Source organism: Winogradskyella sp. (genome assembly GCF_965228925.1).
In the GTDB taxonomy this organism is placed as follows: Bacteria; Bacteroidota; Bacteroidia; order Flavobacteriales; family Flavobacteriaceae; genus Winogradskyella.
On sequence record NZ_OZ245845.1, the window covers coordinates 2,537,542 to 2,595,212 of the forward strand.

Below are 57,671 nucleotides of genomic sequence, written 5' to 3' on the forward strand. Positions count from 1 at the left end.
TTTATTACGCCCTTTGGTTCGTAAGATCGGTTGTTGCTGTTATTCAAGAATTGAAACTTTTAATATAAGGTAAATATAAACTTTTAATGACAATCCATATAGTACTTGAAGCCATTGCTGTAATTGGTGTAGGAGAGAGCTAAGGAATAGCAAAACTTTAGCCTCTAAGGACAAACAAACCCCCTGTAATTACTACACAAATACAGGAATCACCTTTTGTATACGCTAATTCATCGATCTTACTATTAAAAACGGAATCCGATTCTTAGATGTAAATTTATAGCTACCCCACTTTCTTCAGTAAGGATAACATTGTCTTCTTCAAAGTAATGAACATATCCAACGCCAATACCAGTCTCATAGTTAAAGTATTTGCCGATATTGCGCCGTATACCCCATGTTGGAATTATTGAAATGTCACTTATAAAAGTCACATTATCAGCTAAGGATCCAATAACAACATCCGGATGGTAGGTCGTTTTTATCGAAATAAAGTTTCCACTATTACCATCGATACGCCTTTTTTTGGCGGCACGTTTGTTAAGATTATAATACCATCTCGGTTCTAGAGTTAAAGCTGGTACCATAATAAAGCTCGAATTACCAACGAAATTATCGCTAAAAATAGCGGCATCTAGACCAAGTTCACTTCTTAAAGCAATGGCATCGGATAGTTTAGATTCGTTGTGTATCCAAATACCCAGAAAACCTGTTTGAATACCAAATACAGATTTTTCGACACTTGCATCTTGTGACGTGGATTTAAATGTTGAAACAAATAAAATAAGAACTAGAATAGTTTTCTTCATGATTGATTGAATTTAATTGATATAGTTTCTCTTTGCATCAAAGACTATACCAAGTAAAATCAAAAGTGGATTTATATTAATGACAATCCATAGCGCTAGAAGCCATCTCTACTATTGGTGCAGGGGAGAGGTAAGGAATGCCCAAACCTAGACCTCTAAGGATAAACAAGGCTCCTATAATTACTACAAATACGGGAATGGCTTTTTGTATACGCTGCTTAATGCTCTGATTTAAAAACTTGCCCAAATAAATAGCAGAAGTCATTAAAGGAATGGTACCAAGACCAAATAGTACCATATAAAAACCACCTTGTAGCAAACTGCCTGTAGCAACGGCTCCAAAAACGGCCATATAGACCAAACCACATGGTAAAAATCCATTCAAAAATCCGATTGTAATGAAAGTATCCGCTGTTTTTTTCTTGAGTGCTTGGCCTAGATTGGACTTTACTTTAGAAATCATCTTATTCAGCGGCTTGGATAAATTGTATTTGGCGAGGGTCTTATATGGAATCAGCACCAAAACAATCATGAGAAGACCTATCGCAATAGACAATTGTTGTTGTATACCAAAGATGTATAGACTTTTGCCTACTAGTCCAAAAACTAAGCCAATTAAACTATAAGCTATTAATCTACCGATATGATAGATGCTTATTTGACTGACTTTCTTGAATGAATTGGAACGGTCTACCGGCAGCATAAAGGCAATGGGGCCACACATACCAACGCAGTGTAAACTCCCCAATAGACCTAATATGAATGCCGAGTATAGCATATTAGTAATTGATTTGTTCTTTAAATAAATAGGACTTGTTGTTGTAGGTCCAATCGATGTTAATGTTCCAGCGACCATCTAGTAAACGATTGTCAGGTATGAGCAAATTGTGGTTAGATAATGAAATAGGAGTTTCAAAATCTAATTGTTTATTAGATGGTCTGTATAGGAACACTTTACCTTTAATATCTTTTATATCCAAGTCTTTGGGAAATGTAATAAGAATACCATCTTGGGTTTTTTGCCAAGTGATATTGGTCTTTAAGGTTTTTGAATTTTCTTCCTTATCTATATCAGACTGAAATTTTAGTTCTTGTTGATAATAATCTTCTACGACCAAGTCGTGATCATACTTATCATTGGCAGCCATATTGACCACAAAATACATGATAAACCCTATAAAGCCTACAAATGCTATAACGATTGCTGTTCCCCAATTTATTTTCATGTCTCTACTTCCCGTGAAAACGGGAACCTCCATATTTTAGTTTTGTCATTCTGAACTCGTTTCAGAATCTTTACTTAATTATTTTTTTGAAACCATTGGTTTTAGTGCTGCAAGAACACCCCAATGAGCTACGCTCGGTATCTTCAATTAAAGCAATAGCTTTAATTTCGCTAATCCTCAAGGGGACAATTTGCTAGACTAAATTTTCAATTTCAAATCTCGAATACATTAATTATAGTTTCGCGGCCCTAGAAAACCTACAGTAGTAGTTTCAATTAATTCGTCATTACTGTAGATATCTATTCTCAATTTATTTTTATCGCCTGATAAATCACTTTTCTTCAATTCTATAAACAAGGTCCCCTCCGCAAACTCCTGTGATTTAATTATGAATTGATCGGTAGCAGAGACCAATTTTATATCGCCGTCCATACCTCTTAATTTAAAGCTTACATTTTCTATATCATTAGAGGTTTTATTAACCAATTTGTAGGTATAGACATTGCTAATGATGTTTTCTCCTTTTTGTTCGTAGGATTGGCCAGGTAATCTTAAAATGCGTGCTTCAATATCATTTCTTAGCGTTAGCATTCCGGCTAAGACGCCGATTAAAATCACCAATACGGCAATGTAGCCTTTCATTCGTGCTGTAAGCTTAAAAGGCGCTTTGTTTTCTATGTTTTCTTCACTGGCATAGCGGATTAAACCTTTCGGAAGGTTGATTTTTTCCATGATGGTATCGCACTCGTCAATACAGGCCGTACAATTCACACATTCCAATTGTGTACCATTTCTGATATCAATACCTGTAGGACATACATGCACACACTGAAAGCAATCAATGCAATCACCATGTCCTAAAGCTGCTCTATCTTCATTTTTTCTAAATTTCTTTCTGCCGTTTTTGCCTTCACCACGCTTATGGTCATAAGCCACAACAATGGATTTATTGTCCAAGAGTACACCTTGTAAGCGACCATAAGGGCATGCTATAATACACACCTGTTCTCTAAACCAAGCAAAAACAAAATAGAAGACTCCGGTAAATATGAGCAGTGGTATTAAAGTGCCTAAATGTTCAAATGGGCCATCTTTTACATAATTCAGTAGCTTGTCGCCTCCTATGAGATAGGCCAGAAATACATTGGCAATTAAAAAGGAGACCACTAAAAATATAAACCATTTTAAAAGTCGTTTCCTGATTTTTTCAGCATTCCATTTTTGGCGGTCCAAGCGCATTTGCTTGTTGCGATCGCCATCGATCCAGTATTCAATACGTCTGAAGACCATTTCCATAAAAATGGTCTGTGGGCAAATCCAACCACAAAATATACGTCCGAAACCTACTGTGAATAGTGTGATAAACACAACACCTATAATCATAGAAATAACGAAAAGGTGGAAGTCTTGTGGCCAGAACGGAAAACCAAAGATGTTAAATCGTCTTTCGATGACATTGAACATTAAAAATTGGTTTCCTCCGATTTTTACAAATGGAGCAGCAAATAAAAAGACCAATAAGAAATAGCTGACGATTTTGCGCTTGTCGTAATACCAACCAGATGGTTTTTTAGGATATATCCAGTTGCGCTTACCTTCTTCATTGATGGTGCCTATGGAATCTCTAAAAACTTCGTTTGCTGGCGTTTCCATGCTCTATTTTTGGGACAGTTTTTCTTCTATTCGTTGGTCTCTGCTTCAGTAGTTTCCTCTACCACAGCCTCTTCTTCGGTCGCATCAGTAGGCTCTGAGCCTTCTGCACTATCGTCACTATTAGCATCTTCGGCAGTCTCATCTACCCATAGATCGCCTTCAGCGGGTTTAGGTTCGGCAGGGGTAGTCCCTTGGAATTCCAAAACATAACTAGCGACCTGCGCCATTTCAAGTGGTGTTAAGCCTTCTTTTTTCCAAGATACCATACCTTTACCATCACGACCGCCTTCAGAAATCGTACGGAATACATTTTTAATGCCACCACCTAAAATCCAATACTCATCGGTAAGGTTTGGCCCGATACCACCTCCACCATCAGCCTTATGACACACAACACATTTGCCTTCAAAGATGGCTTTTCCAGCATTTAAATCGGCAGCTTCGGTCAACACTTCAACCGTATTGGCGTCGACCAAATTCTTTGCGGTTCTTTTATACTCTTCAATGGCGCGTTGTGCTTCGGCATATTCAATTTCGTATTCTACAAATTGGTCATCGGCATTAAAAACATGATAGCGTGCCATGTAGACCACACCAAATATAATAGTAGCATAGAAGCCATAGAGCCACCATGGCGGAAGACTGTTATCTAGTTCCTTGATGCCATCATAATTATGATCTAATATAATTTCGCCTTCTTCTTCAATTGGTCGAGAACCAAGAAGCTTTTTGTAGGTCTTTTTTATCCAAAGGGTTAGTTTTGAAGGTGCTACTTTTTGAGCGTCATATCTGGCCTTGGCTTCTTCATCCAAACTTTGGTAAAGGATATTATCCATAGAACCTACGATACCTTCTATAGCTAATAATATGAGTAAGACTAATAGTAAGAATAGCATTATAATGGGTTGCTCCATAAATGCCGGTTGATCACCAGAATCAACAAAGTACTCTACAAGTCCGACAATGGCTAAAAATACAACGGGAACTCTTATGTATGATGGAATTAAATGTCTCATGATGTTGTGTTGTTGTTTTTGTTGTCTAAGGGTAAATTACTAACAGTCGTGATATATTCTTTTTTAGCGGTAATAACCCAATAAAACAAGGCCACAAAAAAGATAAAGAATATTAACAAGGATATGATCGGGTAGATTTCTATACCCGAGATACTTTCCATATGGTTTTTTACAAATTTTAGCATGATCTTATTGGTTTTGAGCGGTTTCGTTAGCGATGTCTTTCACTTTTATATCCGTACCTAAGCGTTGTAGGTAAGCGATAAGCGCAATGATCTCCCGGTCTTTCATTTCTACATAGTCTTCACCATTAGCAAGGGCTTCTTTCTTGCCACTTTCGAATGAAGCTAACAGATCTGGATCTTCTTTTAAGTTCTTTATAATAGCTTCAGATTGTACATTCATCAGTTCTTGTGCATTGGCAATCTCTTCTTCTGTGTAAGGCACACCAAGCGAAACCATAGCCTCCATTTTCTTCTCGGTCATGGATGTATCCAACTCATTTCTAATCAACCATTGGTAAGCAGGCATTATAGAGCCAGGCGATATTTCTTGTGGGTCATACATGTGTTTAAAATGCCAGGAATCTAGATATTTACCTCCTACACGATGTAGGTCTGGCCCCGTTCGCTTACTTCCCCAAAGGAATGGGTGGTCGTAAACAAATTCTCCAGCTTTAGAGTACTCACCATAACGTTCAACCTCGCTTCTAAAAGGTCGTATCATTTGTGAGTGGCAGCCAACACAACCTTCTCTGATATAGAGATCGCGTCCTTCTAGCTCTAAGGGTGTATAAGGTTTTACACTGCTTATGGTTGGTATATTCGATTTTACAACGATGGTCGGGATAATCTGAACAATACCACCAATTAATATGGCAACGGTCGCATAAATGGTTAACAACACAGGTTTACGCTCCAACCAAGTGTGCCATCCTTCGCCAGCAACTCTGCGTTTTGATACACGTTGTAATGCTGGTGCTTCCGCTAGTTCATCAGTAACTTTAGAGTTTGATCTCACCACGGTCATGATGACATTATAAACTAAGATGAGCATACCAATAAGGTATAATGTACCACCTATGGCACGCATCCAGTACATGGGGATGATTTCTGTTACGGTTTCTAAGAAGTTACCGTACACTAAGTTACCTTCTGGTCTAAATTGTTTCCACATACTAGCTTGTGTAAACCCAGCGACATACATTGGCAATGCATAAAGGATAATACCTAAGGTGCCTATCCAGAAGTGTACGTTTGCTAATCCAATAGAATGCAATTTGGTTTTAAACAATTTTGGGATTAAGAAATAAATCATACCAAATGTGAGGAAGCCGTTCCATGCCAGAGCACCAACATGGACATGAGCAATAATCCAATCGGTAAAGTGTGCAATGGCATTAACGTTTTTGAGTGAAAGCATTGGGCCTTCAAAAGTGGCCATACCATAGCCTGTAATGGCGACCACCATAAATTTTAGAACTGGATCCGTACGAACTTTATCCCAAGCACCACGTAAGGTTAAAAGACCATTAATCATACCACCCCAAGACGGTGCTATCAGCATTACTGAGAACGCTACGCCTAAATGCTGTGCCCATTCTGGTAATGCTGTATATAACAAGTGGTGAGGTCCTGCCCAGATATAGATAAAAATTAAGGACCAGAAGTGGACGATAGATAATCGATAGGAGTATACCGGTCTATTTGCGGCTTTAGGGACGAAATAGTACATTAAGCCTAAGAACGGTGTGGTTAAGAAGAATGCGACGGCATTATGTCCATACCACCATTGTACTAAGGCATCTTGGACACCGGCATACACCGAATAACTCTTAAGGCCACTAACCGGTAATTCTAGACTATTAAAAATATGGAGTACTGCAACAGTTACGAATGTGGCGATATAAAACCAGATGGCAACATACAGGTGGCGTTGACGACGCTTTAAAATGGTCCCGATCATGTTAATACCAAAAACGACCCAAACCAGAGCAATGGCAATATCAAATGGCCACTCTAGCTCAGCATATTCTTTGGATGTAGTGATGCCAAGTGGTAAGGTGATTGCCGCTCCAACAATGATTAATTGCCAACCCCAAAAGTTGATGTTACTGAGCAAATCACTAAACATTCGAGCTTTGAGTAAGCGCTGCATAGAGTAGTATATACCTGCAAACAAGGCATTACCTACGAAAGCAAAAATGATTGCATTGGTATGTAATGGTCTCAATCGGCCAAAACTTAGCCACGAAACACCATCGGTCATGTTTGGGAATAAAAACATAAAGGCCAGAATAAGCCCAACCAGCATCCCGACCACACCGAAAACTATGGTAGCGTAGAGGAATTTTTTGACGATTTTGTTATCGTAATAGAATTGTTGCATTTCCATATTAAAAAAATTAGTCAGTTTTTGTCTGTATTGATTCTTTAGAAGGTTCTTTTACCAGTTCGTCTTCAAATAACATGCGAACGGAAGGCGTATAGCTGTCATCGTATTGCCCGGATTTTACAGCCAATAAAAAGACGATAAAAAAAGCTATTCCAACAATGACACTAACCGTTAAAACGATATATATAACACTCATACCTATTTGAAGTTATGGTCCAAATTTACTCCTGAACCTTTTTTTAAAACATGACTTTTATCATGTCGATTTTTTTTATTTCAATTTTCAAGCCTTTCCCTAACCGTTTCGTCGCTAAAGCTTATAAGCGTAAGAGACCTTTCCAGAGGAAAGGGAATAATCAAATAATGCTTTTTTGAATAACTATTACTGAGAATAGGTTCAACATTTTTGAATTATATATAGCGCACCGTTTAGTTATTTCTCCTTCCCGCTGGGAAGGATGGGATGGGCCTTATTTCAATTTCCGTCCTAAAAGATTGGTGCAAATGGTTGTAAAGACGACAATACTTATAGAACTCAATGGCATTAATATGGCTGCCACAACGGGGGCTAATTGACCTGTGACGGCAAAATATAAGCCGATAACATTATATATGAATGAGAGTACGAAGCTCCATTTAATAATTTTAATTGCAGATTTTGACGCCTTTATATAGGGGTATAATTCTCTGAATTTTGTAGCATCCAAAATGGCATCACAGGCAGGGGAGAAGACGTTGACATCTTCGGAGATCGCTATACCAACATCGCTTTGTGCTAGAGCACCAGCGTCGTTAAGACCGTCACCTACCATAAGGATTTTTGCGCCTTCGGATTGATGGTACTTAATAAACTCTAGCTTATCTTCAGGTTTTTGGTTAAAAATCAATTTGGTTTTAGCTGGCAATAGCTTTTTTAAGTTCTCGCGTTCTCCTTCATTATCTCCAGATAGAATGACTAAATCAAAATGCTTTTTTAGTTGATTGAAAAGCTTAGCAACACCCTTTCTGTAGCTGTTATAAAAAGTAAATTTTCCCTTATAGGTATCATTACTGCTAATATGTACTGTCGTATTTAAAGTGGAGCTTACCTCAGGATTACCGACAAAACTCGCCGATCCGATTTTAAGACTTATATCATCGTGCTTGGCTTCAATACCTTTACCCACGTGCTCCTCAAACTGGTCAAGTGTAATGATGTTGTGCTCATCTAGAATATGGTATAGGGTTCTGCTCAACGGATGATTGGATCCACGAAGGGAATTCTTTAGTACCAAGCTTTCTGATTCAGACAAATGCGCACCATCATATTCCGCGCTATTACTTTGGTTAGAGGTAATGGTACCCGTTTTATCAAAAATTACCGTGTTAATCTGGGCCAATTGTTCGATGACACTTGCATTTTTAATGTAGAATTTCAGCTTACCAAAAATGCGCAATAGATTACCAAAGGTGAATGGGGCAGAAAGTGCTATAGCGCATGGGCAGGCAATAATCAATACGGCAGTAAATACATTCATAGCTTTACTTGCATCCATAAACAACCAGAAGCTTGTGGCTACGATAGCGATGGTTAGAATGGCTATGGTGAAATGTTTGCTAATGGCGTTGGTGATATTGGTAAAGCCATCTTCTTTATTTTTATTAAAGACATCGTTACTCCATAATTGAGTGAGATAACTTTGTGCAACTGATTTAATGGCTTCGAGCTCAATAACGCCAGCGGTTTGTTTACCGCCAGCAAAGAGTTTGTCCCCAGATTGCTTTGATACCGTTTGCGATTCTCCAGTCACAAAACTATAGTCTATTTTTGCCCTTCCGTTAATTAGGATACCGTCTACAGGAATTAATTCTTCATTTCTGATCAAAAGACGATCGCCCTTTTTTATATCATAGACTTGGATGGCATTTTCGTTACCCGCTCTATCAATTTTGGTGACGGCAATTGGGAAGTACGATTTGTAGTCGCGTTCAAAAGAAAGAAAATTATAGGTTTTTTGTTGAAAAAATTTACCAACTAAAAGAAAGAATACCAAACCAGCTAAACTATCGAAAAAGCCTGAGCCTATGTCAAAAGCGATTTCAATGGTACTTCTTATAAAAAGGACAGAGATACCTAAAGCGATGGGGACATCAATGTTTAAAAGTTTTGCTTTTAGGCCTTTGTATGCTGAGATAAAGTAATCTTGTGCAGAATAAAACACCACAGGCACAGACAGTGCAAACATTAACCATCGAAAAAAATATTTGTATTTCTCCAGCCAGAATTCGTTGATTTCGAAATACTCTGGGAAGGATAAAAACATAATATTTCCGAAGGCAAAGCCTGCCACTCCCAGTTTGTAAATAAGGGTTCTGTTAATGTGCTTTTTTCCGGATTCAAAATCGTCTAAGCTGATGTAAGGCTCATAACCTATAGAACTTAATAAAATCACAATGGATTTCAAATCCGTGGCCTTAGAATTATAGGTAACTCTCACCGTTTTCTTTCCAAAATTGACCTGAGAATCAGAAATATTTGGGTTGAGTTTGTTCAAGTTTTCAAGAATCCAAATACAAGAACTACAATGAATATGAGGAATATAAAGGCTCACAATTTCGATACTATCATCTCGAAACTCTGTGAGTTTTTCAATAATATTTTCTTGCGACAGAAAATCGTATTTACCTTCTATCTCCTTTGGAATAGCACCTGGTGAATTCTGTAAATCGTAATAGCACGTCAGGTCATTTTCGCTGAATATTTCAAATACTGTTTTACAGCCATTGCAGCAAAATGATTTGTCTTGATATACGATTGGTTGATTACCACAGTCGTCACCACAATGAAAACAGGCCTTGTTTTCCATGTTATAATTTGCTCATTAATACCTGTAACAAAAGTGACAATATCTTCAAACTTAAAATATGATATTTGTCATGGAATCTTTATATTTGAGTAGTCACAAAAATCATTTGGTATGGGTAAATGTGAACAATGCATTATTAGAGAATTTAATTCCTTAAAATCACTCACTAAGGAAGAGCTCATGCGTGTTTCAGCGTGTAAAACAGGTAAACTATATAGAAAAGGCCAGGTTATTTTTGAAGAAGGTGAAACGCTAAATGGCGTCTATTGTGTTAGAGATGGCGTGTGCAAATTGACGAAGCTCAGTGAAAATGGTAAGGATCAAGTGGTAAAACTTGTGGTAAAAGGGGGACTATTGGGCAAACGTTCCTTAGTTTCTGAACAAAAAACCAATTTAAGTGCCGTTGCCCTAAATGATATGGAAATGTGTTTTATTCCAAAGAGTGAAATCATGAATGATTTGTCTAAGAATCCGAAGTTTACAATGGATGTTCTTAGAGAAATGGCCAACGATTTAAAGGAATCGGATGTCAATTTGGTTAATATGGCCCAGAAATCTGTGAAACGGCGTATGGCAGAAATCTTAATGTATATCCACGATAATTTTGGTACGGATGATGAAGGCTATTTGAGTATCATATTATCTCGCGAGGATTACGCTAGCATTGTCGGTACGGCAACAGAGTCGGCCATAAGGATTTTATCCCAATTTAAAAAAGAAGGTTTAATTTCTACAAAGGGAAAACAGATAAAAATCGAAGACTATGGCAGTCTTAAATGGATAGAGTAAATTCGTATTTCATTTGCTTTAATGTCTTACCAAAAGTACCAAACTAAGTATGCTAATCAATTCCCGGCAATAGAGGATTTGGCCAAAAAAGCAAAGCAAAGAATTCCAAACGTGGCCTGGGAATATCTAGAGTCTGGTACTGGTGACGAAGCTTTGTTAGAACGCAATAGATTAGCTTTTCGAGACATTCAATTTACACCCCAATTTTGTAAGGGGCATTTAGAAGCCACGATTAATACCACACTTTTTGATAAGCATTACCCTTGTCCCATTGGTATAGCCCCGGTAGGATTAACGGGTCTTATTTGGCCCGAAGCTGAACTAATCCTTGCTAAAGCAGCAAAGCAACTTCAAATACCATTTTGTCTTAGTACTGTGGCTACTGAAACCCCTGAACGTGTTGGTCCTTTTGTAGGTCAACAAGGTTGGTTTCAATTGTATCCACCGAAGTCTTTGGAACTGGCCTTTGCGCTATTGGATAGAGCAAAGCAATCGGGATTTCATACACTCGTGGTGACGGCAGATGTACCTATGGCTAGTCGTCGCGAGCGCACAAAGCGCGCCGGAATGCGTATGCCACCAAGACTAACAGCTGGTCTAATTTGGGATGGGATAAAACATCCTTTTTGGACTTACCATACGCTGCGAAGAGGGTTGCCAAGGCTCAGAACGGTTCAGGATTATACCGAGCAAACCGATTTTAAATTTGTCAGCGGATTTGTTGGTAATCGATTAGGGGGTACTCTAGATTGGGATTACTGTAAAGCACTAAAGACATATTGGGATGGTCCTGTACTCCTAAAAGGAATTCTACACCCAAAAGATGCGGAGAAAGCCATAGAAATTGGCCTGGATGGTATTTGGATATCTAATCACGGTGGACGCCAATTTAACGGAGCACCTGCTTCAATCGAGGCCTTATCAGATGTTGTACATCAAGTAGATAAGCGCGTTCCTATTGTATTTGATAGTGGTGTGCGTACAGGATTGGATGTGATGCGTGCCCTATATCTAGGTGCAGACTTTGTTATGCTAGGTCGACCATTCTTATATGGAGTTGCAGCATTAGGCCAGTACGGCCCTAATCATGTGATCCATATTCTAAGTGATGACCTAAAGAATAATATGGTTCAATTAGGTGTAAGTACTATAGAAGAACTGAAGGCTTTAAGATATAAGTAAAAGATTTGAGAGCTACCCCTTTATTGGTATACCCTAATATAATCTACGACCATATCGCTTTCTACAAATTCGGGATCAATATCTGGTTCAATCGCTATGTTCAACAGGAAATAGTAATTGGTATCGTAAGGCCAAGTTTTAGTGTTCTTAAGGTCGGGCTGATATTTAAAATGTTCCTTACCATCAACAGAAAAAGACATGTTTTTTTCTGTCCACTCTAGTGTGTAAATATGAAATTCATCACTAGCATTCGCTATGTTTTGTCCACCAACATTTTTAACATTATAGCCGTAACTTGAGCCATTATGAAGAGCACTTGATACATAATCTTGATTTTTACCCCAATGTTCTAATATGTCTATTTCACCACAATCAGGCCATTTAGTAGTGCCATATCCTTCAATATCCCAGTAGGCACCATCTTCATCAATGTTTGTATTAAGCATCCAAATGGCCGGCCATGTACCTGTGCCTTTGGGAAGTTTTGCGCGGACTTCTACACGTCCGTAAGTGAACGCAAATTTTGAATTCAATCGTGCAGAAGTATACTGTTTTGTTCTTCCCTGGTCTTTAAATGTTTCTTTTTTAGCAACTAAATGCAGGTGACCATCTTTAAGATATGCGTTTTCCTCACGGTCGGTATAGTGCTGAATTAATCCACCCCACCAACTGCCCCCTGGTGGTAATTGGGTCTGATGAAACCATTTTTCAGAATTGATGGCTCCTTCACCATCAAACTCATCGGACCAGACCAATGTATTGAAATCAGCAGCCGATTTAGTCGATTCGACTGCTGATATTTCATGACCTACTTGATTATTACTCAGCCTATAGATGAGGTAAGCACTGAGAATGAGTGTACAAATAATTAAGATGGATGTGATTTTGTTCGACACGTTATATACATGGATTAACTATAATAGGTCTCAATTTCAATCATTACTCAGATTCACTTTCAATTTCTTGTGATTCTATTTCGCCGTCAAGTGGCTTATCTTCTTTGAGATATTTATCCAAGAATTTTACAATTTTACCGTAGGCTTCAATCTGATTTTCTTTTTTAATAAAACCATGACCTTCATCTTCGAACAATACATATTCTACTGGAACACCATTTTTTCTTACACCAGCTACGATTTCGTCAGATTCTACTTGAAGCACTCTTGGGTCCTGAGCACCTTGAAGTACGATTAGGGGTTTGGTGACCTTATCGGTATGAAATAATGGTGAAATACGCTTCAAACGCACGGAATCGGCAGAATAAGGATCCCCCAATTCTTTATAAAGCGCCTCTCTAAAGGATTCCCAGTAAGGAGGAATACTTTTCATGGTACGCATCCAGTTGGTAACACCAAACAAATTCACGCCAACATCAAATTCTTCAGGAGTATAAGTCAATGCGGCCATAGTCATATAACCACCGTAAGAACCTCCTATGATCCCTATTTTATCGCCATCAATTTTAGGTTGAGTGGCCAACCAGTTTTTGCCTTCAACACAGTCTTGTAGGTCTTTTTCACCATGGTTTCTGTCATCCATTTGGAAAAATGTTTTCCCATAGCCACTGCTACCTCTATTATTAACGGCCAAAACGGCATAGCCTTGATTTACCATATACTGAATTAAGAAACTAAAGTTTTGGCGCGTTTGTCCGCCAGGCCCACCGTGTACCCAAACCATCGCTGGGACTTTGTTGTCCTCTGAGGCTTGATGTGGTAAATAGTAAATGGCTGGTATTTCGACACCATCAAAGGATTTGTATCGGATCACTTTGGCCGTTACTAAATCCTTTGGATTGATATCCTCATTGAGCACATTCGTGATTCGGTGTTGTGCTTTGGTCTCGAGATTATAAGTGTATAAGTCTGAAGGTGCATTAGAACCACCAACATACATACGCATCCATTGTTCATCATCACTAAAACTAACGCTTGTTATACTTTTATCACCGAAGTCGGGAAGTTCTAATGGCTTGGATGTTTTTGTGTCTGTGACCTCTATTGCATTTTTCCCATCTTCATTGACATAGACGACCATGTAAGTGCCCTTGGATGTAAAACCACTACCCAGAATATCCCAAGACTTTTCAACGACCTTTTTCTTTTCCTTGGACTCTAAATCGTACGACATTAAATAAGAGAATTCTGAACCATCGTCTGTGGTATAGTAGAATTTACTGTTGTCTTTTGAGAAATCTTGAGCGGAATTGGCACTTAGATTATCATTGACCTTAATCGTTTCTTTGGTGCTTGCATTATAAATATATAAATCACTATCGTTCGTATTGACGGTTTTGGATAAGGCAAAATAATTCTCGTCTTCGGACATCCCCGTAAAATTCATACCATCATTATTTTGATAGAGCATTTCGGATGAGTAATCTTCAATAGACATCTTATAAACGTCAAAGAACCTAGGGTCTCTTTTGTTAGAGCCGTAGTATAAATGCTTATCATCTTTTGCCCATCCATAAAAGCTTGCTTTAGCACCTTCGACAGGAGTAATATCCTTTAAAGTTCCGTCTAATTCTTTAACATACAAGTGATTTATTTCGTCACCGTTACCATCTGCATTTAATAGCATGCGGTCATCCTTAGGAAAATAAGAATTTGCGAAATAAGAGGTGCTATCGGATTGTGTAATTGCTGTCATTTCACCACCTGTAGAAGGCACCGTGTATACATTGTAAATTCCAGTTCGATTACTAGAGATTAAAAGCTTGCTGTTATCAGAAGAGAAACTTCCTCCACCTACGCCTTCATTGTCCATAAATTGCTCTATCGTATAAAGTTGAACTTCGCGTTGGGCAAGGTCCTTATCTTTTTTGTCTTCTTTACAAGAATAGACACAAAGCACAATGAGTAAAACTAAAATTTTTGATTTCATATGATCGATTTTATTGATTAATCTGTACTGAAGGTTTTTGTTTCTTTAAATGGATCGATTTGAAGCTCACGCATTTGCGTTTGATAGTCTTTCCAAGTGGTATTGAAGAAAGTATTAGTAGCTTCAAATACATTGTTTAAGGCATTTTTGGTGTGCTTTATAAGCGTGGTTTCGGTTGCCGTTAGCCCTGTTTGGCTATTGTTAACATAACTTCTAGCTAAACCTAGACGCTGCATTGGTGTCACTTCTGGATTTCTGGTGATCCCTTGACGTTTATCCACTTTACCTAAATATTGATCTATAAGACTATCAATAGCTTTCACCGTTTCTTTTGAGAGCTTGATTTGGTCTTTCAACTCATCTTTATCCAGTTTAGTGAGCTCTTTTTTGTAGTTCTCAGCAATGTTTTTACTCTCAACTAGCTGTTTTACGGCGTCAGCAGCGGCCTGCTGTAGTTTTTCCAGTTGCTTAGCAGCGGTATAAACTTCGTTAATGTTTTTTTGCGAAACGCCGAGCCTTGGGTCAGATGCAACGTTTATAGTTGTTTCCGAAGTTAAGTCGCCATAGTGTAAAACGGCTTTGTAAGTTCCTGGCTTAACATCAACGCCTCCAGGTTCTCTGGTTCGTTTTCTAATGGTGCGCGATGGATAATTCACGCCAGCTTCATTCATATACCATGACCATTTTTGCATACCATTTTCCTTAGGCGCTTTACGTTTTAAAGTTCTAATCAAACGGTTTCCATCGTACAGTTTTAACGTTAATGAATCCCACTTGACAACATTTTTGTCACCAGATTCTTCGCTATCGCTCTGAATGACATTCTCCTTTTGGTCGCTGAGCGCAGTTGAAGCGTCATCCTTCTTTGGCTGCTCTTTTTTATTAAAAAGATAAGTGAAAGTAGCGCCATAATCACGATTCTCACCATTGTAAAGGGCATCACCGCCAAAACGACTTCCCGTGGGTTGTTGGTATGCCGCCTGATAGGCTGTTGGTGGATCAAATAACTTAATAGTTGAGGTCATCACTGACTTGTCTTTGGCCATTTCACGTAGTGGACGAATATCATCCAAAACCCAAGCGGCACGTCCAAAAGTTCCTATAATCAAGTCATGTTCCCTAGGGTGAATCACCAAGTCCTTCACAGAAGTTGTAGGGAAACCTTCGGTCCATTTTGTCCAATTTTCACCGGCATTTATAGAAATATACAATCCATCATCGGTCCCTAAAAACAATAAGTTGGGTTCCATCAAATCTTCAACAATAGACAGTGTGTAACTTTGTACATCATTTCCATCTACAATACGTTCCCAAGTCTTACCATAGTTTTTGGTTCTAAAGGCATAGGGCTCATAGTTAAAACGTCTGTAATCGTTAGCAATCAATAATGCTTCTCCCTTATTTTTGGTTGATGCTTTAATCTGTGCTATCCAACTACCTTTGGGTAGGCCTTTAATGTTTTTGGTGACCTCAGTCCAATTGTTGCCGCCATCTATTGTATAATGCACACGACCATCATCTGTGCCGGCCCAGAGCATATCTTTTTCTAATACCGAAGGCTCGATCACCAAAATGGTACAGTGGTTCTCGGCACCGGTGGCATCCATGGTCAATCCGCCACTTTCGGATTGTTTTTGTTTTTCAGGATCGTTGGTAGATAAGTCAGGGGAAATCACGGTCCATGTTTCACCCTTATCGGTCGATTTGTGTACAAATTGACTGCCAAAATAAATAGTACTGTTATCAAATGGATCAATATTTATGGCTGAGTTCCAGTTGAATCGTAATCTTACATCCGGATCGGGATGTGTCGGTCTTACCCCGTAATTATTTCCAGTTTGCCAGTCGTATCGACTCACATAGCCTTGTTGGCTCATAGACCAACCATAGCGAGAATCGTCTCGGTCTGGGACGACATCAAAACCATCTCCAAAACTTATTTCTTGCCAATAGCTGTTTCGTATTCCTTGAGAACGCCATACATAGGCAGGTCCTCGCCAAGAGCCATTGTCTTGCATACCGCCATATACGTTATAAGGAAACTCATTGTCAATAGCGATATGATAGAATTGGGCGACTGGTAAATTGCCAATAAAACGCCAAGTTTTACCACCATCCTTGGTGATATTCATCCCCCCATCATTTCCATCGATCATAAACTGTCCATTTTCTGGATGTATCCACCAAGCGTGATGGTCGGGGTGCACACCGTTGCTTACGCCATAGGCAGGCATCAATTGTTCGAAATTTTTACCACCGTCTTCTGAAACATTAACGTAAGTATAAATGGAATATACTCTATTTTCATTTTGAGGGTCTACATAAATCTCTGAATAATAAAACGGGCGATTACCGATATCATTTTTATCATTTATTTTTTTCCATTTAAATCCACCATCCGTGCTTTTGTATAGCGCGTTTTTTTTAGCCTCTACCAAGGCGTAAACGATATTCGGTTTTCCTGGTGCTATCGCTATACCTATACGACCTAAATTACCCTTGGGCAATCCATCGTCGTCCGTTATTTTTTTCCAAGTTTTTCCTCCATCATGCGTTATGTGAAGCCCAGAACCTTCACCACCCGAATTAAAGAACCAAGGATCACGTTTGTGTTCCCAAAGCGCTGCAATGAGTTTATTGGGATTGCCAGGGTCCATCACCAAATCGGCGACTCCAGTTTTGTTGTTGGCAAAAAGGATCTTGTTCCAGGTTTTACCTCCATCGGTGGTTTTAAAAACACCGCGTTCGGGATGCTCTCCCCAAGGCGAACCAATGGCTCCAACATAAACCACATCAGGATTAGTGGGATCAACGATGATTCTATGGATATGTCTGGTTTTCTCAAGTCCCATAGCTATCCAATTTTTACCACCATCTAAAGATTTATAGATGCCATAACCGCCGTTTAATGAATTACGTGGATTGCCTTCACCGGTACCCACCCAAATCACACTAGGATTGGATTGCTGAATTTCAACTGCGCCAATGGACGCTGTTAACTCTTTGTCGAAAATTGGTTCCCATTTAATACCTCCTGAAGTAGATTTCCATAGACCACCCGAAGCCGTACCTACGTACATAATATCAGGGTTGTCAAGGACAACATCAATAGCTGTAACGCGGCCAGACATGCCTCCAGGGCCAATATTGCGAGGCGCCATGTTTTTGACCATGTCTATTGAAAATTCTTGTGCAGAAATTGTGGCTATGCCAATAAGGAATAGCAGAGATAGGTATCTTCTCATTATTTTAAGGTTAGTTAAATGAAGCCTAAAGTTAAGGAAAAGAAACTACAGAAATCTTAATGTGTTGTTAAGGTGTAAAACACCTTGTTTTTTGAATTAAAACCGTCTCATTTTAAATAATTATAAGGGAGCATGGGCATCTAAATACACTAATCAGAATAGAGCCATCATTTATTCATTGACTTTAGAAGGGGTCAAGAATTGAAAGTCATTTTTATTTTCTTTATTGGACAGTTCCCACTGATTACCATAGACATCTTCATATACGATAGAAAAAGAAGGAGGTGTCTTATTGATATGGTTTTTAAAATTTTTAACCCCTGAGACATCACCATTACTTTTAGAAGAAACTTCAAAAACCCGAATGTTTTCCGAAGGTTGGATTACGGTATTTTTTGTAATAGTCATAGATCCACTGTAATTTATGGAATCTCCCTTACTAACTTTCTCTTTCATAAGGTGTAATAAAGCACTTGTTGAATTATCAAATTGAATGCTATCATTTATAGAAAAAGAAACACGCTTTATAAATGCTGGTCCCACTCCTTTATTGACAAGATGTATGCTAAATGCACGAACGTTATAGATATTCTCAAATTGTAAATAAGGTAAAACACTGGCGCTCTGTTGTTTTTGTGTCAGTTTGTTATCTTCTCTGGCCAGATATGATTGGTAAAGCAAGGCAATCAATGAAATAACACTAATAAATAAAGCCGAAGTACTCATTATTTTTTCTGTACTCCAATTAATCCTCTTTTTGGCCATAAAGCTCTAATTTTTTAAGTAAAGTTAATAAAATGTTAGAATATAAGTGCACTTTGAACGCAAGGCGAAAAAGCCTTATTTTTACATAGATGAAAGAGAAAATAAATAGATCGGGTTTTGTATTTAAGACCTACGAAGCACCTCATCAATCACCATTTGATAAGCTCTTTGAGATTTTCAAGGAGCTCATAACTTATACGTCCGGTGATTTTGACGAAGCCATCGACTGGTTAAGGCAATTGGATAACGAGTATAACTTAACCACACCAGACTATACCATTGATGATTTTATAGAAGACCTAAAAAACAAGGGCTATATACGCGAAGAAATCGATCCTACTGGAGATGGCCAAGGTAAAGGCAAGACTACCATTACAGCCAAAACCGAACGCGCCATAAGAAAGCAAGCCCTAGACCATATTTTTGGTAAAATAAAAAAAAGTGGGTCGGGTAATCATAAAAGTAAAGGGGTTGGATTAGGTGATGAACACACGGGCGATTTTAGAGCCTACCAGTTTGGTGATGCTTTAGAAAAAGTATCTATCACAGAGAGTCTTCGTAATGCCCAAATCAATCATGGCGTTGGAGATTTCAATCTGACCGAAGATGATTTAGTCGTTGAGGAAACACTTCACAAAAGCCAGATGAGTACGGTATTGATGATAGATATCAGCCATAGTATGATTCTGTATGGTGAAGACCGTATCACACCCGCGAAAAAAGTGGCTATGGCACTATCGGAATTGATTACAACGCGGTATCCCAAAGATAGTTTAGATATTTTAGTGTTTGGCAACGACGCATGGCCCATAAAAATTAAGGATTTACCCTATTTAAAAGTGGGGCCTTATCATACCAATACGGTCGCAGGTTTGCAATTAGCTATGGATATGTTGCGGAGAAAGCGCAATACCAATAAACAGATCTTTATGATTACCGATGGCAAACCGAGTTGTTTGCGATTACCAGATGGGCAGTATTACAAAAACAGTAATGGTTTGGATCCGTATATCACCAATAAGTGCTATGCCATGGCCCAACAAGCCCGACGTTTGCACATCCCTATAACGACCTTTATGATTGCTGAGGATCCTTATTTAATGCGATTTATAAGAGAGTTTACGCAGGCCAATAGAGGCAAGGCATTTTATACGGGATTAAAAGGTTTGGGTGAAATGATTTTTGAAGACTACGAAAACAATAGAAAACGAAGAATTAAAGGGTAATTATTAGCTGTTAGCCTTTAGGAGTTAGCCATTAGCTTATATAAATCGAGCTTCTGCTGCTAATAGCTAAAAGCCAATGGCCAAAAGCTAGAAAATGAAGAACATAAAAACATTAGGAGAACTAAAAGAAGCAGGTTATCAATCAAAATCCATAAAGGATGAGTTGAGGGATAACTTAATTGAAAATATAAAAAATAAGGTGATCACCTTTGAAGGCATTCATGGCTATGAGCATACCGTGATTCCTGAATTGGAGCGGGCTATTTTGTCTAGGCATAATATTAATTTGTTGGGGCTTCGAGGTCAAGCCAAGACACGTTTAGCACGTATGATGGTTAATCTTTTGGACGAATATATTCCAGTGGTTGAAGGTTCGGAGATAAACGATGACCCTTTAAATCCTATTTCTAGATATGCCGTTGAACTCATCGCCGAAAAAGGAGATGATACACCGGTTACTTGGTTGCATCGCGATGAACATTTTGCAGAGAAATTGGCCACACCCGATGTTACGGTTGCAGATATTATTGGTGATGTTGATCCCATAAAAGCAGCGAATTTAAAATTGAGTTATGCCGATGATCGCGTGATTCATTATGGAATGATTCCTCGTGCCAACCGTTGCATATTTGTAATCAACGAGTTGCCTGATTTACAAGCGAGGATTCAGGTGGCCCTATTCAACATTTTGCAAGAAGGGGACATCCAGATTAGAGGATTTAAATTGCGATTACCCTTGGATATGCAGTTTGTCTTTACCGCCAATCCTGAAGACTATACCAATCGTGGCAGTATTGTGACGCCTTTGAAAGATAGAATAGGTTCGCAGATTTTAACGCATTATCCAGCCAATATTGAGATTGCGCAGACCATAACAGCTCAGGAAGCAAAATTAGACCAACGCCAAACGTCTTCGGTTTATGTGCCAGAATTGGCCAAGGAGCTTTTAGAACAAGTGAGTTTTGAGGCGCGCGAGAGCGAGTATGTTGATGTAAAGAGTGGAGTAAGTGCACGGATGAGCATTACAGCTTTTGAGAATCTATTGAGTACAGCTGAGCGTCGTGCCTTATTATCTGGCGATGATACCACCACTGTGCGTTTATCCGATTTTATTGGTGTGATACCCGCTATTACTGGTAAAGTAGAGTTGGTTTACGAAGGGGAACAAGAAGGCGCGGATTTTGTGGCCAATACCTTAATTGACGAAGCCATAAAAACCCTATTCCCTAGATACTTTCCCAAAATTGAAAAGCTAGAGAAGCAAGATGAAGAAACGCCTTATGACGCTATCGTATCATGGTTTTTTAATGGTGAAGGTTTTGAGTTGTTAGACGATTTTAATGATGCGCAATACCAAGCACAATTGGATGAAGTCACACCTCTAAGCAATTTGATAGCGGAACATCAACCTGACATTGATCCTAGGGATGTATATTTTGAAAAAGAGTTTGTGCTTTGGGGACTGGTACAGTATAAGAAGTTAAGTAAATATCGCTATTCTGAAGGATTACAGATCAAAGATCCTTATGGTAGTTATATAAGTGGCTTATAAAAAAGGGGCCGTTAGAAAAGCATAAAATATATCAAAATGTCATATTGAGCCTTTCGACTTCGCTCAAGACAGGCTAAAGTCGAAATGTATTCAGAGCTAGAGTTTTAAATTTCTCGACTACGCTCGAAATGACTGTGAAAAGGGCTTTTCGGAAGGGCTTGTTTAGGTTCAATCTTTCTTTTTAATTCCAGTCCAAGGTGCCGTTAATTCTCTATTGGGACAATAGGAAATCCCATAGATTTTTCCGTTCAACATATAACCCGAGTGGTAATAGGTATTAGTGCTATCTTTAGTTGTGAATGCAAAGAATAGTTTTTCCCAATTTCTGTTTAGTTGGGCGTTTTCAATGGAGCTTCCGTAAAAGGTACCTTTGAAAGTTTTATCGTCTACATCAGTTATTTCAAACGTCTGGTAATACCCGTCAGCGTCAGGTGTCGGTCTTAAATCAATGGTCCACTTACCAGATAAATCGTTATTAGTATCGGGATTGAGGCATATAAGAGCCAGGAATGTAGTTACGTAAATTAAAATCGTTTTCATCGTTATGTTGTTTTTATAGCTTATTCTTTTACAGGTTCAAAAATCCACCAAGTCTCACCATTTGAAGGTCTAAAACTAAGTTTGATGACCCCGAATTCGGAATAGATGAAATATTTATAACCAACAATAAGAGCTTCACCATCCAACTTCGCCGTGAATTCACCATCCTTATAAGTGGCAACTATACCATTGCTAAACTCAAAAGTAGCATTATATAATTCTGGATTGACCTCAGAGACCTCTAGCGTCTTTTTCATGTTAAGACCCTTAGTATACTTATCGCTTTTGTAGATATATGTTTTGGATTTGCGCTTTTCCTTTTTTGGCATTGAGCGCACTCCAAAACGTTTAGTATCGATTTGTTCCACCTTACCATTGGTGATGTGAAATACATCTGGACTTGCTTTCCAATTCGGATAAACAGTGAGCTTATGCTTTTCTGTTATGATAAATTCATTGGTAGAATCTTCATTACTGTACACTAATTCGTCGTTCCCGTTTTTGAGATCAAACTTAGTGCCAGGCGGAAAACTGACATTTTCAGATGTTTCCTCGCTGAGTGTTATTTTAAGGTATCTGCTTTGTGCATTAGCTATGCTGCTAATGATTATTGCAATTACCAATAGACTTAATTTTAATTCGGTTTTCATTGTTCTTGTGTTTTTATAAATTATTCTTTTGTAGGCTCAAAAACCCACCAAACTTTTCCAGTAGTCGCATTGAAACTGAGTTTAAGGACTCCCAAATCACTATATACAAGGTATTTGTATTTTATACTTAGAATCTTTTCTCCCAAGGTGGCACTGTATATCCCATCTGTATAGGCAAAGGTGATGCCATTACTCAAGGTAAATTCTAAGTTCTTTTGACCTTCGATGGTTTCGGACTCGGTAACTTTAGAGGTTGCTGTAACCCCGTTGCTAGATGCACTTGTTGCGTCTATGTTGGTATTAGAATCAGTAAATCTATGAGTGAGTAGTTTCTCAACACGTCCTTCGGTAAGCTTATAAATGGTGGGTTCATCTTTCCATGAGGGATATACGTAAAGCGTGTGCTTCTCCGTAATTTCGATAGATCCTGGGTCATCACTGTTTTTAAATATGATATACCCATGTTTGTTCTTTAATTCAAATTTTGTGCCTGGCGGATACAATTCATAGTCGTATGCGTCATTACTTTTAGTGACTTTTAAGTAAGTCTTTTGCGCATAAGTGGCACAGGTTATGAAAGCTATAAGCAAAAGGTTTATTTTAATTTTCATAATTCTAAGATTTAATTGGTTTTAAATTTTGGTGTTTTAATGGTTTTAAAACATTGAGGGCTAGGCTTTGTATTAGGATTTTTGAAGAAGTTATTAGCGACTTCCATACCACAGGGATTATCCCAATAGGTGGTTGGGGTGTGTTTCCAACCTTTAAAAATGATGTGATACCCATTTTTAAAATTTGGCAACATCCCTTGTGCCCATTTTACAGGTGTCACTTCATCATATTCACCACTAATTAGTAATACAGGAATGTCTGTTTTAATAGCTTTGTTTTCGATATCTGATACTCTTTTAACGCCCCAAATATTACATACGGAAGCTTCTGGTATAGCAGGGGATAGTCCAGTAACTTCGGGATAGCGATTGGTTTCCTCAGTAATTGTTTCTTGGGAATTGAATGGATACTCTTCAGCACACCAAACCGATAATCGCATTCCTCTAGCTGAGGCACCTCTAGGTGTTTGGTTTAATAATGATTGCAAATAAGAGGATATTGCACTTAAATCACCTTCTAGAATCTTATTAATTTCACTTGGAATATTTGGTATGTCACTTGTAGATGATAAACTAAATATATTAATCAAGTCTGAACCTTCTAAGTAAAAGGTTTCCATGGTTCCATCATTAGGATTTTCAATGTTAAGGCTCAGTGGATTTTTGGTTTTATCTCTTAAGTAATTAAAGAAGCGTGTTTTTAGATTTGGGAAACGCTTATTGCAATTTGAATCTTGAGCACAATCCTCTAAAACAATTTTTACGGTTTCTAATAAATTTCCAACACTTTCTTCATCATAATTAACCTCTAAAGGCAAAGGTGAATCCATGACCACGCTTCTAATGCGCTCGGGATAATCCCTTAAAAGGACTTGGGCAATTTTGGTACTGTAGGATACAGTCAGTAAGTTGTATTGTTCAATATTTAAAGCTTCCACTAAATCATTGATGTCCGCTGCAATTTCGTTAGTGTTATAACCATTTAAATCAATGCCTTTATTTTCTAAACGTTCCTTACATTTTTTTGCGGCATTGTTGAATAATGTTTTAGAATCTTTTGAATAATTCTCAGGAAGGTTTGACTGAAATAGGGCTTCGGCCCATTCTGGACAGTCCAAGTGCGGTTTTGCATAATAATTACCGCGTTGTTCAACCAGAATAAAATCCCTATCGTCTAAGTACTGGTAGTACTTCATGTATTGTGCTGATGGCATTGTTGAATAGCCTGGACCACCCACTGTATAAATAATAGGATCTGGTTGGGGGTTAGGGTTTCGACTTTTAAAAATGTAAACAGGAATCTCAATGGTGTTACTATTGGGATTAGACCTATTTTCGGGAACTTCCAGATAACCGAAAGTAAAGTCCTGATCTTTGGAGATTTTGTGCGTTGTAATCTCTGAGGTTTTAAAACTAACCCTCTTATCGGCTTGTCCGCTAACAAGACCAAAACATATCAGATTTATAATAATAAGGGTATTTATAAGAGTTGCTTTCATAAGGTTGTTTTTTTTATCCACTGATTCTGTTTTTTTCATCTTCTAGGCCTGTGTCTCGCTTTCTAGCTTTTTTAATTTCGTTGCGGCCAAAATTATAGGTCAGGTTAAAGCGCACTTGTCGACTATCACTGCCACCATCACCGTTGATAATGAGATTGCCAAATTCTGTGACACCTTCCCATGGAGAGGTAAATAAGATATCATTAAAGGACAATCGCGCGATAAGCTTATCATCAAAAAAACGCTTTTGTATAGCAATGTTTAGTGATCCTATGCTACTGGTTTCATAGGTGCCACCCCAAACCGATGGGGAACTATACCAGCCTGATAACTCCGCTCTAAACCCTTTCGGAAGTTTAAAGGTGTTTTGCGCATAAAGGCTCAAGGTATTTTGCGAAATCTCATTAAAATCGGGATTTGTAGCTTCATAGATGCTTCTATAAGCATTAACACTTAGATAAACACTCCACCAGTTTGTAAAGCTTGTAGGATAGCTCACTCCTAGGTTAATCACTTTTTGGTTAGCCACATTTCTGGTAATTAAGAAATTTTGATCATCGCCCACAGCTTCTGTAATGCGAGCAAAAAAATCTTTTACGAAACTATAACTCAATGAGGTAGTAAGTCTATAATTAAAGGTGTGCGACAGTTTTATGTTGTCCGTATATTGTGGTTGAAGAAATGGATTTCCTTTACTGAAGGATAATTCATCAATTTTGTATTCAAAGGGATTTAAGCTTGCATAATTGGGTCTTTGAATACGTCTACTGTATGTCAGGGCAAATGAGTTCTTCTGATTCATTTGATAAGTAACACCACCGCTAGGGAACCAATCGGTGTAATTGCGCTTCACACGGTCATTTTGGTCTTCTTGAAAGCTCGTTAGAATACCATCAGATTGCGTGTTTTCCATACGTAATCCAAACTGAAGATTCCATTTTTTGAACTGACGGCTATAGTTAAAGTATAACGCATTGACGTTTTCGTCATATTCAAAATCATTAGAGCGTTCTTCGCTTAAAATGTCCTGGCCATTAATACGATCATAAAAATCGAATTGGTTATCGGTTACAACTTTTGAGAACTTACCTCCAAAGCTCAGTTTTCCTTTTAAAACCTTCTTTTCATAATCAACTTTAGCAGTGAAGAGATCGATCTCTATCGGGGTGACCATAAAATTAATCGTCTCGCTAATGAGTTGCGTTTCGTCACCGTTAAAGTATTGGTTAGGTTGGAAGTTTTCGCGATCTCTAGTGTAACGTCCGTAATCGACATCGACATTAATGGCACTGTCATTATCCCCCTTATACCCGTAGTTGATATTTGCATAGAGATTAGATACATCGCTTTGAACATCACTACCAGCAACTAAGACTTGATCTGGATTGGTAGTGCCTCCAGGGATGATAGGTGTTCTAGAATTTGCGAAGGAATCATTGTTAGAAAAGTTGCCGGATACAATAACTCCGAAAGTCGATTTCTTATCGGCATACCAGTCAAAACCGAACCTTGCATTAGTATTTATATTGTCAGAAATGGTTTCTGATCGCGCATCGAAAATGGTGTTATTTTGTTGTCTGTATAAATTGATAAAGCTTAGACTTTCTCCGAATCGATTGCTAAATGTCCCATAAAAATTGGTTTTTTTGCTTCTACTATTAAAGGATACCGAGCTGTTTACACGAGCAAATTCACCATAAGTTATGCCAGAGGCAACGGTACCATTAGTCCCAAGGCTTTTGTCGCGTTTAAACTTTATATTGATGATGCCGGCATTGCCTTCAGCATCGTATTTTGAAGAGGGTTGTGTAATAATCTCTATAGCTTCTATATCACTAGACTGTATACTTTTGAGATAATTGATTAAGTCTTCACCTCTTAAAACCGAAGGTTTATCATCGATATAAATGAGCACTCCGGTTTTGCCTTCAACAATAATACTATCGTTGTTATCTATAATAATCCCGGGGGCTTTTCGCAACAATTCAAATCCGGAATCCCCAGCTGCATTGATAGTGTTCTGTACATTAAAAACAGTTTTATCGGCCATGACCTGCACCATAGGCTTTTCGGCTTCTACAACCACTTCGTCTAGGGTTTCGGCGGCAGGACTTAGTTTAATGACCCCAAAGTCCTTAGGACTGCTTGAGTGCGTAAATTTTTGGGAGGTGTAATCTTCAAAGCCTAGACTTGTCACCATCAATGTATAGTCTCCTGATGATAAATTCTTGATTAAAAATTTACCGTCATCTTCGGTAACAGCGGCTTTAATAAAGGTCGATTTATCTGCGCTTAAAACGGATACTATAGCGGCAGAAACGGGCTGTAGTTCCTCATCAACTACAAGACCGGAGAGGTTGGATTGCCCCTGTATAGTCAAAGCTGTAAATAATAATAATACTGTTAATTGAATAATAGTTTTCATGTTGTAAAATTTATGTTCGCTTTTTGATTTTTATTCACCATAGCCTAAGCGCAGGTGAGTTGGTTTGATGGTTCAAATGTCTTAAGGAAGTCAAAAAGAAACACGTCGTAAATGACGAGTCGCCCTATAAGGCGATGAGTGGGAAGGACCATTTAACTGTCTATAGGCCCACTCGTCGATTAGAGTATCATAAAAAAATATGCTAACTTTAAATTTGTCGAAAACAAAACTATGGACACTAAAACACCATTTTTTAAAAAACGCCTTCTAGGCATTAAGATAGAAGAGTTAGCTATTTTTGCTGTTTTCTATCTATTTTGGGCTTTTGCTTATCATGTCGCGATAACTGTAAATAGCAGATCGTGGAATGAAGGAGAAAGAGCCATATTAGACTTCGCCGAGTTTATGAATTCAGTTGGACTGGATTACATTATAAAGGCTATTCTTACCTATCCGATTTGGTGGTTATTGATTAGAAAACTCAAAAAATGGACCTACACTAAGAAAATAATATTACATCTTGTATTATTACCATTATTTGTTATTATATGGCAACAGTTATATTACTTTGCTTGCGAATTAGTTGGGTTCGGACATTTACGCGGTCCTGCCAGTGCCTGGGATATTTACATACCCGCCTTGTTTTATGCCCTTCAATTTGGTATTATTCATTCTTATAACTACTATATAGAAAATCAACAAAAAATACGTTTGGAGGGCGAACTGCGAACAGTTGCTCTTAAGAGTGAATTATCCGCTTTAAAGGCCCAGCTTAACCCACATTTTTTATACAACATATTCAATACCATTAGTGCATCGGTACCACCAAAGAATGAAAAGACACGACATTTAATCGCAGAGCTTTCCGATTTGTTTCGCTATCAGCTCAAAGCGTCTCAGGTAGAGAAAGTACCATTAAGTGAAGAATTGGAATTTGTCAATAAATATCTCGACTTGGAAAAAGAACGTTTTCAAGAACGTTTGGAGGTTGAGGTTAGTGTTGAAAAGCATTTAATGAGTGAAATGATTCCACCAATGCTACTTCAGCCCTTAATTGAGAATTCTATAAAACACGGTTTGTCATCCTTAATTGAGGGAGGTAAAATCTCTATTAACATATTTAAAAAGAATGAGAAGCTACATTTTGAGATCTCGGATACAGGTATAGGAGTTAAAGATAAAGAGGCTGTTTTTGATAAGGGCATAGGTTTAACCAATACAAAATTGCGACTGGAAAAAATGTATCAGAGTCGGCTTAACCTATCGGATAATATGCCAAAAGGATTAAAAATTTCATTTGCTATATGAGAAAAGTCATTATAGTAGATGATGAAGCTGCAGGAAGACAGCTCATAAAAGAATACTTAGAAGATTATTCTGAATTGATTTTGTTAGGCGAGGCTAACAATGGAGTAGATGCCGTTAAAATCATCAATGAATTTAAGCCAGATCTGGTATTTCTTGATATACAAATGCCCGGAATGACAGGTTTTGATGTATTAACACATCTCGAGGAGTTACCACAAATTATATTTTCTACAGCCTATGACCAATACGCTTTAAAAGCCTTTGAAGTCCATGCTGTCGATTATTTACTAAAGCCCTACACCAAGGATCGATTTAAGCTTGCTGTAGACAGGTTACAACAAAATATAGATCAGAATAAAGCAAGGCCTCTTGCTGAGAGCCTGTTGATGGATACGCCAAAATTTCCAGAGCGTATTTTGGTGCAAACGCAAAATAAGTTAGTGACTGTAGCTCTAAAAGATGTCATTAGAATCGAAGCCTATGGGGATTATTCCAAGTTGGTTACTGCGTCTAAGACCTATGTGAGCAATTACGGGATTTCTACCTTAGAAGAGAAATTGGATGGTGCCATTTTTATAAGGGTGCATCGGTCCTCAATTATTAATCTCAATGCCGTAAAGGAGCTTAACAAGTACACAAAAAGCTATGATGTGACTATGAAAAATGGCGATGTTGTAAGGGTGAGCAGAGGGTATATGGACAACATCAAAAAGCTGATGTTTTAATTACCAATTACCCCTAGTTTTAATATTGGCATTACAGAGCCTAATGATTTCTTCTATTCGTTTTTGTCTTGTGGCTTCTCGCTTTGCACTATTAAGCCAGGACAGATAACTTTTTCTATAGCCTTTCGCAAAATTCGTATAGTTTTCAAAAGCACGTTCATTGTTGTCGAAAGCCAATTGCAGATCTTCGGGAATGACTCCATTTTCTACATCATCCATTTCGGTCCATTTCCCTGTATCTTTGGCCAACTCAATCATTTTATAACCTGCCTCTTGAATTAAGCCTTGTGCTTCAAGCTCAGTGATGTATTTTTTATTGAGTGCACTCCACGAACTTTTGGGGTTGCGAGGGCTGAAGTATTGTCTGCGTTTACCATTGCCTAAACTCTTTACGGTAGAGTCGATCCAACCAAAACACAGGGCTACTCTTACAGCCTCTTCCCAGCGCATGGTTGGCATGCCCGTCTCCAGCTTGTAAAAAATAAGATACACGGCTTTATGCTTATCATGGTTCTGTAATAGCCAATCGTACCAATCGGTATCACGTTCAAAATAAAGTTCTGGAAATTCCATAGCAAATTTTATTAGATTTGAAACAATGTATCTGGTTTATAACGGTTACACCCCTAAAGTCCCCTCAAGGGGACAATAGTCGCAAAGTAACTTATAAAGTTGTCCCCTTGAGGGGACTTTAGGGGGTGTTTTCCACATTAATTTACTTTTTTCGAATAGATATAATAATCGCGATCTACTTTAAAATCAGTTCCTTTAATAGGTTTTGTCTTCCATTCAGAGCTAGGAAATAGCCATTCGGTTTTTCCATTAAGTTCCACTTCAATAGGCATATCAAAACCTTTGACAATATCGATATAGCGAAACTTAAGCTCAGCATTTTCAATCTTATATTCAAGTGTGGGAATACGAACATCCCTTAGGTATTGGTTAAAAAAAGCGGTCAGGTTTTTTTTGGTCTTTTCACTCAAATAGTCTTCAATCTGCTTGGTGGTGACCGTTTGGTGGTAAAACTCAGTATTTAACCCTCTAAGAATTTGTCGCCATAAATCATCATCTCCAATAAGCTGGCGCAAGGTGTGTAGCATATTGGCACCTTTATAATACATATCGCCAGAGCCCTCTTTATTAACATCATAGGGGCCAATAATTGGTTTATCATTTTGAATTCTTTTTCTGCAACCTATTACATAATCCGCAGAAGCTTCTTTACCATAATAGTAATCTAAAAATAGATTTTCAGAATAATTGGTAAAACTCTCGTGAATCCACATATCGGCAATATCCTTATTGGTGATACTATTGGCAAACCATTCATGACCTGCTTCATGAATGATGATAAAATCAAATTTCAAACCCCAACCTGTTCCTGATAAATCATTGCCTAAATAGCCATTTTGATAACCATTTCCGTATGTTATTGAGCTTTGGTGTTCCATACCTAAATAAGGCACTTCGACCAGTTTAAAACTGTCTTCATAAAAAGGATAGGGACCAAACCAATGCTCAAAAGCCTTCATCATTTTTGGAGCGTCTTTAAATTGTATTTTGGCCTTATCTAGATTATAGGACAAGACCCAATAATCCATGTCTAAATTCCCCTGTTCTCCTTTATAGACCTCGGAGAAATTCACATAATCCCCAATATTCACATTAACGCCATAGTTGTTAATGGGGTTGCTCACAAACCACTCGAATAGTTTATAGTCTCCAAATTCGTAGTCGTAAGTTTCACGCAGTCGACCATTGGCAACAGCAATTAAATCTTTGGGAACATCTATAGCGATGCGCATACTGTCTACTTCGTCATACATATGGTCTTTGTTTGGCCACCAGACACTGGCACCCAAACCTTGGCAAGAGGTTGCAATAAAATGTTTTCCATTTTTGTCTTTGTCCCAAGAAAAGCCACCATCCCAAGGTGCGCGTTCAGCCTCTTTGGGTTTACCTGCATATTGCACATATAATTCGTTATAGTCTCCTGGGACCTGCTTCTTTTTGAGAAAAACAAAATAAGCTGAGCCAATTTTATTATAATCTAATGCTTCATTATCTTGAGAAAACACAGCTACTTCTAAAGGCTCTTGCAAATCAACCTGTAGAACATCATGCGATTTTAATACCTTGTAACGTATAATGTTATAACCTGAGATATATTTTTTATCGGGTTGAACTTTGATATTGAGATCGTAATAGTTGAGATCCCACCATTCGCGCTCTGGGGTAATACTACCTCTTAAGGTATCCGCTCTGGTAAAGTTGGACTTGTCTTGAAGCAATTGCGGATGGACATTGGTGCAGACCAAAGCAAATATTATGAACAACTTCCGTTTCACGTTTTAGTTGATTTTTAATTTGAGGTACTTAACGAACATAATACCTCCTAAAATTAGGTTGACTCCCAGATATAGCGAACCGAAAATGATAAGGTTTTTATAGTTTTGATTAACCACTTCGAATTCGGATAATTCAGAAATCAGTGCCAATACCATAAATAAGGTCAATGCAATAAATATGGCAGAAATGATTAGGCCAAGAGTTGCTCCCTTACGAATGACCTGATAAATAAGAATACCAAGTAATCCAATGGCAAAAGGATTAAAAAGATTTGGGGTTAAGGTCCAGTAGTATATGACAGAGGCCATTAAGAATAGCTCAGGGATTAAAGATTTAAGATTTTTAGCATGCATCAACTATAATTTTATGATAAACAAAGAATTGTTATAAAGTTACAATTTTAGTTTTTTGTTCTTCTAAAATACTGTTAATATCTATGGAAATACGTCAGGATGTTTCTTTCTGAACAAAGCTCCATTATAATAGCATATGGGACCGAGAAAAGCATAGACAAATCCTGGGAATCCGATTTGCATTCCGATTTGAAAGACAGAAAGTATAACCGAGATAATTCCGATGGTTACGAAAATCAGAAAGTGCTTGTAATAAAACTTGAGCTTTAGTGGGTTTTGATTTCTATCATCTTTTTTAAAAGCTCTCCAATACAAAAAAGCATATGCAGCAAATACAAGTACAAATCCAACTCCATAAAGTATAAACAATTGTGCTAAGTCGTCTTTGGTCATGCCAATTTGTTGTGTAATGGAATTAATTAGGGTTTTTAAAGGAAACAAATAGAATAAAATGGTAAATAAAAGCAAGGTATTAGCACTGATAATCCAATTATCTACATACTTGGTGCGTTGAAAGAAATTGTAATGGACTTTCCAAAGCATCATCATCACAAAAAATGCCACACCAAAACTGATGAAAAGTGGTAATTGTGAATTAATATGCTTTAAATCTACGGTAGTCCCAATGTCAACAACCATCAGTGTAGAAGCAAATGCAAAAATCCCATCGCTAAGTGCTGCTACGCGGCCTCTAGAATGCTTCATCATTACCAATTATTATTGTTTTAGTAGGAGTGTGCCGAAAATATTGGCATCGATCCAACCGCGATTTTTATCATCTCCTTCGACTTCAATGGAGCCAATAAAATTTTCACGATGTTGGCTGTTATCGTTATCACAGTAGGCCAAAGCAAAACCGATATTTTTATGGGCACTCAATTTTATGGGTAGATTATTGGTCTCATCACTATAGCTGTCATCAAATAGCGAAATTTTAACTTCCCATAAGGATGTATCATTCACGGTAACACGCTTGGATAAAACATGAGAGTTATAGAGCTTACCTTCTTTCTTGGTAGACATATCTACCACATTACCATCTAAAGCGATGTGATACGCAAAGGCGTTATGGTTGTACTGGTGATTACCACCACTATTATCCTCGTCAATAAAGATTTCTAAACAATCATCGTCCCACCAAGTCTTGAGTGGGTCCTTGGTACGGTCTAATAGCACATCATCTTTTATTTCTGCGAGTAAATACAAGGCGTTCTCAGTCCAAACGAGTTTGTATCGGCCTTCAAAATCATCGGGAGAATAAGAGTTTCCTAACCAAAGTTGGTCTATTGGGAGCCATTCCGCCGTTCTCCAAATGGCTTCGTTACTAGCTCCATCAATAACAGGCGCTTTCTTAGCATATGGTACATTGATAAGTTGTTTGATGGTTTTAGTATTAGCTTTTTTATGATAATTGAATTTTACGGTTTCCACCTTATTGTCCTTTTTGATATCAACGTATACATTCATTTCGGAATCCGAAACTCTTTCAAAGGCCATGCCTTCAAAAACAACTTTGTTTTTACTTATGTGTTTTAATGGAAAGTCAACAGTCTCATCTTTAGTTTCCCATCCCTTTAAATCATTTCCAAAATGTTTGAGTTGGAGTACAAGGCTATTTTCAATTTCGCGGATAACTTCAATTTCATAAAATGACACTTTACCGTCATTGATAAGCTTAAAGGAGGCCATCATAGAACCTCCTGAAGGTTCGCTCCAGATTTCTTCGGTGACACCTCCAAAAGCTTCACCGTGCCAAGTACCGGCAATCCATTTGATGTTTTCCAATTTGGGTTCTAGAGTGATATCCTGGGCATTGCCCCAGATAGCACACAACAACACTGTGACTGTAGTTATCAAGAATTTTTTCATAATAATAAATTTAAACAATCTAAAGTTAAGACGATTTAGTAGGGGGCACAGTGGACAATTTTAGAAATTTTTAATAGAGAGATAGTAACTTATCAAAGCAAAACAATCTATTCATATTCATAATGTAGGTGCTTAAATGTCCTTCAATTGTGTTAGATCTTCTTTTCTAAACATCTGTTTTATGCGGTTTAGAAGACCATGTTTTGGACTCGATGGTTCCTCGAGCTTGTCTAATACTTTAATGCCTAAATGCGTTGAGATATCATCGATGTATTTATGATAGGATCTATTTAAGAGCATTAGCACATGTTCATCTGAAATTATCGTTTGAAAATTGGACTGTGATAAGGTAGCTCCATCGCTAAATTGAATGACTTCTTCTTTTTTCCCAAAAAAGAATCTATTGTTGATTAAGAAAAGTTTATCGTCTCGCTTAATTAATCTTAAGAGACTTCCTTTTTTGAATTTTGAGGTTTTCTTCTTCGCATAAACTAAAACCGTAAAATCATTATTACTGAACAATAAACGTTCTTTTTTTCTGAATAAATTTAAAATAGGATAAATAATAAAATAAGTCACTCGATTTATTAATCGTTTAACACGTCTAAAGACAATAAGCGATATTAAAAACAGGATGACCGTAATCATGACAGATGTGACTGGACTAATGATGCTTATCAATACCAGCAAACCAGTAAATACAATTTTTATGATTTGTAAAGCGGTATCCATGAATGGCACTGGCGAAAGGAAAATTAAGAAATCAATAAATAGCCGAACCGTCATAATTACAAAAAGTATGTAAGTAGATAAAACGAGTATTAGTAGGGCTTTGAATGTAATGGATATGAATCCAGCTTGGTAAACAACTTCATTGTCATGAGGTGTTTCGGTAATGAAAACTGGCAGTAATATGACTAATGCATTGATAACGATACCGGCTTTATTCTCTAGCCAATTATCGACCTTTACAAGTGTCCCCGTGAGTTGGTTGGTAGCCATAACGGGTCTTACGATAAGTGTGAAAAGAAATAAAATCCCGAATAAAACTAATACAAACCAATTATTATAAAAGGGATGTGTTGCTACATAGTCGTTGTGAAGTCCTGCTTTGGAACATGCTGAGGTTAAGAAAACTGAGGTATAGGGATTAATACTTATCGGTGCTATTTGCGCAACTTGTTCGAATAAACTGTTATTGTGGTTTAATACGTCTTCGGCTTGACTGTTTCCTATTTGTGGGATTAGAAATACCATTAAAAAGCTGAAGGTTATGAATAGTTGTCTCATTTTCGATACGTTTTCTTCATGTGAATATATCCAAAAAATGCATAAACTGCATAATGAATTAGAAAACCCATAAAAGAGGTTTCAATAAAAAAGCAAAAGATTGCGGTTGTGATTAAAAGACCACCGTAAAAAAGACTACGGTAAAGGCGTTTGCTTTTAATGAGCTCTGAATAGACAAAGGTTGATAAACCTAGGGGTAAAATAATGATACCAAACCCAATGAAAAATCCACCTTTAGTGAATAGAGGCCAAATGAATGACACAAAAAACAGGTAAACGATTTGAACCAGCAGATGTTGAATTGTATTTAACTCAATGCCAAATAAATTAACGTAGTTATCATCATCTATTTTGAAGTTCATTCTCAATTATTGGATAAAAGTGACTTTAGAAATTAAGCCATCTTTGATTTCATAAATGGCAACGGCATAATAGATTTTTCCATTTATTGTTACCTTTTCTTTGTCGATGACTTTATTGCCTAAAACGATTCTATTCATAATCTCGGCGTTTAAATCTGGGACAGAATTAAACATAGCTTCGTAACGTTTCTTCAAGTCGGTAATGCCATCTGTCGTCAGATTATCGGGTAATAGATAGAGTTTAATGTCTTTAGCATAGGTTTTTGCAAATTCTTCAACATCTCTATTATTATAGGCTTCTAGCTGTTTATTGATAATGATTTCTGGATTAGATGTCGCCTTTCTATTTCTAATAAAGGTCATAGAATTAATATCTTCTTTATCCACATCGTAAATGGTTGCTTGTCTAACAGTGATGTTATTGATGGTTACCAACTCCTCATCAATCACCTTGTTTTTCAAAATGATGCGGTTTAATACTTTAATATTGGCTTTTTTGTTATTACTAAAAAATTGCCGGTAGTTATCCCTTAATGTTTTTCTGCCTGAATACATATAATCTTTGGGAAATCGATTGACGATCACATTGTCATCAAAAGCATTGGCGAAATCATTCAATCGCCTTTTATTAAAAGGTTCTATGTGCTTTTGGACAACTGCTGAGGCTTGTGCCTCGGTCAGCGTAGGTTCTGAGTTAGATTCATCAGAAGTCGTATTGGAATTAGTGCCCGCTTTTGTATTAGAACTGTCTGATCCTAAATCACCAGCGATCAATAGTTTTGTGGCATCCGAATTAATGGCAAGACGGGTAATGTTAGTGATGCCATAAGACGACAAATCGGCTATTTTTTTCCAGTTATTATCTCTTTTTAAAGTTAATTTGTACAGATTGCCGTTTTTTCCGGATAATAAGGTTCTCCCATCCAACCAGCAGATATCCTCGACACCATCCATGGTATTGGCGATAAGTTTGGTAATGCCATTCGAGGGATCTAAAGAACGAATTTGCCAGCGCTCGCCACTTTCCTTATAAATAAAACTTACCAAATTTGAATTTGGGATATTGTGAAATGAACGGCCAACCTTGGTAGCATATTTTCTGCTTTTACCTTCGGTAATATCGGTAACAAATAGGTTTAACTGTTCGTCTTCAATCACAGCAGATACAGTGGTATTATCGTCATACCAAGTGTAATACGCCACCACCAAATCTTTGATGAGTTCTGTAGGTTCACCATTGCTTAAGTTATAAGCATATAGTCGTTGTTTACCATCTTCATCTAACCTAACAGCTGAGACCGCATATTTTTTTGGAACCTTTAAAGGTGTATATTCTCCACCTTTTGTGTAATTGATGAAGGTCTTCGATTTATAGTTGATGTGATATTGCGCAATATCGGTTTGTCCATTTCTCGTGGAAGCAAAAAGTACATAATCTTCATTCATAAACGAAGGTTGATTGTCATAACCTTCATTATTTGAAATGTTTATGCCATTAGTAACTTGGATTTTAGAATTCGCCACATTCAAATCGAATAAAAAGATTTCGGTATTGGATTGTGATGAGGAATAGGCGCAGAGGAGCAGGGACAGTAGGATTAACAAATAATATTTCATGGTATAGCAAGATTGATGGCTTAAAGATAATGATTATCTCGTTTTTTGGCTACTGGATTTAGTCAATTTTAATGAATTTTGTAAGAAAATACTAAATAATTGTGTATTTCATCGAATAAATTATGCTTTTTGTCGTTTATTTTTATATTTTTACCGATATGAATAGTCTAGGATTGTTCAAATACCTGCTCAGTTTTATGCCCCTTTTAAAACGAGCTGTGACAAACAATCCTGAGTAATTTTTTTGATCTTCATATTTTAGTTAGTTAGTGAAAAGTCTCAAGATATCCTGTCTTGAGACTTTTTTACTATATATATGTAAGTATTGAGTAGAGCTGCATTCCCTTTTTCGCTCTAATAATGTCGTAATAACCTTAAATTCATGCTATGCATTTCGTAGATATTATTTGCATTCTCGAGAAGTTTATCGTCTAATATGAGCTTTAATAGGAATATTTGGGCGTTGCAGGGGAATATTGATTTAGTTTGGAATGCCTATGAATCATAAAATATACCTACTCATGTATGCCTCGATACTAAAAATTGTACATCCCTCTTTATTGATATTTTTATTCTCAGCAGTAAATCTATACGCTACTTCCCCTATAAATGAGGCGGAAGTTACTATGGAAAAAGAGGATTTAGCAGATGATTTAAGACGTAAAATTAGATTGGGTTTTACAGCCCCTAGTACTATACATAGGCAGTTGTTACTGACTGAAGATGAAAATGCAAGCTCTGGTATCGACTGGGGCTACGATAGTGAATACCTCACTACCGATTATGAAGATATGTATTGGTTAATCGAAGATCAATTATTCATTATACAGGGAACGGATATTATAGATGAGTATTCAAGCTTCCCATTGGGGTTTCACACTCATAATGATGGTATGAGTACTATAGGTATCGACGGATTGGAAAATATTTCTGAAGAATTTAGTCTGTACCTATTTGATACTGAGCTTGAAATTTACCATAATTTAAGGGCAAATGCCTATGAGTTTTATGCTGAAGCGGGAGAATATCTCGACCGTTTTGCTTTAGTATTTACATTGCCACAAGGATACTCAGAAACTTTATCAATTGATGAAAATGAAAGGGATAGTTTTAAGATGCACTACGATAATGGAATAAACACACTCATAGTAAACAATCCTTTTAGTGTCACATTAAAGACAATATCCGTATATAATTTAGCGGGTCAATTAATTCATGTTCAAACCTTAAATGAAGCTTTAATAAAGCTCAGAATACAATTTAACAATCGACCTGCACAAGGGACATACATTGTACTTGTTGAAACGGATACAGGAACTGTTTCTAAAAAGGTGTTGTTTTATTGAGCCACATCACGATATTATTGATCGTGAGTTCGATATAAAAGTTTTATTTAAATTCCGATTATCAGTTAATCAATATTTTATGTCAGGTTGAGCGCAGTCGAAACCTATTAGGAAATTAGACTTTAAAGACCTTTCGAGTTGCTCTGCAAGGTGCTTTCAATAAAATATATTTTATCTCAACCAATGCTCAAGGTGACAAGCTCTTATTCTATTAAGATAAAACAAGCTACCCTTAAATTCTAATATCGAACTCACGTTAAATTAAAAAGCCAATTCAATCTCGATAGCTCTCGAGAGAATTGGCTTTTCGCTTTCTAACTTAAACTAGATTAAAAACAATAGCCGTTTTCCTCAGATAATTTATCTGCGATTTGTGTGCGAAGTGCCACAACATTCGGCATGTTAGTATACTTTGTAAAGCGCTTTAAGCCCATAAGCATCATACGCTGCTCATCACCTTCGGCAAAACTCACAATGCCTTCCTTAGCGTTTTTTGTAACGGTGTCAATAGCGTTGTATAGATATAATTTTGCCATAGCAATCTGGTGGGCTTGTGCCTCTTCACCAAAACGTTTGGCATTCTTTTCGGTTCTTAAAATGGTCGATTCTGCCATATAAATCTCTATTAAGATATTAGAAGCCGCCATTAATAATTGTTGGTGTTGCTCTAAATCTGGACCAAATTTCTGAACTGCAGAACCAGCAACCATCAAAAAGACTTTTTTCAATTTGGCGATAATCGCTTTTTCTTCTGAAAATAATTCTGAATAATCAGGTGTGTCAAAGGACGGAATACCCATTAATTCATCAGCAACTTTCATAGCTGGCCCCAAGAGATCTACATGGCCTTTCATGGCTTTCTTCACGAGCATACCCACAGCTAACATTCTGTTGATTTCATTGGTCCCTTCGTAAATTCTAGAAATTCGAGCATCTCTCCATGCTGCTTCCATTGGTGTATCGGCAGAGAAGCCCATACCACCAAATACTTGAATACCTTCATCCGAGCAATTCTGAATATCTTCAGATACGGCAACTTTTAAAATGGAACATTCAATGGCATATTCTTCAACCCCTTTTAGTTCGGCTTCTTGATGCGAATTTCCTTCTGATTGTCTTATCGCAATACGATCCTCTATATTTTTAGCAGCTCTATAACAAGCCGATTCCCCAGCATAACAACTCGTAGCCATTTCTGCAAGTTTAGACTTAATAGCTCCAAATTTTACGATTGGCGTTTTAAACTGTACACGCTCATTTGCATATTTAACCGCTTCTGTAATCACACGGCGTTGAGCATCTAAGCAAGCTGCGGCTAACTTAATACGTCCAACGTTAAGGGCATTCATCGCAATTTTGAATCCACCACCGCGCTCTGATAACATATTTTCGACAGGTACTTTGGTGTCGTTAAAGAACACCTGACGGGTAGAGGAGGAGTGAATCCCTAATTTGTGTTCTTCTTCACCTAAAGTAATACCATTGGGATTGTCTTTGTCATATTCTACGATAAATCCAGTAATATTTTTATCGTCTTCAATACGCGCAAAAACGATAAACGTTTCAGCAAAACCGGCGTTAGAAATCCACATTTTCTGACCAGAAATCAAATAGTGTTTTCCGTCATCAGATAAAACGGCTTTTGTTTTTCCGGAATTGGCATCAGATCCAGCGCCAGGCTCTGTCAAGCAATAGGCTCCAAACTTTTCACCAGTGGCCAAAGCAGGTACGTATTTTTGCTTTTGTTCTTCAGTACCATATAAGGTGATTGGCATGGTACCAATACCAGTATGTGCCCCGAAGGCTGTTGCAATAGACCCTGTAGCACCAGAAATATAATCGCAAACTAACATGGTCGACACGAACCCCATTTCAAGACCATCATATTCTGCGGGAACAGCAATACCCAATAAGCCTAATTCACCTGCCTTACGCATAATTTCTTCGGTAAAGGCATAATCTTTCTTTTCGAAACGCTCTTTGTTCGGCCAGATCTCGCGATCCACGAATTCCTTTACGGTTTCTAACATCATTTTTTGCTCTTCTGAAAAATCTTCAGGAGTAAACACGTCCTCGCAATTGGTTTCCTTGACGAGGAATTGACCGCCTCTAAGTATTTCTTTTTCTAAAGTATCCATAATTCCTATAGTGTTAAGTTTTTTAATTTAAAAATTCAAATATCCCTGCTGCGCCTTGACCAGTACCCACACACATGGTGACCATACCATACTTATTTTGCATGTCGCGCTTACGCATTTCATCAAACAGTTGCACTGAGAGTTTTGCACCTGTACAACCCAAAGGATGACCAAGGGCTATGGCACCACCATTGACATTAACGATGTCCTGATTTAAATCTAATTCTCTCATTACCGCTAAGGACTGTGATGCAAAGGCTTCGTTTAATTCAATCAATTCAATATCATTTTGTGAGAGTCCGGCTTGCTTTAATGCTTTTGGCACTGCGGCAACAGGACCAATACCCATAATTCGCGGTGGCACACCAGCAGCAGCATAGCTTACCAATCTTGCAACAGGTTCTAGGTTGAGTTCTTTTACCATATCTTCGCTCATCACCAATACAAAAGCCGCACCATCACTGGTTTGCGAAGAGTTACCTGCAGTTACTGAACCGCCTTGGGCAAAAACAGGTCTTAATTTAGCTAAGGCTTCTTTGCTCGTCCCTTGTCTTGGACCTTCGTCTTTAGAAACCGTAAACTTGCGGTTTGCCTTTTTGCCATGGGCATCCACATAAGTCTCTTCAACTTCAATGGGGACAATCTGATCTTGAAAACGATCCTCCTCCAAAGCTTTCAATGCTTTCATGTGCGAGTTGTAGGCAAACTCATCTTGGTCTTCTCTTGAGACCATATATTTTTCGGCAACGGCTTCGGCCGTATTACCCATGCCCCAGTAATAATCTTCGTGACCTGAGTTGACGATATCGTAGTTTAATTCTGGTTTAAAACCAGTCATTGGTACTGAACTCATACTTTCCGCCCCACCAGCAATAATACAATCGGCCATACCAGCTTGTATTTTTGCCACGGCCATAGCAATAGTTTCCAATCCAGAAGAGCAAAAACGATTGACAGTCACTCCAGGTACATCAACCGTATTTAGTCCGATTAATGAAATGATACGGGCCATATTAAGACCTTGCGAACCTTCTGGCATAGCATTACCGACAATAACGTCATCAATACGAGTAACATCAAAATCTGGTAATTTACCCATGAGGTATTGAATGGTCTCTGCCGCCAATTCATCAGCCCTTTTAAATCTAAATCCTCCTTTTTTGGATTTGCCGACAGCAGTTCTGTAGCCTTTTACTATATATACTTGTTTCATTTTTTAGTTTCTTAATGGTTTACCAGTTTTTAACATGTGCTGTATACGTTCCAAAGTCTTACGTTCTGTACATAAGGATAGGAAGGCTTCACGCTCTAAATCCAACAGATATTGCTCCGTCACTAAAGTTGGTTCGGATAAATCACCACCTGCCATAACATAGGCCAATTTATTGGCAATTTTTTGGTCATGCTCACTGATATAATGACTCGCTTCCATAGCATCCGTTCCTACCAAGAACATACCTAAGGCTTGCTTGCCCAGTACTTTTACGTCTTTCCGCTTTACAGGATGCGTATAACCTGCATCGGCCATTAATCTAGCGTGAGCTTTTGCTGTCGCTATCTGGCGGTCTTTATTGACGACTACAACGTCTTTTCCTTGTTGTAGTACGCCTAAATCAAAAGCTTCATAAGCTGAGGTTGCCACTTTTGCCATACCTATGGTTAAGAAATAGTCTTGAAGTACATTTAACTCCACATCTCCTTTCCTAAAAGTGTCCGAAGCTCTTAAGGCCATTTCTTTAGAACCTCCACCACCGGGAATTACACCGACTCCAAATTCTACAAGGCCTATATAAGTTTCTGCTGCGGCCACTACTTTATCGGCATGCATTGATAGTTCACAAGCTCCACCCAAGGACATACCATGGGGTGCAGCAACTGTTGGTATCGCAGAATAACGCATGCGCATCATGGTATCTTGGAAATACTTAATGGCCATGTTGAGTTCATCGTATTCCTGCTCTACGGCCATCATAAAAATCATACCGATATTGGCACCAACAGAGAAATTAGCGCCCTGGTTGCCAATCACTAAACCTTCAAAATCTTTTTCTGCTAGATCAACAGCTTTGTTCAGTCCCGCTAAAACGTCACCGCCAATGGTATTCATTTTCGACTGGAATTCACAGTTCAAAATGCCATCACCCAGATCTTCGATAACTACCCCTGAATTTTTAAATACTTCATTAGATGTTCTGATGTTATCTAATATGATAAAGCTATCCTGACCAGGAATCTTTTCTTGAGACTTTTTAGGAATATCATAAGCGTAAGTGGCACCAACCTTAACGGTGTAGAACGAAGAATTTCCAGAAGCTAACATATCATCAACCCAAGCATTCGGAGCTAGGCCTTCTGCTTTCATCATGGCAATACCAGCTTCAACACCAATGGCATCCCATATTTGGAAAGGGCCATGTTCCCATCCAAATCCTGCTTTCATGGCGTCATCAATCTTGTACAAATCATCTGTTATTTCTGGAATGCGATTGGATACATAAGCAAACAAAGCCGAAAGTGTTTTACGATAAAATTCGCCAGCTTTGTCTTTGCCTTTAACTAATACTTCGAATCGATCTACAACTTTATCGATTGTTTTCGTCAATTCTAGCGTTGCAAATTTAGCGCGCTGTTTTTCTCTATATTCTAAGGTATTTAGATCTAAAGATAAAATGTCTTTTTTGCCTTCTGGTGATACATGTTTTTTATAGAACCCTTGACCAGTTTTACTTCCTAACCATTGGTTTTCCATCATGGTATTGATGAAATCCGGTAATTGAAATAGCTCATGACGTTCGTCATCTGGACAATTTTCTCTAATACCGTTAGCCACATGCACCAATGTATCAAGGCCTACGACGTCCACAGTTCTAAATGTAGCAGACTTTGGACGGCCAATCACTGGTCCTGATAATTTATCAACTTCTTCAATAGTTAAGCCCAAATCTTTCACCGTATGGAACAAGCTCATAATGCTGAATATGCCTATACGGTTGCCAATGAATGCTGGTGTATCTTTAGCAATCACAGAAGTTTTTCCAAGAAATTGCTCCCCATAACCATTTAAAAATTCTAATACGGAAGCATCGGTTTTAGGTCCAGGAATAACCTCAAATAATTTCAGGTAACGCGCAGGGTTAAAGAAGTGTGTTCCGCAAAAGTGTTTTTGAAAGTCTTCACTTCGTCCTTCGCTCATAAATTTTATGGGGATTCCAGAAGTGTTCGACGTAATAAGCGTTCCTGGAGTTCTGTGCTCTTCTAGTTTTTCAAAAACCTGTTGTTTGATGTCTAAACGTTCAACAACAACCTCCATTATCCAATCGACATGGGCTACTTTAGCAATATCATCTTCTAAATTACCTGTTGTAATCCTATTTTTGAAGGAAGGATGATAGAGTGGAGCGGGCTTAGATTTAATAGATGTATTAAGGGCATCATTGACCAAACGATTTCTTACCACTTTATCATCTAGTGTTAAGCCTTTAGCTTTTTCTTTATCATTAAGTGCTCTTGGAACAATGTCTAATAAAAGCACATCTACACCAATATTTGCGAAGTGACACGCAATACCACTGCCCATGATACCGGATCCTATGATGGCAATTTTCTTTATTCTACGTTTACTCATTATTTTAAAATGTGTTCTTTTTGATTGTATATTTTTTTGTTAGATATCATGTTGTTGATGAGTTCGGCGACTTCATAGAAATGTTCAATTTTTTCGGAAGCTATGTTGGATCTTATGGCATTATCAAAAGTCAATACGCGCTCTTTGGAATACTCTCTTTTCTCTCTGCCGAAGTCTGTTAGATGGATTAATACGCCACGACCATCCTCTGGATTTGGTTTACGTTCAATTAAACCCTTTTCTTCCATGGTTTTGAGTGTACGAGAAAGACTTGTGGCTTCCATACCCATTTTTGGTCCCAAAGAAGTTGAAGGCGTTCCTTTTTCTGGATCAATACTTAGTAATGCAAAACCAGTAGCCATCGTAGTATCGAATTTTGATGCCTCCTCGTTATACATTTTATTTACTGCTAACCATGTGGTTCTTAGCACATAATCTATTGTTTTGTCTCTCATTGAAATTTAGTTTGGTTTCCAAAGATAATAAAAAATACTATGCATGCATAATAAATTTGAATGAAATTATGGAATAAAAAAAGCGTTCCTAGTCGAAACGCTTTAAATGATTTGTAATAACAACTTGTTAATCAATCTTTCCATTTATAAAACCGACTACGGCTCCTACTGCCGTTGCTAAGACTATTGAAATCAGGAGTTCTAAACCAACCATCTGGTAATCGACTTCTACTTGTTCTGCCATTCCGAAGAAGATATTGATTAAACCCATAAAAAGCCCAATGACCGCACCAGCTTTGGCGCCGTTGGCGAAGGTGGTAATCTGTGCCCACCTATTGTAGATATAAGAGATGAAGAACCCATAAGAAAAGCATCCTAGAGTTATAAAGAGCATGGCATTAGAGCCTTCTTGAGGTTGTGGAAACGTATCGGCAAATAGAATACCATAGAACAACCAACCTAGTAACCAATCGACGACTCCACCTACGAGTCCGGCAAGAATAAAAGTTTTTGTTTTCATAATAGTATATATTTAGTTAGTAGCCTTAAAGATATAATAAAATGCGTAAGGTGTTAAAAATCAGTAAGTAATAGCTTACAATCGGGATGTTCCTATTTAAGGTTCAAGATGTCTTTTCTGGACTTTATATTTAGTTTATTATAAATGGAACTGACGTGCGATTTTACGGTGCTAATACCAATATTAAATGCTTCTGAGATTTCTTTATTTGATTTCCCCTCTACCAATAGTGCGTAAACCTTTCGTTCTTGAACACTGAGAAGCTTGAGTTGCTTATGAGATGTTTTCTTTTTAGTACCTATAACATAATGGATAATGAAACCTAATAGAAAAAAAACAATTCCAGTAAGAATGACCCAAACCGTAATGCTTTTATCTTTTTTCGGAAATTTGGCTCTGAGTTCTTTAAAATAGGTAGAGTTTTCATGTTTCCACTTGTCCAAGTAGCTTTCATAGAAACTTTGGTTTTCAAGATAAGAGGATTCAAATTTACTTTTTGTTAGTGCATATAAAGACACAATGGGATGGGATGATGTATCTGCTATATGCCTAAGTTCTTCATAAACAATGGTTTTATTGACAAATTCCTTTTTTAGAGTTCTAGTATCGGATATTCTATCGTCATCGTTTATGAGGTTGTGTATCAACTTAAAGTCTTTGTTGGGTTGATATCCACTAATTTTATAATCATAAAACAGGCCCTTATCTTCTTTATTTTCTATATAGATACCTGAGTTTTTGTTTGCGATAAAAAACATGTGGTTCTCTTCTTTGCCGCCAATGATTAAGGACGCTGCTGGGGCATCTTTTTTAGACACATGCAGCCTGTATAGTTTATCTTCTTCTGGAAAAGATTTGGTCTCAAATACAAAATGACCTGAGCTATCTAGTTCAGTTTCTGCAATTATCATTTCATTAGACATGGTATTCATGTCTTTAAATGTGGGAATATAAGATAGGTAAACTACCGGATCCCATAAAGGATCCAAATGTAGTTTACCTTCGATTGATTGATGTAGTTCGTTTTTTGATTGAGACTGCGAAAAGCAATTCGCACTTATTATGAAGAGGAAGACCAATAAAAATCCATTCAAATAAGAACTGATAAGATTAATGTTGGTTCTCAATTTATTCATCATACATTGAAGTACAAATTGAAACCTCACCTTTTACTTTGTTAGGAGTCAGTAGAATCACCCATTTTCCTTTTACAGGATCATCGATATATTTTTGCATTTGTCCGCATACCAGTTCCTTTTTCTTATTATTAGAATTTTGCTGACTTTCTATGGAAAAATTCCCTTTTTTATTGCCTTTTGGGTCGTAAAGTTCTACGGTGAGGAAACCAGATTTAATGGTACTGTTAATACCTACGTGCATTTTACCAGTATCTTCCGATACATCTATAATGATATTTTCTGATTCCGAACTTCCATCAAACTCAATGGTTCGATTTAAAGTTACAGCACTACAACTCTTTTGGCTGTACTGTTGTGCTTGTACTATGGACGCAAAGAGAAATAAACAAGCGAAGAATTGAATTGATTTTTTCATGATTGACAAAATTTAAAATTAATACTACAAAGCTATCTTGAAAAGCAGTATTGTAGAAATTTTCCAAGTCTGAAAAAGGTAGTAATAAAGTTTTAAAAACGTGCTAAACCACTATATATTCTATGGTCTATAGATTTTTTCGTAAAGATTATCGTACTTCTCCCTGATAACACTGCGCTTCATTTTCATCGTAGGAGTTAGATGGCCATCATCAATGGTCCAAGATTCTGAAGTCAATTCAAAACGTTTTATTTGCTCCCATTTTCCAAAATTCGTATTGTACTTATCCACTTCTTTCTGGATGCGTTTTATAACGATTTCTGATGTAGCGATTTCTTGTTCTGAAGTTCCTATGTCATGGTTTTTGTGTTCAATCCAATCTCTGATGAATTCAAAATTAGGCTGAATGATCGCACCAGGCATTTTTTCACCTTCGCCGACAACCATAACCTGTTCTATAAACAAGGACTGTTTTAGGTCATTTTCTAACAACGTCGGAATGATATATTTTCCACCAGAGGTTTTGAACATTTCTTTTTTTCGCCCCGTAATTTTTAAAAAGCCATCTTCATCAATGATACCTTTATCTCCAGTATGGAAATAATCTCCAGTCATTACACCCGCCGTTTTTTCTGGATCTTTGTAATAACCCAGCATCACATTTGGGCCTTTGATTAAAATCTCGCCGTCTTCGGCAATCTTAACTTCTACATTATCTATAGGTCTACCTACAGTACCAACCTTAAAATACTTGTCACTATACATACCTACAGAAACTACAGGAGAGGTTTCGGTTAATCCATAGCCTTCCATAACTTGCATTTGTCCTGCAGAAAACACTCTAGATAATCTGGGTTGAAGTGCTGCACTTCCTGAAACCATGGTTCTTAATTCTCCTCCAAGTGCTTCTCTCCATTTGCTGAATATAAGTTTATTGGCAATACTTAATTTAAACTCGTACCAAGAACCATTAGCTTTATAAGGCTGCCATTTTTCTCCAAGTTCTACAGCCCAATAGAATAGTTTTTGTTTAATACCCGATAATTCGTCGGCTTTCAACATAATTTTATCAAATACTTTTTCGAGAAGTCTTGGTACCACGCTCATTAAGTGTGGTTTTATCTCTTTAGCATTATCTCCAATTTTATCTAAACCTTCTGCAAAATAGACACTTGTGCCGGCATATTGATATATGTAGATTAGTACACGTTCAAAAATATGGCATATAGGTAGAAAGCTCAGTACTCTTGTTTCTCCATCAATAGGAGGCAATCGTTTTGACGCGTCCAAAGCATTACTGGTTATATTCCAATGCGATAACATCACACCTTTTGGTTTACCGGTAGTACCAGAGGTATAGATAATCGTCGCTAAATCTTCTGGTTTTACGGCCTCTTTTCTAGCGTCTACCTCATGCTGATTGGAATCGTCCTTGCCCAATTCGAACAATTCTGAATAGTGTTTGCAGCCCTCAATATGATCAAAAGAATAGACATCTTTTAGCTTAGTGTTGCTTTCTACTTTCCTCACTTTTTCAAGCACCTCTTCATCAGAAACAAAACAGTAGATAGATTCGCTATGATTTAGTACATATTCGTAATCTTCTGCCGAAATCGTTGGATAAATAGGAATATTCTGTGCACCAACTTGGAGCACACCAATGTCCATAATATTCCATTCGGTTCTATTTGTTGAGGATATAACCGCAATTTTATCATTTTTCTGAACCCCCATTTTAATAAGCGCACGGCTTACGGCATTGGCCTTATCAATGTATTCTTGTGTTGATGTTGGGATCCATTCACCGTTGTATTTTGTGACCAACGCTTTAGCGTTTGGTTTATGATTTAGTTGGTAATAAGGAAAATCAAAGAGGCGTTTAACGTCTGTCATAATCTAAAATCTGCAAAAATCATTAGGCATTTTTACGAAAATAAGAAATTTAAGGCGAATTTTTTTAGCTGCTGCTAATTAATCAAAACAAACTGAATATTTAAGTTTTCCATGGTTGATTTTCTAAAGGCACAAAAAAGGGCTTTAGAAACTAAAGCCCTTTAGGATTGTGATACTTTTCACCCTAACTACTAACAAAATTTAAGTCTCAATCCCTTAGTGATTAATCAATATCATTAGTAAAAAAGTATCACCGTAAAAATAAAAATATTTTACAATTAATGCGCTTAAACAGAATAAATTAAATGTAAGATTTAGAGTTTCCAATTCAGAAACCCATAAAACGTCATAATACAAAGATTCTACAACCTATAGATTTCAAACGTTTTCGTAGCCTAGACCCTGTTATAAAAGGGCTTCAGGGATTTTGAACATGACAAAAGTCATTAAAATTTTTAGGTTGTTGTTCTAATTTTGTATTCAGTTAATTGTAATTAAATACAGATATTATCATGGAAGTAAAAGATTTTACAACTGGACTTTGGACTAAGGCCTTAAATGTCAGAAGTTTCGTATTCAATAACATTTCTCCATATCACGGTACGGGTGACTTTTTAGTCGGACCTACACCAAGAACACAAAAGCTATGGGATCTATGTAAAGAAGCCATGGCTGAGGAGCGTGCAAACAACGGTGTGCGTTGTGTTGATACAGATACCATATCGACTGTAGATGCTTTTGATCCAGGCTATATAGATAAAGATAATGAAGTCGTTGTAGGTCTTCAGACCGATGTGCTTTTAAAGCGCGCCATGAAACCTTTTGGAGGTTTTAAGGTGGTTCAAAAAGCACTTTCAGAGCATGGGGAAGCGCCTAATGCAAAATTAACGGAGCTCTTCTCTAAATATGTAAAGACTCATAACGATGGTGTGTTTGATGCTTATAATGCAGAAATCAAAAAATACCGCTCTTTAGGCATTCTCACAGGTTTGCCCGATAATTATGCTAGGGGGCGTATTATTGGTGACTACAGACGCGTTGCGCTTTATGGCATCAACTTTTTAATTGAACAAAAGCAAAAAGATTTAGAGGCTATAACGGGCCCATTCACAGATGCTATTATTCGACTTCGAGAAGAAGTTTCTGAACAAATTAAGGCCTTAAAGGCAATGATCGTTCTTGGTCAAAAGTACGATCTTGATTTAACCCGTCCTGCTGAAAACGCAAGGGAAGCCGTTCAATGGACCTATATGGCTTATTTAGCCGCTGTGAAGGAACAAGACGGCGCGGCGATGTCCTTAGGTAATGTATCTACATTTTTGGATATTTATATCGAACAAGACTTACAAGATGGTACCATTACAGAATCAGAAGCACAAGAGTATATTGACCAATTTGTGATGAAATTACGCCTCGTACGTCATCTGCGAATGAAGGCCTATGACGAAATATTTGCGGGTGATCCAACCTGGGTCACGGAAGCCATAGGCGGTATGTTCTCTGATGGTAGAACAAAAGTGACAAAAACCTCTTATCGTTTCCTAAATACCTTATATAATTTAGGACCGTCTCCAGAACCTAATATGACCATATTATGGGCGGAAGATTTACCCGAAAACTTTAAGAAATTCTGTGCCAAAGTCGCCATTGAAACTTCATCCCTTCAGTTCGAAAATGATAGACTGATGCGCGATGTGCGTTATAGCGATGATTATGGTATTGCCTGTTGTGTATCGCATCAGGATTTAGGAAAATCCATTCAGTTTTTTGGAGCGCGAACTAACTTGGCTAAAACCTTATTGTTAGCCTTAAATGGCGGACGTTGCGAGTTAACAGGAGTTCAGATTTTTGACGGCGTACCAGAAGATAAGGATGAATATCTCGATTTTGACAAGGTGATGGTCAACTTTAAAATTGCCATGCAAGAAATTGCTCGTGTCTATAGTGATTCGATGAATATTATACACTATATGCATGATAAATACTATTATGAAAAAGCACAAATGGCATTAATTGATACGAATCCTCATATCAATATTGCTTATGGTATCGCAGGTCTTTCCATAGTGGCAGATTCGTTATCTGCGATCAAATATGCTAAGGTGAAACCAATTAGAAATGAGAAAGGTTTGACTGTCGATTTTGAAATAGAAGGAGAGTTTCCAAAATTTGGGAATGATGATGATCGAGTGGATGCACTTGCAGCTCAGGCCGTAGCAGATTTCAATTTCGAGTTGAAGCAATTCCCGATTTATAAAGATGCAGAGCCGAGCTTATCTGTTTTAACGATTACGTCTAATGTGGTTTACGGTAAAAAGACGGGAGCCACGCCAGATGGACGTGCTTTAGGTGTGCCATTTGCACCAGGTGCTAATCCAATGCATGGTCGTGATGAAATGGGAGCCATTGCTTCATTGAATTCCGTAGCTAAAATCGATTATGAAGATGCCCAAGATGGTATTTCAAACACATTCTCAATTGTACCAAAGTCTCTTGGTGCTGAGATTGATACACGCGTTGAAAATTTGACAAGTATCTTGGATGGTTATTTTTCAAATAATGCGCAACATGTCAATATTAATGTGCTAGACAAGGCAACACTTTTAGATGCCATGGAACACCCTGAAGAATATCCACAGCTAACGATAAGAGTTTCAGGTTATGCCGTGAACTTTGTAAAATTGACTAGAGAACAACAACTGGAGGTTATTTCGAGATCCTTCCATGAATCTATGTAATTAGTAAGCGAAAGCACCTGGACACTTAAAGTTTCTAGGTGCTTTTTTAAAGTTGAATCACCATTAAAAAACAAGACCACATAATAAACGTTCATTCTATTGAGACCTTCGGTACGCATGATGGGCCTGGTGTACGCTGTGTTATTTTTTTACAAGGCTGCAAATTGAAATGTCTCTATTGCCACAATCCTGATACCATTGCTATGGATGGAGGTCGACCTTACACTGTTGATGATCTGTTTGCTATTGTAATGAAAGCAAAACCCTATTTTGGAAAACATGGTGGTGTAACGATTTCAGGAGGTGAACCCTTACTGCAAGCCAAAGCTCTAATTCCTTTATTTAAAAAACTGAAAGCAGAAGGCATTCACACCGCTTTAGATACCAATGGTCGTATCTTAAATCACTTCGCTAAGGAACTCATGGACGACTACACGGATTTGGTTATGTTGGATATTAAATCCATGACAGAGGAAGGGTATCAAAAAATAACAGGACAAAAGAATAAGGAAACCACATTTAATGTATCCACTCATAGGGAGAACTCAGGGAAACCGATGTGGCTGCGCTATGTGCTAATTCCAGGGCTCACCGATGCACCAGAATTATTACATAATATGGGCGAATACTTTAAGGATTACAAAACCATTGAAAAGCTTGAGATTCTACCCTACCACAAACTAGGCGTCCATAAATGGGAAGCTCTGGGTTGGGATTATCAACTTAAAGATACGCGCGAAAATACCGAAGAAGAACTTCATAATGCCCAAAAGGTCTTAACCCCTTATTTCAAATCAATTCATATTAATTAGCCTACACTTAAAACTAGAAACTATGGCAGCTCAAAAGATAAAAAACCGTTGGTTAATTGCACTATCCGCTATTGGAATTCATATTTCCATCGGATCAGTGTATGCCTATTCCGTAATTACAAATCCTGTCAAAGATATTTTTGATGTCGAAGGCAGTACCATAAAGTGGGCCTTTAAAATTGCCATTTTATTTTTAGGCTTTTCAGCAGCATTTTTAGGGCCTTGGGTTGAGAAAGTTGGGCCAAGAATTAGTGGTACCACAGCTGGTTTCTTTTATGGCATTGGTATTTTGGGTTCTGGATTAGCAGTGCATTTAGAGTCACTATTTTTATTTTATTTGTGCTACGGTGTTATTGGTGGTATTGGTCTAGGATTAGGTTATATTACACCAGTGAGTACTTTAGTAAAATGGTTCCCTGATAAGCGGGGCTTGGCTACAGGAATGGCCATTATGGGCTTTGGATTTTCTGCGCTCATATTTGGGCCGGTCATGCAATCATTCTTTGAGACCTTCGGCATTTCGAATGCCTTTTATATACTAGGCGTCATTTATATGGCCCTAATTCTAGTTTCGGCGAGATACATTGAAAGACCTCCCCAAGGTTATATACCAGCAGGGTTTAATCCGAATGAATCTGCTACTGTAAAAGCAGATATTTCCAATATCACGGCTAAAGAAGCTTTGAGTTCAAGACGCTTTTATTATATCTGGATTATGATGTTTATTAATATCACCTGTGGTATTGCAATTATTGCGGCCGCAAGTCCAATGATGCAAGAAAAATTGAGTTATACACCAATGCAAGCGGCGGCCGTTGTTGGGTTAATTGGTGTCTTTAACGGTTTAGGGCGTATTTTATGGTCTGGTCTTTCCGATTATCTAGGTCGTCCAAATACCTACGTGATTTTCTTTGCCTTTCAGATTTTGGCTTTTTACTTCTTACCGCAAATTAGCATGGAACTTCTGTTTCTAGTTATACTATTTACGGTCATTACTATGTATGGTGGAGGTTTTGCAACCTTGCCAGCATTTTTAGGTGATTTATTTGGTACAAAACAACTTGGGGCCATACATGGTATGGTACTGGCTGGTTGGGCTATTGCAGGCGTTGTAGGACCAACGATTTATGATGTTGTTAAATCAACTACTGGTTCTTTGGATATTACGCTAAAAGTATTTTCAGGTCTTTTCTTAATTGCATTCGCAGTGTCATTATTAATGAAACGTTCGGTGAATTTAGTGTATCGAAAAAAACAAAAACACAGTATCGCTTAAATGAATTAGACCATATAAAATATCCCTTCCTGAGCATTAGATCAGGAAGGGTTTTTTGTTTCCGAAAAGGAAGATAATTAACTAAAAAAATCAAGTGTTAAATATGTCATTTTCAGAGTGAAATAATTTGTAATAGCTGACAATTGTCAGCTAATTTTTTGTAGTTGAGAAGTACCTTTATATCATGTTATTACAACATCACTTCACACGGAATAAGAATCATAAAAACATATTAAAATGGAAGTACTCGAAGGGTTAAAAACTCGAGTTTACAGGTTTGGGAACAAAACTGCAGACGGAAACAGTAAAATGAGGAATTTACTAGGTGGTAAAGGGGCCAATCTCGCTGAAATGAGCGCCATCGGCATTCCGGTGCCACCAGGATTTACGATAACAACAGAAGTTTGTACGGAATATAATGCCCTAGGTAGGGAAGCCGTTATCGAACTTATCAGGGAAGAGGTAGAACAGTCCATTGCGAGCATTGAAAATCAAATGGAAACCACCTTTGGGGATAGCGAGAATCCGCTCTTAATTTCAGTGCGTTCAGGTGCAAGGGTGTCTATGCCCGGCATGATGGATACCGTGCTTAATCTAGGGCTTAACGATGAAGCGGTTCTTGGTTTGGCAAAGCGGACCAAAAACGAAAAATTTGCTTGGGACTCTTACCGAAGATTCATTCAAATGTATGGCGGCGTTGTTTTAGGTATGAAACCAGAGTCTAAAGATGACATTGACCCCTTTGAGGAAATCATGGAACATCTTAAACATAAGCGCAGTATAGAACTAGATACGGAATTTACGATTCAGGATTTACAAGACTTAGTTTATGACTTTAAAGATGCTATAAAAAAGCGCACAGGACAAGATTTCCCAACAGACCCTTGGGATCAACTTTGGGGTGCTATTATAGCCGTTTTCAATAGTTGGAATGGAGACCGCGCTGTTTACTATCGCAATATGCATGGCTATCCAGCAGATTGGGGAACAGCGGTGAATGTTCAAGCTATGGTCTATGGTAATATGGGCGACAATTCTGGTACGGGTGTTTGCTTTACAAGAGATGCAGGTACTGGTGAAAATGTTTTCAATGGAGAATACCTAATTAATGCCCAAGGTGAAGATGTCGTTGCGGGTGTAAGAACACCACAACAAATTACCAAATTGGGATCCAAGCGCTGGGCAGAATTGGCCAAAATTGAAGAGAATGATCGATTAAATGATTATCCGTCTCTAGAAGAGTTAATGCCATCGATTTTTGATGAATTAAACCGTTATCAGGATATACTAGAGAAACATTATCGTGATATGCAAGATATGGAATTCACCATTCAAAATGGAAAACTGTGGATTCTCCAGACTAGAAATGGTAAGCGTACGGGTGCAGCTATGGTAAAGATTGCCATGGATTTGCTCAGGGAAGGCATGATTAATGAAGAGGAGGCTATATTGATGATGGAACCCAATAAGCTAGATGAATTATTGCACCCCGTTTTTGAGCCTAATGCTTTAAAACGTGCCCATGTGATAGCCCAAGGCTTACCAGCATCGCCGGGCGCTGCAACGGGTAAAATTGTCTTCTTTGCAGATGACGCCGATAAATACCGCAATACCATTTTGGTACGTATGGAAACCTCGCCAGAAGATTTAAAAGGTATGAATATCGCTAAAGGTATCCTTACTGCGCGTGGTGGCATGACCTCTCATGCGGCGGTTGTAGCTCGTGGTATGGGCAAATGCTGTATTTCAGGAGCAGGCGCTTTAAAGATTAACTATAAAAACAGAACCTTAACGGTTAATGATAATGTCTATCATGATGGTGACTGGATTTCATTAAACGGTTCCACAGGTAATGTGATTGAGGGTAAAGTAGAAACTATGGAACCCAAATTGGGAGGCGATTTCGCAGAACTAATGCAGCTCACGGATAAGTATCGCGAAATGAAAGTTCGTACTAATGCGGACACACCTAGAGATGCTAAAACGGCAAGAAACTTTGGCGCAGAGGGTATAGGATTGACCAGAACAGAGCATATGTTCTTTGAATTGGATAGAATCAAAGCCATGCGCGAAATGATCTTGGCAGACACGGTTAAGGAACGTAAGCAGGCCTTAGAGGAATTACTGCCTATGCAGCGTGCGGACTTTGAGGGCATTTTTGAAGCCATGGATGGCATGTCGGTAACCATTAGGCTATTGGATCCACCATTACATGAGTTTGTACCACATCAATTGGCCACGCAAAAAGAATTGGCCGAAGATATGCATATTTCATTGCAAGCCGTTAAGAATAAAGTGGCTGAATTAGAAGAATTCAACCCCATGCTTGGGCATAGAGGTTGCCGTTTAGGTAATAGCTATCCCGAAATTACGGCTATGCAAACACGGGCTATTATTGAGGCGGCTCTTAACTTAAAGGAAAAAGGCATTGTTTGTAAGCCCGAGATTATGATTCCTCTAGTAGGAACGGTTCGGGAGTTTGAAGTTCAAGATGGTATAATCAGGGAAACTGCTGAAACCATTTTCAAGGAGCGCAATGACCGTATTGATTTCTTGGTAGGAACCATGATTGAAGTGCCAAGAGCGGCATTGATGGCGGACTTAATTGCCGAGAAAGCAGATTTCTTCTCATTCGGAACTAACGACCTCACACAGATGACTTTTGGGTATTCACGGGATGATGCCAGTAAGTTCTTGCCTGTTTACATCGAAAAAGGGATTCTAAAAGCTGACCCATTCGAAGTTATTGATGAAGAAGGTGTTGGCCAATTGGTCAAAATAGGAACCCAACGCGGCCGAAGTACAAAACCAGATTTAAAAGTTGGTCTTTGCGGAGAACACGGCGGTGAACCTTCGTCTGTTGAATTCTGTTACAATACGGGAATCGATTACGTAAGTTGTTCACCATATCGTATACCAATTGCGAGATTGGTTGCTGCCCAAGCAGCTATTAAAGCTACCATTTAAGTAGGTTAGTGATTCAAGAAAGCCTGAAGTTATGCTTCAGGCTTTTTTATTAGGTTTTCTCTAAATATAATAAGTGATTATTGCATTTAGCTATGGATAATAAGAATAGGAATAGCACTATTAAACGTTTGCTTTAGAGTAACACTACCGCTTAACAATCTATCGAAAAAGTCTTTTTTTGTCCTAAGCAGGCATAATAAATCGATATCATGATTTTGCACATATACGTTTAACTGTTGGTTTAAGTCACCCAGACCATCCTTATGGGTCAACTTTAAGTCTAAGTCGTTTATGGGGCCTATTATAGTGTCAAAATCAGGAGTGCCATTTTCAGAAATATGAAGTACTTCTAATTGGCTATTGTGCGCAGCTAGTAATTTTTTTAAAGGTGTAGCAGATGCTTCCGAAAGTGGATCGTCCCCAATGGCGAAGACAACATGTTTTAAATCCTTAAAGCTATAATCAAGAGGCACAACAATAACGGGAGCAGAGGTCTTGGATACGACGCCACCTGCCACGCTTCCCATAAACACTTCTTTTAAGCCACTAACACCTTTGGTGCCCATGACAATAAAATCATAAACCCCCGAATTACCTAGGTCTGATATCGTGGAGACAGCATAGTTTTTGGCTAATTTTGTGTTAAAGCTCACCGATGGCGCTTCAGCTTTCATTTCTTTTATCAAAGTACGCATTTGGTTTTCGGCATCCTTAATTAGAATACTGTCAATTGATTTCATCATCAATGCGGTGGACTGCGCTCCGTATATATGCAAAATGGTAATTTCCAATTCTACCCCTTTAAATAATTTTGTAGCATATTTTAGCGCATTTTTTGAGGTATTCGAAAAATCTACTGGAACAAGGATTTTATACATTTTTAGATTGATATTTAGTTAAATTTTACGTTTGAGATAACAAATATTATCAGTGTTATCAATTAACAATTACTGTGTGTTTTCTAAAAGTAAATATCATGTTAATTTATTAAAATAAACATGAGATATGTCATTTAATTATTGTGAGATTTCATTAATTTTGAGTAGACCCAAGAAGGTCTTAAAAGTCATGTTTAAAAGCCGTCTTGATTGTAATTAATCGTTAAAACCATTAGAATAAATTATATGAAAATACTAGACAAAATCCTTTTTGCAGAAGAT

47 protein-coding genes (1 of these 47 running past the window's edge) are annotated in these 57,671 nt (G+C 37.8%); 12 read left to right on the plus strand and 35 right to left on the minus strand.

The genetic code is table 11. The features are described from left to right. Positions 1 to 245: 245 nt before the first annotated feature. The 9 genes from ACO052_RS10325 to ACO052_RS10365 all read right to left on the minus strand — a co-directional run bounded on the left by ACO052_RS10325 (position 246) and on the right by ACO052_RS10365 (position 9,944). Positions 246 to 809, minus strand: coding sequence for a hypothetical protein (locus ACO052_RS10325; protein WP_422107934.1), 564 nt, complete (start codon positions 807 to 809; stop codon positions 246 to 248). A 76-nt stretch (positions 810 to 885) separates the two neighbouring features. Then, positions 886 to 1,587 carry a sulfite exporter TauE/SafE family protein gene (locus ACO052_RS10330; protein ID WP_422107935.1) on the minus strand — a complete coding sequence of 234 codons (702 nt, stop codon included), beginning with the start codon at positions 1,585 to 1,587 and terminating at the stop codon, positions 886 to 888. Between the two features lies 1 nt (position 1,588). Then, positions 1,589 to 2,035 carry a FixH family protein gene (locus tag ACO052_RS10335; RefSeq protein ID WP_422108060.1) on the minus strand — a complete coding sequence of 149 codons (447 nt, stop codon included), beginning with the start codon at positions 2,033 to 2,035 and terminating at the stop codon, positions 1,589 to 1,591. Positions 2,036 to 2,263: 228 nt separating this feature from the next. Further along, entirely contained in the window at positions 2,264 to 3,688 is a 1,425-nt protein-coding gene (gene ccoG, locus ACO052_RS10340; protein ID WP_422107936.1) for a cytochrome c oxidase accessory protein CcoG, read from the minus strand. Between the two features lie 26 nt (positions 3,689 to 3,714). Next, a complete protein-coding gene (locus ACO052_RS10345; protein WP_422107937.1) occupies positions 3,715 to 4,704 on the minus strand; it encodes a cbb3-type cytochrome c oxidase N-terminal domain-containing protein in 990 nt (329 codons plus the stop codon). After that, on the minus strand, positions 4,701 to 4,889 hold the full coding sequence (locus tag ACO052_RS10350; RefSeq protein WP_422107938.1) for a CcoQ/FixQ family Cbb3-type cytochrome c oxidase assembly chaperone: 189 nt from the start codon (positions 4,887 to 4,889) through the stop codon (positions 4,701 to 4,703). Before ACO052_RS10350 ends, ACO052_RS10345 begins: the two co-directional genes overlap by 4 nt. A 4-nt stretch (positions 4,890 to 4,893) precedes the next feature. Beyond that, entirely contained in the window at positions 4,894 to 7,098 is a 2,205-nt protein-coding gene (ccoN, locus tag ACO052_RS10355) for a cytochrome-c oxidase, cbb3-type subunit I (RefSeq protein WP_422107939.1), read from the minus strand. 10 nt (positions 7,099 to 7,108) lie between these two features. Then, positions 7,109 to 7,294: a cbb3-type cytochrome oxidase assembly protein CcoS gene (ccoS, locus tag ACO052_RS10360; protein WP_422107940.1), complete on the minus strand. Its 186-nt coding sequence runs from the start codon at positions 7,292 to 7,294 to the stop codon at positions 7,109 to 7,111. A gap of 274 nt (positions 7,295 to 7,568) precedes the next feature. Further along, positions 7,569 to 9,944 carry a heavy metal translocating P-type ATPase gene (locus ACO052_RS10365; protein ID WP_422107941.1) on the minus strand — a complete coding sequence of 792 codons (2,376 nt, stop codon included), beginning with the start codon at positions 9,942 to 9,944 and terminating at the stop codon, positions 7,569 to 7,571. A gap of 111 nt (positions 9,945 to 10,055) precedes the next feature. On the opposite strand from ACO052_RS10365, the gene ACO052_RS10370 reads away from it, so the two are divergent. Both ACO052_RS10370 and ACO052_RS10375 read left to right on the plus strand, forming a co-directional pair. Beyond that, positions 10,056 to 10,733: a Crp/Fnr family transcriptional regulator gene (locus ACO052_RS10370; protein ID WP_422107942.1), complete on the plus strand. Its 678-nt coding sequence runs from the start codon at positions 10,056 to 10,058 to the stop codon at positions 10,731 to 10,733. A gap of 21 nt (positions 10,734 to 10,754) precedes the next feature. Next, positions 10,755 to 11,915, plus strand: coding sequence for an alpha-hydroxy acid oxidase (locus ACO052_RS10375; RefSeq protein WP_422107943.1), 1,161 nt, complete (start codon positions 10,755 to 10,757; stop codon positions 11,913 to 11,915). Between the two features lie 20 nt (positions 11,916 to 11,935). On the opposite strand, the gene ACO052_RS10380 is transcribed toward ACO052_RS10375, so the two are convergent. From ACO052_RS10380 to ACO052_RS10395, 4 genes are all read right to left on the minus strand, one after another. Beyond that, on the minus strand, positions 11,936 to 12,811 hold the full coding sequence (locus ACO052_RS10380; protein WP_422107944.1) for a glycoside hydrolase family 16 protein: 876 nt from the start codon (positions 12,809 to 12,811) through the stop codon (positions 11,936 to 11,938). 43 nt (positions 12,812 to 12,854) lie between these two features. After that, on the minus strand, positions 12,855 to 14,801 hold the full coding sequence (locus tag ACO052_RS10385; RefSeq protein WP_422107945.1) for a S9 family peptidase: 1,947 nt from the start codon (positions 14,799 to 14,801) through the stop codon (positions 12,855 to 12,857). A gap of 17 nt (positions 14,802 to 14,818) precedes the next feature. Beyond that, the gene (locus ACO052_RS10390) at positions 14,819 to 18,046 is read right to left on the minus strand and encodes a VPS10 domain-containing protein (RefSeq protein ID WP_422107946.1); all 3,228 of its coding nucleotides are present in this window, start codon (positions 18,044 to 18,046) and stop codon (positions 14,819 to 14,821) included. Between the two features lie 171 nt (positions 18,047 to 18,217). Further along, positions 18,218 to 18,811: a hypothetical protein gene (locus ACO052_RS10395; protein WP_422107947.1), complete on the minus strand. Its 594-nt coding sequence runs from the start codon at positions 18,809 to 18,811 to the stop codon at positions 18,218 to 18,220. 89 nt (positions 18,812 to 18,900) lie between these two features. Between ACO052_RS10395 and ACO052_RS10400 the strand changes: the two genes are divergently transcribed. Both ACO052_RS10400 and ACO052_RS10405 read left to right on the plus strand, forming a co-directional pair. After that, positions 18,901 to 20,037: a vWA domain-containing protein gene (locus ACO052_RS10400; RefSeq protein WP_422107948.1), complete on the plus strand. Its 1,137-nt coding sequence runs from the start codon at positions 18,901 to 18,903 to the stop codon at positions 20,035 to 20,037. A gap of 94 nt (positions 20,038 to 20,131) precedes the next feature. After that, a complete protein-coding gene (locus tag ACO052_RS10405; RefSeq protein ID WP_422107949.1) occupies positions 20,132 to 21,589 on the plus strand; it encodes a magnesium chelatase in 1,458 nt (485 codons plus the stop codon). Positions 21,590 to 21,757: 168 nt separating this feature from the next. Here ACO052_RS10405 and ACO052_RS10410 read toward each other — a convergent pair whose 3' ends face one another. Genes ACO052_RS10410 through ACO052_RS10430 form a run of 5 tightly spaced genes read right to left on the minus strand, consistent with a single transcriptional unit; the run spans position 21,758 to position 27,314 of the window. Beyond that, positions 21,758 to 22,129, minus strand: a complete 372-nt coding sequence (locus ACO052_RS10410; protein WP_422107950.1) for a hypothetical protein — start codon at positions 22,127 to 22,129, stop codon at positions 21,758 to 21,760. A gap of 20 nt (positions 22,130 to 22,149) precedes the next feature. Further along, positions 22,150 to 22,779 carry a hypothetical protein gene (locus ACO052_RS10415; protein ID WP_422107951.1) on the minus strand — a complete coding sequence of 210 codons (630 nt, stop codon included), beginning with the start codon at positions 22,777 to 22,779 and terminating at the stop codon, positions 22,150 to 22,152. A 20-nt stretch (positions 22,780 to 22,799) separates the two neighbouring features. Then, positions 22,800 to 23,390, minus strand: coding sequence for a hypothetical protein (locus ACO052_RS10420; protein WP_422107952.1), 591 nt, complete (start codon positions 23,388 to 23,390; stop codon positions 22,800 to 22,802). An 11-nt stretch (positions 23,391 to 23,401) separates the two neighbouring features. After that, positions 23,402 to 24,889 carry an alpha/beta fold hydrolase gene (locus tag ACO052_RS10425; RefSeq protein ID WP_422107953.1) on the minus strand — a complete coding sequence of 496 codons (1,488 nt, stop codon included), beginning with the start codon at positions 24,887 to 24,889 and terminating at the stop codon, positions 23,402 to 23,404. Positions 24,890 to 24,902: 13 nt separating this feature from the next. Next, positions 24,903 to 27,314, minus strand: coding sequence for a TonB-dependent receptor domain-containing protein (locus ACO052_RS10430; protein ID WP_422107954.1), 2,412 nt, complete (start codon positions 27,312 to 27,314; stop codon positions 24,903 to 24,905). A 231-nt stretch (positions 27,315 to 27,545) separates the two neighbouring features. On the opposite strand from ACO052_RS10430, the gene ACO052_RS10435 reads away from it, so the two are divergent. After that, positions 27,546 to 28,622: a sensor histidine kinase gene (locus tag ACO052_RS10435; RefSeq protein ID WP_422107955.1), complete on the plus strand. Its 1,077-nt coding sequence runs from the start codon at positions 27,546 to 27,548 to the stop codon at positions 28,620 to 28,622. Further along, entirely contained in the window at positions 28,619 to 29,347 is a 729-nt protein-coding gene (locus ACO052_RS10440; protein ID WP_422107956.1) for a LytR/AlgR family response regulator transcription factor, read from the plus strand. Before ACO052_RS10435 ends, ACO052_RS10440 begins: the two co-directional genes overlap by 4 nt. Here the strand turns inward: ACO052_RS10440 and ACO052_RS10445 are convergent, their stop codons facing one another. The 8 genes from ACO052_RS10445 to ACO052_RS10480 all read right to left on the minus strand — a co-directional run bounded on the left by ACO052_RS10445 (position 29,348) and on the right by ACO052_RS10480 (position 37,187). Further along, on the minus strand, positions 29,348 to 29,920 hold the full coding sequence (locus ACO052_RS10445) for a YdeI/OmpD-associated family protein (RefSeq protein WP_422107957.1): 573 nt from the start codon (positions 29,918 to 29,920) through the stop codon (positions 29,348 to 29,350). It abuts the gene before it with no gap. Between the two features lie 137 nt (positions 29,921 to 30,057). Continuing rightward, complete coding sequence (locus tag ACO052_RS10450; protein WP_422107958.1) at positions 30,058 to 31,695, minus strand: M1 family metallopeptidase; 1,638 nt, start codon at positions 31,693 to 31,695, stop codon at positions 30,058 to 30,060. A gap of 3 nt (positions 31,696 to 31,698) precedes the next feature. Then, a complete protein-coding gene (locus ACO052_RS10455; protein ID WP_422107959.1) occupies positions 31,699 to 32,049 on the minus strand; it encodes a hypothetical protein in 351 nt (116 codons plus the stop codon). Between the two features lie 81 nt (positions 32,050 to 32,130). Continuing rightward, the gene (locus ACO052_RS10460) at positions 32,131 to 32,757 is read right to left on the minus strand and encodes a TMEM175 family protein (protein ID WP_422107960.1); all 627 of its coding nucleotides are present in this window, start codon (positions 32,755 to 32,757) and stop codon (positions 32,131 to 32,133) included. A 9-nt stretch (positions 32,758 to 32,766) separates the two neighbouring features. Beyond that, positions 32,767 to 33,918: a DUF6265 family protein gene (locus tag ACO052_RS10465; RefSeq protein ID WP_422107961.1), complete on the minus strand. Its 1,152-nt coding sequence runs from the start codon at positions 33,916 to 33,918 to the stop codon at positions 32,767 to 32,769. A gap of 132 nt (positions 33,919 to 34,050) precedes the next feature. Continuing rightward, positions 34,051 to 35,208: a hypothetical protein gene (locus ACO052_RS10470; protein WP_422107962.1), complete on the minus strand. Its 1,158-nt coding sequence runs from the start codon at positions 35,206 to 35,208 to the stop codon at positions 34,051 to 34,053. Continuing rightward, on the minus strand, positions 35,205 to 35,570 hold the full coding sequence (locus ACO052_RS10475) for a hypothetical protein (RefSeq protein WP_422107963.1): 366 nt from the start codon (positions 35,568 to 35,570) through the stop codon (positions 35,205 to 35,207). Before ACO052_RS10475 ends, ACO052_RS10470 begins: the two co-directional genes overlap by 4 nt. Positions 35,571 to 35,576: 6 nt before the next feature. Then, entirely contained in the window at positions 35,577 to 37,187 is a 1,611-nt protein-coding gene (locus tag ACO052_RS10480; protein WP_422107964.1) for a nuclear transport factor 2 family protein, read from the minus strand. Between the two features lie 497 nt (positions 37,188 to 37,684). Here ACO052_RS10480 and ACO052_RS10485 point away from each other — a divergent pair, with 497 nt between their 5' ends. After that, complete coding sequence (locus ACO052_RS10485; RefSeq protein WP_422107965.1) at positions 37,685 to 38,533, plus strand: T9SS type A sorting domain-containing protein; 849 nt, start codon at positions 37,685 to 37,687, stop codon at positions 38,531 to 38,533. A gap of 329 nt (positions 38,534 to 38,862) precedes the next feature. On the opposite strand, the gene ACO052_RS10490 is transcribed toward ACO052_RS10485, so the two are convergent. From ACO052_RS10490 to ACO052_RS10525, 8 genes are all read right to left on the minus strand, one after another. Next, positions 38,863 to 40,671 carry an acyl-CoA dehydrogenase family protein gene (locus tag ACO052_RS10490; protein WP_422107966.1) on the minus strand — a complete coding sequence of 603 codons (1,809 nt, stop codon included), beginning with the start codon at positions 40,669 to 40,671 and terminating at the stop codon, positions 38,863 to 38,865. Positions 40,672 to 40,693: 22 nt separating this feature from the next. Beyond that, on the minus strand, positions 40,694 to 41,884 hold the full coding sequence (locus tag ACO052_RS10495) for an acetyl-CoA C-acyltransferase (RefSeq protein WP_422107967.1): 1,191 nt from the start codon (positions 41,882 to 41,884) through the stop codon (positions 40,694 to 40,696). Between the two features lie 3 nt (positions 41,885 to 41,887). Beyond that, positions 41,888 to 44,296 (minus strand): 3-hydroxyacyl-CoA dehydrogenase NAD-binding domain-containing protein, encoded by a 2,409-nt coding sequence (locus ACO052_RS10500; protein ID WP_422107968.1) that lies wholly within the window; start codon positions 44,294 to 44,296, stop codon positions 41,888 to 41,890. Beyond that, complete coding sequence (locus tag ACO052_RS10505) at positions 44,296 to 44,751, minus strand: MarR family winged helix-turn-helix transcriptional regulator (RefSeq protein ID WP_422107969.1); 456 nt, start codon at positions 44,749 to 44,751, stop codon at positions 44,296 to 44,298. Before ACO052_RS10505 ends, ACO052_RS10500 begins: the two co-directional genes overlap by 1 nt. A 127-nt stretch (positions 44,752 to 44,878) precedes the next feature. After that, positions 44,879 to 45,271, minus strand: coding sequence for a hypothetical protein (locus ACO052_RS10510; RefSeq protein WP_422107970.1), 393 nt, complete (start codon positions 45,269 to 45,271; stop codon positions 44,879 to 44,881). A gap of 92 nt (positions 45,272 to 45,363) precedes the next feature. Continuing rightward, positions 45,364 to 46,260 carry a response regulator transcription factor gene (locus ACO052_RS10515; protein ID WP_422107971.1) on the minus strand — a complete coding sequence of 299 codons (897 nt, stop codon included), beginning with the start codon at positions 46,258 to 46,260 and terminating at the stop codon, positions 45,364 to 45,366. Between the two features lie 139 nt (positions 46,261 to 46,399). After that, the gene (locus ACO052_RS10520; protein ID WP_422107972.1) at positions 46,400 to 46,825 is read right to left on the minus strand and encodes a hypothetical protein; all 426 of its coding nucleotides are present in this window, start codon (positions 46,823 to 46,825) and stop codon (positions 46,400 to 46,402) included. Positions 46,826 to 46,945: 120 nt separating this feature from the next. After that, positions 46,946 to 48,718: an AMP-dependent synthetase/ligase gene (locus ACO052_RS10525; RefSeq protein ID WP_422107973.1), complete on the minus strand. Its 1,773-nt coding sequence runs from the start codon at positions 48,716 to 48,718 to the stop codon at positions 46,946 to 46,948. 512 nt (positions 48,719 to 49,230) lie between these two features. Between ACO052_RS10525 and pflB the strand changes: the two genes are divergently transcribed. The 4 genes from pflB (at position 49,231) to ppdK (ending at position 56,511) form a co-directional block, all read left to right on the plus strand. Further along, complete coding sequence (gene pflB / locus ACO052_RS10530) at positions 49,231 to 51,456, plus strand: formate C-acetyltransferase (RefSeq protein ID WP_422107974.1); 2,226 nt, start codon at positions 49,231 to 49,233, stop codon at positions 51,454 to 51,456. 143 nt (positions 51,457 to 51,599) lie between these two features. Then, the gene (gene pflA, locus ACO052_RS10535) at positions 51,600 to 52,268 is read left to right on the plus strand and encodes a pyruvate formate-lyase-activating protein (protein ID WP_422108061.1); all 669 of its coding nucleotides are present in this window, start codon (positions 51,600 to 51,602) and stop codon (positions 52,266 to 52,268) included. Between the two features lie 22 nt (positions 52,269 to 52,290). After that, positions 52,291 to 53,544, plus strand: a complete 1,254-nt coding sequence (locus ACO052_RS10540) for an L-lactate MFS transporter (protein ID WP_422107975.1) — start codon at positions 52,291 to 52,293, stop codon at positions 53,542 to 53,544. 237 nt (positions 53,545 to 53,781) lie between these two features. Then, positions 53,782 to 56,511, plus strand: a complete 2,730-nt coding sequence (gene ppdK / locus ACO052_RS10545) for a pyruvate, phosphate dikinase (protein ID WP_422107976.1) — start codon at positions 53,782 to 53,784, stop codon at positions 56,509 to 56,511. Positions 56,512 to 56,597: 86 nt separating this feature from the next. On the opposite strand, the gene ACO052_RS10550 is transcribed toward ppdK, so the two are convergent. Continuing rightward, on the minus strand, positions 56,598 to 57,389 hold the full coding sequence (locus ACO052_RS10550) for a universal stress protein (protein WP_422107977.1): 792 nt from the start codon (positions 57,387 to 57,389) through the stop codon (positions 56,598 to 56,600). Between the two features lie 246 nt (positions 57,390 to 57,635). Between ACO052_RS10550 and ACO052_RS10555 the strand changes: the two genes are divergently transcribed. Then, positions 57,636 to 57,671, plus strand: the 5' end (the start) of a protein-coding gene (locus ACO052_RS10555; RefSeq protein WP_422107978.1) for a universal stress protein. Its footprint extends 1,107 nt past the window's final position; only the first 36 of its 1,143 coding nucleotides appear in the window; it begins with the start codon at positions 57,636 to 57,638; its stop codon lies off the right edge, out of view.

Excerpts from the sequence above, each read along its gene's own strand:
- ACO052_RS10490 (WP_422107966.1), bottom strand. The coding sequence starts at position 40,671 with ATGGATACTTTAGAAAAAGAAATACTTAGAGGCGGTCAATTCCTCGTC.
- ACO052_RS10520 (WP_422107972.1), bottom strand. The coding sequence starts at position 46,825 with ATGAAAAAATCAATTCAATTCTTCGCTTGTTTATTTCTCTTTGCGTCC.
- ACO052_RS10425 (WP_422107953.1), bottom strand. The coding sequence starts at position 24,889 with ATGAAAGCAACTCTTATAAATACCCTTATTATTATAAATCTGATATGT.
- ACO052_RS10440 (WP_422107956.1), top strand. The coding sequence starts at position 28,619 with ATGAGAAAAGTCATTATAGTAGATGATGAAGCTGCAGGAAGACAGCTC.
- ACO052_RS10465 (WP_422107961.1), bottom strand. The coding sequence starts at position 33,918 with ATGAAAAAATTCTTGATAACTACAGTCACAGTGTTGTTGTGTGCTATC.
- ACO052_RS10400 (WP_422107948.1), top strand. The coding sequence starts at position 18,901 with ATGAAAGAGAAAATAAATAGATCGGGTTTTGTATTTAAGACCTACGAA.
- ACO052_RS10375 (WP_422107943.1), top strand. The coding sequence starts at position 10,755 with ATGTCTTACCAAAAGTACCAAACTAAGTATGCTAATCAATTCCCGGCA.
- ACO052_RS10325 (WP_422107934.1), bottom strand. The coding sequence starts at position 809 with ATGAAGAAAACTATTCTAGTTCTTATTTTATTTGTTTCAACATTTAAA.
- ACO052_RS10525 (WP_422107973.1), bottom strand. The coding sequence starts at position 48,718 with ATGACAGACGTTAAACGCCTCTTTGATTTTCCTTATTACCAACTAAAT.
- ACO052_RS10410 (WP_422107950.1), bottom strand. The coding sequence starts at position 22,129 with ATGAAAACGATTTTAATTTACGTAACTACATTCCTGGCTCTTATATGC.
- ACO052_RS10370 (WP_422107942.1), top strand. The coding sequence starts at position 10,056 with ATGGGTAAATGTGAACAATGCATTATTAGAGAATTTAATTCCTTAAAA.
- ccoG (WP_422107936.1), bottom strand. The coding sequence starts at position 3,688 with ATGGAAACGCCAGCAAACGAAGTTTTTAGAGATTCCATAGGCACCATC.
- ACO052_RS10405 (WP_422107949.1), top strand. The coding sequence starts at position 20,132 with ATGAAGAACATAAAAACATTAGGAGAACTAAAAGAAGCAGGTTATCAA.
- ACO052_RS10475 (WP_422107963.1), bottom strand. The coding sequence starts at position 35,570 with ATGAACTTCAAAATAGATGATGATAACTACGTTAATTTATTTGGCATT.
- ACO052_RS10365 (WP_422107941.1), bottom strand. The coding sequence starts at position 9,944 with ATGGAAAACAAGGCCTGTTTTCATTGTGGTGACGACTGTGGTAATCAA.
- ACO052_RS10540 (WP_422107975.1), top strand. The coding sequence starts at position 52,291 with ATGGCAGCTCAAAAGATAAAAAACCGTTGGTTAATTGCACTATCCGCT.
- ACO052_RS10430 (WP_422107954.1), bottom strand. The coding sequence starts at position 27,314 with ATGAAAACTATTATTCAATTAACAGTATTATTATTATTTACAGCTTTG.
- ACO052_RS10395 (WP_422107947.1), bottom strand. The coding sequence starts at position 18,811 with ATGGCCAAAAAGAGGATTAATTGGAGTACAGAAAAAATAATGAGTACT.
- ppdK (WP_422107976.1), top strand. The coding sequence starts at position 53,782 with ATGGAAGTACTCGAAGGGTTAAAAACTCGAGTTTACAGGTTTGGGAAC.
- ACO052_RS10435 (WP_422107955.1), top strand. The coding sequence starts at position 27,546 with ATGGACACTAAAACACCATTTTTTAAAAAACGCCTTCTAGGCATTAAG.
- ACO052_RS10445 (WP_422107957.1), bottom strand. The coding sequence starts at position 29,920 with ATGGAATTTCCAGAACTTTATTTTGAACGTGATACCGATTGGTACGAT.
- ACO052_RS10480 (WP_422107964.1), bottom strand. The coding sequence starts at position 37,187 with ATGAAATATTATTTGTTAATCCTACTGTCCCTGCTCCTCTGCGCCTAT.
- ACO052_RS10415 (WP_422107951.1), bottom strand. The coding sequence starts at position 22,779 with ATGAAAACCGAATTAAAATTAAGTCTATTGGTAATTGCAATAATCATT.
- ACO052_RS10350 (WP_422107938.1), bottom strand. The coding sequence starts at position 4,889 with ATGCTAAAATTTGTAAAAAACCATATGGAAAGTATCTCGGGTATAGAA.
- ACO052_RS10385 (WP_422107945.1), bottom strand. The coding sequence starts at position 14,801 with ATGAAATCAAAAATTTTAGTTTTACTCATTGTGCTTTGTGTCTATTCT.
- ACO052_RS10420 (WP_422107952.1), bottom strand. The coding sequence starts at position 23,390 with ATGAAAATTAAAATAAACCTTTTGCTTATAGCTTTCATAACCTGTGCC.
- ACO052_RS10460 (WP_422107960.1), bottom strand. The coding sequence starts at position 32,757 with ATGATGAAGCATTCTAGAGGCCGCGTAGCAGCACTTAGCGATGGGATT.
- ACO052_RS10505 (WP_422107969.1), bottom strand. The coding sequence starts at position 44,751 with ATGAGAGACAAAACAATAGATTATGTGCTAAGAACCACATGGTTAGCA.
- ACO052_RS10495 (WP_422107967.1), bottom strand. The coding sequence starts at position 41,884 with ATGAAACAAGTATATATAGTAAAAGGCTACAGAACTGCTGTCGGCAAA.
- ACO052_RS10335 (WP_422108060.1), bottom strand. The coding sequence starts at position 2,035 with ATGAAAATAAATTGGGGAACAGCAATCGTTATAGCATTTGTAGGCTTT.
- ACO052_RS10390 (WP_422107946.1), bottom strand. The coding sequence starts at position 18,046 with ATGAGAAGATACCTATCTCTGCTATTCCTTATTGGCATAGCCACAATT.
- pflB (WP_422107974.1), top strand. The coding sequence starts at position 49,231 with ATGGAAGTAAAAGATTTTACAACTGGACTTTGGACTAAGGCCTTAAAT.
- ccoN (WP_422107939.1), bottom strand. The coding sequence starts at position 7,098 with ATGGAAATGCAACAATTCTATTACGATAACAAAATCGTCAAAAAATTC.
- ACO052_RS10550 (WP_422107977.1), bottom strand. The coding sequence starts at position 57,389 with ATGTATAAAATCCTTGTTCCAGTAGATTTTTCGAATACCTCAAAAAAT.
- ACO052_RS10510 (WP_422107970.1), bottom strand. The coding sequence starts at position 45,271 with ATGAAAACAAAAACTTTTATTCTTGCCGGACTCGTAGGTGGAGTCGTC.
- ccoS (WP_422107940.1), bottom strand. The coding sequence starts at position 7,294 with ATGAGTGTTATATATATCGTTTTAACGGTTAGTGTCATTGTTGGAATA.
- ACO052_RS10455 (WP_422107959.1), bottom strand. The coding sequence starts at position 32,049 with ATGCATGCTAAAAATCTTAAATCTTTAATCCCTGAGCTATTCTTAATG.
- ACO052_RS10485 (WP_422107965.1), top strand. The coding sequence starts at position 37,685 with ATGAATCATAAAATATACCTACTCATGTATGCCTCGATACTAAAAATT.
- ACO052_RS10330 (WP_422107935.1), bottom strand. The coding sequence starts at position 1,587 with ATGCTATACTCGGCATTCATATTAGGTCTATTGGGGAGTTTACACTGC.
- ACO052_RS10500 (WP_422107968.1), bottom strand. The coding sequence starts at position 44,296 with ATGAGTAAACGTAGAATAAAGAAAATTGCCATCATAGGATCCGGTATC.
- ACO052_RS10345 (WP_422107937.1), bottom strand. The coding sequence starts at position 4,704 with ATGAGACATTTAATTCCATCATACATAAGAGTTCCCGTTGTATTTTTA.
- ACO052_RS10470 (WP_422107962.1), bottom strand. The coding sequence starts at position 35,208 with ATGAGACAACTATTCATAACCTTCAGCTTTTTAATGGTATTTCTAATC.